At 64.0% G+C, this 57,671-nt stretch carries 47 protein-coding genes and 1 tRNA gene (2 of these 48 running past the window's edge); 22 read left to right on the forward strand and 26 right to left on the reverse strand.

Annotated features, from left to right (window positions below; genetic code table 11):
• The 3 genes in view from XH91_RS13895 to XH91_RS13905 are tightly spaced (at most 18 nt apart) and all read right to left on the reverse strand, a layout consistent with a single transcriptional unit that may run on beyond the window.
• On the reverse strand, positions 1 to 515 hold the 5' portion of the coding sequence (locus XH91_RS13895) for a GNAT family N-acetyltransferase (protein ID WP_128951117.1). It extends 16 nt beyond the left edge of the window; only the first 515 of its 531 coding nucleotides appear in the window; the start codon lies at positions 513 to 515; its stop codon lies beyond the left edge, outside the window.
• Complete coding sequence (locus XH91_RS13900; protein WP_128951118.1) at positions 512 to 1,705, reverse strand: sulfotransferase; 1,194 nt, start codon at positions 1,703 to 1,705, stop codon at positions 512 to 514. The genes XH91_RS13895 and XH91_RS13900 overlap by 4 nt, the downstream gene beginning before the upstream one ends.
• Positions 1,706 to 1,723: 18 nt before the next feature.
• Complete coding sequence (locus tag XH91_RS13905; RefSeq protein WP_245477326.1) at positions 1,724 to 2,383, reverse strand: aspartyl/asparaginyl beta-hydroxylase domain-containing protein; 660 nt, start codon at positions 2,381 to 2,383, stop codon at positions 1,724 to 1,726.
• 112 nt (positions 2,384 to 2,495) lie between these two features.
• On the opposite strand from XH91_RS13905, the gene XH91_RS13910 reads away from it, so the two are divergent.
• Positions 2,496 to 2,789, forward strand: a complete 294-nt coding sequence (locus XH91_RS13910; protein WP_128961547.1) for a DUF6916 family protein — start codon at positions 2,496 to 2,498, stop codon at positions 2,787 to 2,789.
• Positions 2,790 to 2,857: 68 nt separating this feature from the next.
• Here XH91_RS13910 and XH91_RS13915 read toward each other — a convergent pair whose 3' ends face one another.
• The 3 genes from XH91_RS13915 to XH91_RS13925 form a co-directional block, all read right to left on the reverse strand.
• A complete protein-coding gene (locus XH91_RS13915; RefSeq protein ID WP_128951120.1) occupies positions 2,858 to 3,406 on the reverse strand; it encodes a phage tail protein in 549 nt (182 codons plus the stop codon).
• A gap of 41 nt (positions 3,407 to 3,447) precedes the next feature.
• The gene (locus XH91_RS13920) at positions 3,448 to 3,993 is read right to left on the reverse strand and encodes a phage tail protein (RefSeq protein ID WP_128951121.1); all 546 of its coding nucleotides are present in this window, start codon (positions 3,991 to 3,993) and stop codon (positions 3,448 to 3,450) included.
• Positions 3,994 to 4,106: 113 nt separating this feature from the next.
• The gene (locus XH91_RS13925) at positions 4,107 to 4,643 is read right to left on the reverse strand and encodes a phage tail protein (protein ID WP_128951122.1); all 537 of its coding nucleotides are present in this window, start codon (positions 4,641 to 4,643) and stop codon (positions 4,107 to 4,109) included.
• Between the two features lie 437 nt (positions 4,644 to 5,080).
• Between XH91_RS13925 and XH91_RS13930 the strand changes: the two genes are divergently transcribed.
• The 3 genes from XH91_RS13930 (at position 5,081) to XH91_RS13940 (ending at position 18,364) form a co-directional block, all read left to right on the forward strand.
• Positions 5,081 to 14,764 carry a DUF4347 domain-containing protein gene (locus XH91_RS13930; protein ID WP_128951123.1) on the forward strand — a complete coding sequence of 3,228 codons (9,684 nt, stop codon included), beginning with the start codon at positions 5,081 to 5,083 and terminating at the stop codon, positions 14,762 to 14,764.
• A gap of 116 nt (positions 14,765 to 14,880) precedes the next feature.
• Positions 14,881 to 16,239 (forward strand): efflux RND transporter periplasmic adaptor subunit, encoded by a 1,359-nt coding sequence (locus tag XH91_RS13935; protein ID WP_128951124.1) that lies wholly within the window; start codon positions 14,881 to 14,883, stop codon positions 16,237 to 16,239.
• 1 nt (position 16,240) lies between these two features.
• Positions 16,241 to 18,364, forward strand: a complete 2,124-nt coding sequence (locus tag XH91_RS13940; protein ID WP_128951125.1) for a site-2 protease family protein — start codon at positions 16,241 to 16,243, stop codon at positions 18,362 to 18,364.
• Between the two features lie 12 nt (positions 18,365 to 18,376).
• Here the strand turns inward: XH91_RS13940 and XH91_RS13945 are convergent, their stop codons facing one another.
• Positions 18,377 to 18,661, reverse strand: a complete 285-nt coding sequence (locus tag XH91_RS13945; protein WP_128951126.1) for a hypothetical protein — start codon at positions 18,659 to 18,661, stop codon at positions 18,377 to 18,379.
• Between the two features lie 283 nt (positions 18,662 to 18,944).
• Between XH91_RS13945 and XH91_RS13950 the strand changes: the two genes are divergently transcribed.
• A complete protein-coding gene (locus XH91_RS13950; protein WP_128951127.1) occupies positions 18,945 to 20,678 on the forward strand; it encodes a TolC family protein in 1,734 nt (577 codons plus the stop codon).
• A gap of 75 nt (positions 20,679 to 20,753) precedes the next feature.
• A complete protein-coding gene (locus XH91_RS13955) occupies positions 20,754 to 21,536 on the forward strand; it encodes an efflux RND transporter periplasmic adaptor subunit (RefSeq protein ID WP_206733158.1) in 783 nt (260 codons plus the stop codon).
• Between the two features lie 12 nt (positions 21,537 to 21,548).
• Here XH91_RS13955 and XH91_RS13960 read toward each other — a convergent pair whose 3' ends face one another.
• Both XH91_RS13960 and XH91_RS13965 read right to left on the reverse strand, forming a co-directional pair.
• On the reverse strand, positions 21,549 to 22,580 hold the full coding sequence (locus tag XH91_RS13960) for an LLM class flavin-dependent oxidoreductase (protein ID WP_128951129.1): 1,032 nt from the start codon (positions 22,578 to 22,580) through the stop codon (positions 21,549 to 21,551).
• 95 nt (positions 22,581 to 22,675) lie between these two features.
• Complete coding sequence (locus XH91_RS13965; RefSeq protein WP_128951130.1) at positions 22,676 to 24,733, reverse strand: ATP-dependent helicase; 2,058 nt, start codon at positions 24,731 to 24,733, stop codon at positions 22,676 to 22,678.
• Positions 24,734 to 24,858: 125 nt separating this feature from the next.
• On the opposite strand from XH91_RS13965, the gene XH91_RS13970 reads away from it, so the two are divergent.
• Positions 24,859 to 25,449 (forward strand): TMEM175 family protein, encoded by a 591-nt coding sequence (locus XH91_RS13970; RefSeq protein WP_128951131.1) that lies wholly within the window; start codon positions 24,859 to 24,861, stop codon positions 25,447 to 25,449.
• A 15-nt stretch (positions 25,450 to 25,464) separates the two neighbouring features.
• Here XH91_RS13970 and XH91_RS13975 read toward each other — a convergent pair whose 3' ends face one another.
• Positions 25,465 to 25,851 (reverse strand): YciI family protein, encoded by a 387-nt coding sequence (locus XH91_RS13975; RefSeq protein WP_128951132.1) that lies wholly within the window; start codon positions 25,849 to 25,851, stop codon positions 25,465 to 25,467.
• Positions 25,852 to 26,055: 204 nt separating this feature from the next.
• Between XH91_RS13975 and XH91_RS13980 the strand changes: the two genes are divergently transcribed.
• Positions 26,056 to 26,235 (forward strand): hypothetical protein, encoded by a 180-nt coding sequence (locus XH91_RS13980; RefSeq protein ID WP_206733157.1) that lies wholly within the window; start codon positions 26,056 to 26,058, stop codon positions 26,233 to 26,235.
• 22 nt (positions 26,236 to 26,257) lie between these two features.
• Here the strand turns inward: XH91_RS13980 and XH91_RS13985 are convergent, their stop codons facing one another.
• Positions 26,258 to 26,971, reverse strand: a complete 714-nt coding sequence (locus XH91_RS13985) for a substrate-binding periplasmic protein (RefSeq protein ID WP_128951134.1) — start codon at positions 26,969 to 26,971, stop codon at positions 26,258 to 26,260.
• A gap of 332 nt (positions 26,972 to 27,303) precedes the next feature.
• Here XH91_RS13985 and XH91_RS13990 point away from each other — a divergent pair, with 332 nt between their 5' ends.
• A complete protein-coding gene (locus tag XH91_RS13990) occupies positions 27,304 to 29,709 on the forward strand; it encodes an ATP-binding protein (RefSeq protein ID WP_128951135.1) in 2,406 nt (801 codons plus the stop codon).
• Positions 29,710 to 30,055: 346 nt separating this feature from the next.
• Positions 30,056 to 30,129, forward strand: a tRNA-Gly gene (locus tag XH91_RS13995).
• Between the two features lie 173 nt (positions 30,130 to 30,302).
• On the opposite strand, the gene XH91_RS39405 is transcribed toward XH91_RS13995, so the two are convergent.
• From XH91_RS39405 to XH91_RS14035, 7 genes are all read right to left on the reverse strand, one after another.
• The gene (locus XH91_RS39405) at positions 30,303 to 30,446 is read right to left on the reverse strand and encodes a hypothetical protein (protein ID WP_245477327.1); all 144 of its coding nucleotides are present in this window, start codon (positions 30,444 to 30,446) and stop codon (positions 30,303 to 30,305) included.
• Between the two features lie 179 nt (positions 30,447 to 30,625).
• Positions 30,626 to 30,937, reverse strand: a complete 312-nt coding sequence (locus tag XH91_RS14005) for a twin-arginine translocation signal domain-containing protein (RefSeq protein WP_164934190.1) — start codon at positions 30,935 to 30,937, stop codon at positions 30,626 to 30,628.
• 177 nt (positions 30,938 to 31,114) lie between these two features.
• Complete coding sequence (locus tag XH91_RS14010) at positions 31,115 to 31,594, reverse strand: DUF992 domain-containing protein (protein ID WP_128951138.1); 480 nt, start codon at positions 31,592 to 31,594, stop codon at positions 31,115 to 31,117.
• On the reverse strand, positions 31,595 to 32,188 hold the full coding sequence (locus XH91_RS14015) for a hypothetical protein (RefSeq protein ID WP_128951139.1): 594 nt from the start codon (positions 32,186 to 32,188) through the stop codon (positions 31,595 to 31,597).
• Positions 32,189 to 32,199: 11 nt separating this feature from the next.
• Positions 32,200 to 33,318, reverse strand: a complete 1,119-nt coding sequence (locus XH91_RS14020) for an AI-2E family transporter (RefSeq protein WP_128951140.1) — start codon at positions 33,316 to 33,318, stop codon at positions 32,200 to 32,202.
• A 311-nt stretch (positions 33,319 to 33,629) separates the two neighbouring features.
• Positions 33,630 to 35,069 (reverse strand): basic amino acid/polyamine antiporter, encoded by a 1,440-nt coding sequence (locus XH91_RS14030; RefSeq protein WP_128951142.1) that lies wholly within the window; start codon positions 35,067 to 35,069, stop codon positions 33,630 to 33,632.
• A gap of 153 nt (positions 35,070 to 35,222) precedes the next feature.
• Positions 35,223 to 35,447 (reverse strand): DUF6894 family protein, encoded by a 225-nt coding sequence (locus tag XH91_RS14035; RefSeq protein ID WP_128951143.1) that lies wholly within the window; start codon positions 35,445 to 35,447, stop codon positions 35,223 to 35,225.
• Between the two features lie 246 nt (positions 35,448 to 35,693).
• Here XH91_RS14035 and XH91_RS14040 point away from each other — a divergent pair, with 246 nt between their 5' ends.
• Positions 35,694 to 36,407 (forward strand): Bax inhibitor-1/YccA family protein, encoded by a 714-nt coding sequence (locus XH91_RS14040; protein WP_128951144.1) that lies wholly within the window; start codon positions 35,694 to 35,696, stop codon positions 36,405 to 36,407.
• Between the two features lie 18 nt (positions 36,408 to 36,425).
• On the opposite strand, the gene XH91_RS14045 is transcribed toward XH91_RS14040, so the two are convergent.
• The gene (locus tag XH91_RS14045; RefSeq protein WP_128951145.1) at positions 36,426 to 36,932 is read right to left on the reverse strand and encodes a DUF1269 domain-containing protein; all 507 of its coding nucleotides are present in this window, start codon (positions 36,930 to 36,932) and stop codon (positions 36,426 to 36,428) included.
• A gap of 574 nt (positions 36,933 to 37,506) precedes the next feature.
• Between XH91_RS14045 and XH91_RS40095 the strand changes: the two genes are divergently transcribed.
• Positions 37,507 to 37,659 (forward strand): DUF3551 domain-containing protein, encoded by a 153-nt coding sequence (locus tag XH91_RS40095; RefSeq protein WP_430648555.1) that lies wholly within the window; start codon positions 37,507 to 37,509, stop codon positions 37,657 to 37,659.
• A 182-nt stretch (positions 37,660 to 37,841) separates the two neighbouring features.
• Here XH91_RS40095 and XH91_RS14055 read toward each other — a convergent pair whose 3' ends face one another.
• The 6 genes from XH91_RS14055 to XH91_RS14080 are packed head-to-tail and all read right to left on the reverse strand — an operon-like array spanning position 37,842 to position 41,969.
• Positions 37,842 to 39,563: a complex I subunit 5 family protein gene (locus XH91_RS14055; protein ID WP_245477328.1), complete on the reverse strand. Its 1,722-nt coding sequence runs from the start codon at positions 39,561 to 39,563 to the stop codon at positions 37,842 to 37,844.
• A 56-nt stretch (positions 39,564 to 39,619) separates the two neighbouring features.
• Complete coding sequence (locus tag XH91_RS14060; protein ID WP_128951148.1) at positions 39,620 to 39,958, reverse strand: NADH-quinone oxidoreductase subunit K; 339 nt, start codon at positions 39,956 to 39,958, stop codon at positions 39,620 to 39,622.
• Positions 39,955 to 40,899, reverse strand: a complete 945-nt coding sequence (locus XH91_RS14065; RefSeq protein ID WP_128951149.1) for a Na(+)/H(+) antiporter subunit B — start codon at positions 40,897 to 40,899, stop codon at positions 39,955 to 39,957. The genes XH91_RS14060 and XH91_RS14065 overlap by 4 nt, the downstream gene beginning before the upstream one ends.
• Positions 40,896 to 41,189 (reverse strand): monovalent cation/H(+) antiporter subunit G, encoded by a 294-nt coding sequence (locus XH91_RS14070; RefSeq protein ID WP_128951150.1) that lies wholly within the window; start codon positions 41,187 to 41,189, stop codon positions 40,896 to 40,898. The genes XH91_RS14065 and XH91_RS14070 overlap by 4 nt, the downstream gene beginning before the upstream one ends.
• A complete protein-coding gene (locus XH91_RS14075; protein ID WP_128951151.1) occupies positions 41,186 to 41,482 on the reverse strand; it encodes an MrpF/PhaF family protein in 297 nt (98 codons plus the stop codon). The genes XH91_RS14070 and XH91_RS14075 overlap by 4 nt, the downstream gene beginning before the upstream one ends.
• The gene (locus tag XH91_RS14080; protein ID WP_245477330.1) at positions 41,475 to 41,969 is read right to left on the reverse strand and encodes a Na+/H+ antiporter subunit E; all 495 of its coding nucleotides are present in this window, start codon (positions 41,967 to 41,969) and stop codon (positions 41,475 to 41,477) included. Before XH91_RS14080 ends, XH91_RS14075 begins: the two co-directional genes overlap by 8 nt.
• Positions 41,970 to 42,284: 315 nt before the next feature.
• Between XH91_RS14080 and XH91_RS14085 the strand changes: the two genes are divergently transcribed.
• From XH91_RS14085 to XH91_RS14125, 9 genes are all read left to right on the forward strand, one after another.
• Positions 42,285 to 43,388: an efflux RND transporter periplasmic adaptor subunit gene (locus tag XH91_RS14085; RefSeq protein WP_128951152.1), complete on the forward strand. Its 1,104-nt coding sequence runs from the start codon at positions 42,285 to 42,287 to the stop codon at positions 43,386 to 43,388.
• Complete coding sequence (locus tag XH91_RS14090) at positions 43,385 to 46,447, forward strand: efflux RND transporter permease subunit (RefSeq protein WP_128951153.1); 3,063 nt, start codon at positions 43,385 to 43,387, stop codon at positions 46,445 to 46,447. Before XH91_RS14085 ends, XH91_RS14090 begins: the two co-directional genes overlap by 4 nt.
• Before the next feature lie 144 nt (positions 46,448 to 46,591).
• Positions 46,592 to 48,025, forward strand: a complete 1,434-nt coding sequence (locus XH91_RS14095; protein ID WP_128951154.1) for a basic amino acid/polyamine antiporter — start codon at positions 46,592 to 46,594, stop codon at positions 48,023 to 48,025.
• 26 nt (positions 48,026 to 48,051) lie between these two features.
• A complete protein-coding gene (arcA, locus tag XH91_RS14100) occupies positions 48,052 to 49,314 on the forward strand; it encodes an arginine deiminase (protein ID WP_128951155.1) in 1,263 nt (420 codons plus the stop codon).
• Positions 49,315 to 49,590: 276 nt separating this feature from the next.
• Positions 49,591 to 50,409 (forward strand): outer membrane beta-barrel protein, encoded by an 819-nt coding sequence (locus tag XH91_RS14105; protein ID WP_128951156.1) that lies wholly within the window; start codon positions 49,591 to 49,593, stop codon positions 50,407 to 50,409.
• A gap of 12 nt (positions 50,410 to 50,421) precedes the next feature.
• Complete coding sequence (locus XH91_RS14110; protein WP_128951157.1) at positions 50,422 to 50,679, forward strand: hypothetical protein; 258 nt, start codon at positions 50,422 to 50,424, stop codon at positions 50,677 to 50,679.
• A 288-nt stretch (positions 50,680 to 50,967) separates the two neighbouring features.
• A complete protein-coding gene (locus tag XH91_RS14115) occupies positions 50,968 to 52,170 on the forward strand; it encodes a PAS domain-containing sensor histidine kinase (RefSeq protein WP_245477331.1) in 1,203 nt (400 codons plus the stop codon).
• Between the two features lie 99 nt (positions 52,171 to 52,269).
• Positions 52,270 to 52,899: a response regulator gene (locus XH91_RS14120; RefSeq protein ID WP_164934191.1), complete on the forward strand. Its 630-nt coding sequence runs from the start codon at positions 52,270 to 52,272 to the stop codon at positions 52,897 to 52,899.
• 145 nt (positions 52,900 to 53,044) lie between these two features.
• Positions 53,045 to 53,680 (forward strand): response regulator, encoded by a 636-nt coding sequence (locus tag XH91_RS14125; protein WP_128954846.1) that lies wholly within the window; start codon positions 53,045 to 53,047, stop codon positions 53,678 to 53,680.
• A gap of 58 nt (positions 53,681 to 53,738) precedes the next feature.
• Here the strand turns inward: XH91_RS14125 and XH91_RS14130 are convergent, their stop codons facing one another.
• The gene (locus XH91_RS14130) at positions 53,739 to 56,114 is read right to left on the reverse strand and encodes a glucose/quinate/shikimate family membrane-bound PQQ-dependent dehydrogenase (RefSeq protein WP_128951159.1); all 2,376 of its coding nucleotides are present in this window, start codon (positions 56,112 to 56,114) and stop codon (positions 53,739 to 53,741) included.
• Positions 56,115 to 56,364: 250 nt separating this feature from the next.
• Between XH91_RS14130 and xylB the strand changes: the two genes are divergently transcribed.
• Positions 56,365 to 57,671, forward strand: the 5' portion of a protein-coding gene (gene xylB, locus XH91_RS14135) for a xylulokinase (RefSeq protein ID WP_128951160.1). 139 nt of this gene lie beyond the right edge of the window; the window shows 1,307 of its 1,446 coding nt (coding positions 1-1,307); the start codon lies at positions 56,365 to 56,367; its stop codon lies off the right edge, out of view.

Consider the following 57,671-nt stretch of genomic DNA (forward strand, 5'->3'; position numbering starts at 1 on the left):
CCGTCCGCGTTCCACGCGAGCTCCGTATAGAGCGGCATCTCCGCCACCTCCGCAAATCCAAGACGCAGATAGAGCCGCAGTGCCGCGGCGTTGTTGGACGCCACCTTGAGGCGGATCTCGCGGTTTGTCTGCCGCGCTTCCTCCATGAGGGACTGCATGATCGCCGTGCCGATGCCGCGGCCGCGCATCTCCGGCATGATTGCCCAATCGACGATCGCGATATGATGGCCGGCACGATCGGTGATCAGCCGTCCGATCGCGGATCCCTCGCGTTCGATGATGTCGAAGCGCGCGCCGGGGAAGTTGGTGCGATAGGTCATCGTCTGACCGCGGTACTGGATGCGCATCAATTGCTCATGCGCGACAGGCTCGATCGGCATTAACGCCAATTCCGCAGCACGCGATTGGCAGAACAGTGCGAAACGAAAGTCGTTATCCGCATCCTGCTCCGGACGCAGGCGCAAATCGCCTGCCGGTGAGGCGATCGCGATGACGGCATGCGACGGATCATTCATGGTCGTGCGGGCTCAACGATCCCGCGATCGTCACGCATGGTGGCGCGGAGCGCCTCGAGCCTGGCGTGGAGGGCGCTGAGCCGGCTGGCCGCACGCACGATCGCCGGCGTCGCCGCCTCGCGCTTGGCGATGCTATCGCCGGCGAACGGCCGGTCAGGGGTCTTGGCGTCGTATTGGCCGACATGGGCCATCGCGGCGCGGTCGGCGGCGCTGCAGTGGATGCCAAAATGCGGCAGCACATCGGTCCAGATGGCCTCCGGCAGACCCGTGTAATTCACCAAGAGGCTCGCGCCGTGAGCATGGTTCTGCAGAGCGCTCTCGCCAATCCGGCCGAGAACATGCCCGCAATAAGCGTCGAGATTTGGCGCTGCCTCTGGCGGCTCCCCGAAGACATCGCCGAGCAATCCCGGCACCATGTGCATGCCGCGCCTCCTGGAATGCGAAACCAGAATTTCGACCGGCTCGCGATACAGGAAAATCCACGGCGTATCGGGGAAGGCGCGACGAAACAGCGGCAGCGCGAGCGTGTGCCAGCTGTCGAGCTTGACGAAGAGATGCTGCTGTTCACTGGATCGCGCCTGGCCGAGCGCGCCGACCATCGTGCGCAGCATTGCAACCTGTTGGTCTTCGGTCAGATCGGGGGATGGGCGCCGCGCCTGCACGACCGCATCGATCGGCTCCGCTTCCGAGATGACGACGTGGCGCGGGCTCGCCGCCAGCATCTGCGACACCAGCGTCGAACCGCAACGGGACATGTGGAAGATGAAGCCGCTCGGCGCCAGCTGCAAATGCTGCGGCTGCGCCTCAGTGAGCGCGTCGAACGGCGTTGCATACCGGAACAGACGGTTGAACGGCTTGCTGCACCATCGGACGACACTCTGTTCGAAGAACGGCTCCCGGAACGGCTCGGGCCCGACATAGGCCCAGTCGAGCCAAAGCGCCCGTTCGTGCCATTGTGTCCGGACCGGGAGCCAGCCACGCGGGGGCAGTCGGACGTGGTTCGATGCCGGGATCTGCCGGCCACTCTCGAGCGCCGCAGCGACCTCCAAAGCATTGAGATCGATGCCATGGTCTCGCGCCATTGAGACGGTGGTCGCAATGAATGAAGCGGGATCGTCGGGTTGATTGAGACGCTCCTGGAGCGTCGGGTCGGCTTCCATCATCGCGCGGAAGCGCTCGAGCGACAGCATTCTGCTTCTATCCTTGTTCTATTCTCGCATCGCCGCCGCAAACAACGATGCGACCCAATCGTTCACAGCGGCGTCGATCACGAGGTGGACGCGGTCGGTCTCGCCGCGATTGGCGACCCGGTGCGGATCTGACAGCCGCAGGTACCAGCAGCTGCCGGCTTCCATGATGACCCGGCGCCGGTTGAGGTCGAACTCCACGCCGGCATTGGTGATGACAGGGATGTGCAGGCGTACACTGCCCCGCTCGAAGCTGAGATCGAGATCGGTGTGTTCCCTGATAACCGAGCCCGGCGTGAGCCGCATGAGGCGTACCGCCTGCAGCGGACAGGCGAGGCTCGAAAGGACGGCGCGGAAATACGGGCACTCGGCCAGCATCGGCGTGTCCTCGAAATCAGTCGCGGTCGGATCGGCATAGATCATCTTGACCGGATGGCGTGCCCCGGCCGGTGCCCGCAGCGGGATCACGCTCCAACTGCCCTCGTAGTTCTGCGTGACGAAATGGTCGATCCAGCGCGTGGCGGATAGTCGAACGAGATCCGCCGCGAGCTGGTCGGCGTCAAAAGAGAGGGGCAGCCGGAGTCGGTCGGGACATTGCATCTGCCCTTCCGGATGATACGCATTTTGATGCGTGTCATCCTCCTCGACGCGGCTTTCCGCCGTTTTCAAATCGTCATCCACGTGAGAGCCCTTGCTTCGCATCCCGCTTGGCGGCGATCATGGAGATCGGCCAGGCCTGCCGGCGGGGATGCCGGGTGGTCCGCGCAATCCGGAGAGAGGGGAAAGACTGACCATGACGTCGTCGCCGCAGCACGAGGATTTCACGCCGCATCTGCACAAGCTTTTCCGGTTCGAGGGACACCATCATCCATTGCGCTTGGCCCAGATCGATGTGAGCGATCTGCCTCATTCGCCGGAGCTTACGCACAAGCCGTTCACGTTGGTCTTTCATGGCCCCCGACAGGGCGTCATGCCGGAGGGATTCTACGCGGCCGAGGTGGAGGATGGTCCTCGCTTCGATCTCTATGTCATTCCCATTCACACCAGAGCGCCGGACCGCCAGGACTATCAGGCCGTGTTCAACTGAAGTTGCCGTTGCCGCTGAGATGGCGGATTCGCAACGCCGCTCCGAGCGAACGTCGGTACCGGTCCGCGCTAATTTCGGCTCGGAAAAATTCCGGACAGGCAGATGCAGTAGTTCAGGACGATGGTCGGCATCTGGTTGCTGTGCGGCTGGCCGCCGGTCAAGCCGACTGCCGTTGGGTTCATGGCGTTGCCGGGGGCGCTGTCCACCACATACAGATCTGTTTCCGCGCCAAGCGGGCCGCTAAAGCTCGTCTGGGACAAATACAGGGCTGGGCCCGGCGCGGAGGCGTTGGCAGCGGTCGGGTTCGAGATCACGTTGACGAAATGATTGTGCCCCGGCGTTTCAGACGCCAGGAGCGTGTGGTTCTCCTCCCCGAAGGCTTGCCCCAACGTCCTTGCGCTCAGCCCGGGCCCTTGGCCTTGCCCCATCGGCAGGCGACCGCGCAGGTCGGGCAGTGCGAAGTTCGTGGTTCCGTTGCCGCCAAAGGCCGTCCCGATCACCGCGAACAGCGCCTGGTTCTGTTGAATCGAAAGAAGCTGGCCATTGCACTGCGCCCAGCCCTTCGGCGCGAAGTTAAAGCCGAACATTTCGATCTCGCCGATAAAGAAATCAGTCATGAGTCTTGACCCTCAGGATGGTTTTGTCGGCTTGACTGTCGTCAATTTCGAGCTGGGTACACGCCGACCAGCGCAATGCAGGGTGTCAGCACCAAGGAGGGCTGAATGTTGTTGTGCGGCAAGTTGTTGCCGGCGAGTCCGATTGTCGTCTGCGGCGCCAGGACGGTGTTGGGCGGTCCCTGATTGTAAGGATTTCCCGAGCTGCCGCCGCTTCGATTGCCGACGAAGGGTTCGGCAAGAAAGGCATTCGAAGGGTCGGCGACGGTGCCCGGCGTGTTGATCGCATTGAGAAGGTGGGTATGCGCCGGCATTTCGCCGTTCGAAAGATTGACGCCCTCGATGCCGCTGAGTTCGCCGAGCACGTAATCGCTGCCGCCAGCGAGTTGGCCCATGCCCAGCGGGACCCTGCCGCGAAGATCGGGCAGGGCAAAATTGCTCGTCCCATTGCCGCCGAAATAGGTCCCGATCAGCGAGAACAGCGCGGTGTACTGCGAAATCGGAAGGATCTGCCCCCAGCACGTGGCCCAACCCTTGGGGGCAAAATTATAAGGATAGAGCGTAATCTGTCCTACAAAAGGATTCTGCATCCCGTGCTCCCCGCAATGCCGGCAACGCCATAACAGAACGACGCCAAAATCGAACGACTTGGTGAGACAGACATCCGCGACCTGGTTCGATACGCGCGATGTTTGGCTCGATCTCAGTTCCGGGCTGGAAAGATGCCGGCCCAGGCGATGATGTAGTTGAAAGCCAGATATGGCTGCCGGTTTTCGTGCGGAAGGCTGTTGCCGCTCGAACTGATCGAGTTCGGATTGAGCGTGGTGTTCGGCGTACTGGTGCCATAGACGAAAATGCCGCTGTTGGGCGTTCCAGACTTGGAAACGCCGAGCGCCATCGTATTGCCGGGCGTGATGGAATTCGCCGCCTGGGAGGATGTCTTGAACTGATGCTTATGCTGGCCGACCTGATTTGATATCAGCGAGACTTCTTCCGTGCCGATGCGCTCCCCGATGGTGTAGGTCGAGCCGCCGGTGAGCTGTCCCTGATGCGTCGGCACCCGGCCGCGCAGGTCGGGCAATGCGAATGTCGACTGGCCGTCGCCGCCATAGGTCGTGCCGATCAGCGCATAAAGCGTCTCATAATTGGCGATCGGAACGAGCTGGCCCTGACACAGGAACCAGCCATATGGCGCGAAATTGAAGCCAACCAGAATGATCTGGCCGACGAACGGTTCCATTGGCTTCCCCCACGCTCAGAAAAAACAGGCTGGCCAACGACCACGACAACGTGTTGGCCTCGACCGCCCCGCCAAACCGATGCAATTGCACTCTGGATAGCATAGCAACCGTTGATGGTTCAACGTTCAAATTGCAGTGACTAGGAATATCCCGCCGTGAGCGAAGGGGTGTCACAACGCTCCGGCGCCGCGTTGCAGCAGCGGCGGAAAATATTTGTGCATGTGTGAGCCGCTTCACCAAGCCGGGGAAGGCGAGCTGCCATCTTAACCACAGACGCAACCGAAAATTGCAGCGGCTTGTATCTCCCGGAAGCTTAATGATAAATTAACTAAGCGCCACCGCCGGAAGGTTCCGACAAAAGTTCTGCGCGTAGCGGCATTCAGCTGGTTGCACCTGTCAGCAACAGGTCGCTGCTTTGCACAGATGGGGGAGTGAGATGTCCGACATCGGATCCTGGTTCAGCCGGAAAGCTGGCGCTTCGCCTTCACGGGACTCGCAGCCATCCGCGACCAAGCCACGCCGGCGGCGCAGCGGCATCATGTTGCTCGAGCCGCGCATGATGTACGACGGCGCGGGAGCGGCGACGGCCGCGCACCACCATCATCATCACGATGCCGGCGCCGACCACGGGGCCCCGGCGGCGACTGGCGCAGCCTCCGAATCCAACACGGCGACCGGGACGCCGTCACCGGCCGCGGGCAACGGATCCGGCACCGACCAGCACGGGCACGGCGGAACGAATTCCGGCGAGCCGCGCGCGCATGTGGTCACCTGGGTCAAGGATCCCACCGAGATCGTCTTCATCGACGCCCAGGTGCCCGATGCGCAAGTCCTGGCGCAAGGCGCCAAGCCGGGCGTCGAGGTCGTGATGCTCGATGCCAACGGCGATGGCGTCAAGCAGATCGCCGACTTCCTCGCCCGCCATCCCGATCCCAATCTGACCACGATCGACATCGTTGCCCACGGCGCCGATGGCATGATCCAGCTCGGCAATACGATTCTGTCTTCGAGCAATATCGGCTACTACGAGAGCCAGCTGGCGGCGATCGGCAATGCCATGAAGTCCGGCGGCACGATCCAGATCTTCGGCTGCGACGTTGCGCAGGACGCGACCGGCGACATCTTCCTCGCTCAATTGTCCGCCGCTACCGGCGGTGCCAACATCGACGGTTCGTCGCATCTGGTCGGTGCCGCCTCGAAGGGGGGAAGCTGGACACTGAATGTGCAGCTGAACGGCGGCCATGGCTCGGCTGCAGCGGCGACGACGCCGTTTACCGATGCCGCGCTCGCCAGCTATGCCGACGTCCTGCCGGATCAGATTTTCATCACCTCGACCAGCACGGCGGGGTCGGAGGTCACGTCGGACAACACGGGGACGGCCAACAACAGTGCCTCACTGACCGTGACCGGAACATTGATCGATCCCACCTATATCGCCGTGGATGCGGCGCATGGGGTGTTCTACGTGGTCGACTTCGAGCACGCCGGCAGCACGGCCAGCGAGCAGGCGATCTATGTCGGCGCGATCAACGGCACGCTGGCCGACGGTCACAAGGTGGACAAGATCTTCAGCACGCCCGCGGCCGACAATAACCTCTTCGGCGGCATCGCGCTCGACGCTACCACCAACACGCTGTACTTCGCTCAAGGCGGGCTGAATGAGTACGATCCCAACAATCCGAACGCCCATACGCTCGACCAGATCAACGGCATTTTCAGCCTCAATCTGAACAACCTCAATCTGAGCAGCGTGTCGGGACCCGGCACTCTCAGCGAAACCCTCGTGGCTTACGGTCCCAATCTCGGCATCTTCATGGATATTGCCGTCGATCCGGTCAATCACAAGGTCTATTTCATCGACGACAGCACCGGCGCGGACAAGAACACTTTCGCCGGCAATCCCAATACGTCGGCGACCAACGACATCTATGTTGCCAGCACCACCGGCGGGCCGAACCTGGCGACCTCGATCCTGCATCTGGCGTCATCAGACTCGCTCAATGGCGTCACGCCGGTCGGTTATACGCAGGGCTTCCTGAGCGGGATCGCGCTCGATGTGACCAATCAGACTCTGTATTTCTCGACTTGGGACCAAAACTATTCGATCTCGACCGGCGCAGCCGGCACCGATAACGTCTACAAGGCATCGGTGTCCGCGTTGGGCACGACCATTACCGGCGCGAACGTCTCGACGGCGCTGTTGTACTCCACGGCAAGCGTGGGCCAGCCGTCCGAGCTCAAGGTCGACGTCAGCAGCGGCCAGCTCTTCATCCTGAACCGGGCCACCACCAGCTCCGGGAGCGGTAGCGAGCAGGGCTCGGTCTTGGTCGGATCGGTCAATGGTGGAACCGTCACCAAGATTTTCCAGCCGGCACAATCGACCACGGGCGATCCGGTCATCACCAATCTCGCGCTCGATGCCGCTCCGGTTCTGACCGCGAGCGGCGCGACGACGACCTACACCGAAGGGTCGAGCGCCGATCATTTCGAAACCAGCGCCGGCATTACAACGCTGTCCGACCCGGGCGAGTTGCTTACCGGCGCGACCGTACAGATCGGCGCCGGCTTCGACGCCAACCACGACAGCCTGAACTTCAGTGCTCAGAACGGCATCACCGGCATCTATAGTGCCAGCACCGGTCTCCTCACGCTGTCGGGCCTTGCCTCGGCGTCAGCCTATGCGACGGCGATCGATTCCGTCACCTTCAGCACCAACAGCACCAGCGCGACCCAGCGCGCCATCAGCTTCACCGTCACCGACAGCGTGGTGACGAGCAATTCGGTCACCGATCACGTCAACGTCAATGTCCCGCCGACCTTCGGCAGCGTGGGCAATACGGCCCAGTTCTACCAGAGCACCGGAAACCCGGTGCTGCTCGACAGCGCGATCGCGGTCACGGACGCCAGCAATATCAGCAGCGCGACGGTGACGATCGGCAGTGCGGCCAGCGGTGACACGCTGACGATCAATGGGACCACCAGCGGCACGATCGGCGCCATCACTTATTCGTTCTCCGGTGCGACGTTGACCCTGACGGGGTCTGATTCAGCAGCGCATTATGCGGCTGCCCTTGCGGCGGTCACATACGGATTCACGGGCGATCCGACCATCGGCGGCACCGACAAGGTCCGCACCATCTCCTGGTCGGTTACCGACGTCAATGGATTGAGCAGCGCCGGCGGCGCCAGCACGACGCTCGACGTGTATGCGACGCCTGTCGTCGTCATCGGCGCCAACAGCCCGACACCGACGGTGACGTCGACCAGTGGTCCGGTGGTGGCCGACCCTGGACTGACGATCACCGACAATAACGGCAGCAATTTCGCCACGGCCGCCAGCAACGCGACGGTGGTGATCAGCGGCGGCTTCCAGACCGGCGACACGCTGAGCGACAATGGTGTCAGCAATGGCGGTCTGGTGACGGGCACCAACATTCATGCGAGCTACGACAGCACCACGCATACGCTCACGCTGAGCGGCGCCGATAGCGCTGCGAACTACAAAACGGCTCTGGAAGAGGTGCAATTCAACGTCGCCGGCACGAACGCAGGCACGCGCACGCTGACCTGGCAGATCAATGATCAGGCCGGCGGGCACACCAACGCCAGCGTCGCGGTCACGAGCACGGTCGATGCCGCCTTCGTCAACCAGGCACCGACGGCGACGGTGCCGGGTACGAATTACGGCGCGACCGAGCAGGTCAACCTGTCGCTGAAGGGCACCGGCCTGTCGGTCGGCGACGTCGACGGCGGCAGTGGGATCGAGACGGTGACGCTCTCGGTCGGCGAGGGCATCCTCACCGGCAGCGCCGGCGGCAGCGGCATCAGCATCGTCAGCGGCAACGGCACGTCCTCGCTGGTGATCTCCGGCACCATCGCCCAGCTCAACGCCTTCCTGGGCGCGGGCGGGGCCAGCACGCTGGTTTATAACGACAACACGGACACTCCGAGCGCCAGCACGACGCTGACGCTGGCCATCAACGATGGTGGCAACACCGGCACGGGTAGTCCGCAATCGGCGAGCGCCTCGGCGACCATCGACATTACCGCGGTCAACGATGCGCCGGTCGCCTCTGTTCCGGGCGGCCCTTACAGCGCGACCGAGCAGACCAGCCTCGACCTGAAGAACACCGGTCTGTCGGTCGGTGACGTCGACAGCCTCGGCGGCAGCGAGACCGTCACCTTGTCGGTGACCGAGGGGACGCTGACGGTCGCCGCCGGCACCAGCGGCGCCACCGTCTCGAACAGCGGCACCTCGACGGTGACCATCACCGGCACGATCTCCGAGATCAACGCGCTGCTGAACAGCGATGCGTCGAGCGCGGTCAGCTACATCGACGGCAGCGACAATCCGAGCGCCAGCGCCACGCTGACGCTTGGGATCAACGACAACGGCAATACCGGCACGGGCAGCGCGCAGTCGGGCAGTGCGTCGGTGGCGATCGACATCACCGCGGTCAATGACGCGCCGACGGCATCCGCGCCGGGCACGCATTACGGCGCGACCGAGCAAGTCGACCTCTCGCTGAAGGGCACCGGATTGTCGGTCGGCGACGTCGACGGCGGCAGCGGCATCGAGACCGTGACGCTCTCGGTCGGCGAGGGCATCCTCACCGGCAGCGCCGGCGGCAGCGGCATCAGCATCGTCAGCGGCAACGGCACGTCCTCGCTGGTGATCTCCGGCACCATTGCCCAGCTCAACGCCTTCCTCGGCGCGGGCGGCGCCAGCACGCTGGTCTATAACGACAACACGGACACGCCCAGCGCCAGCACGACGCTGACGCTGGCCATCAATGACGGTGGCAACACCGGCGGCGGCGCGCTGACGGCGAGCGCCTCGGCCACGATCGACATCACCGCGGTCAACGATGCGCCGGTCGCCTCTGTTCCGGGCGGCCCTTACAGCGCGACCGAGCAGACCAGCCTCGACCTGAAGAACACCGGATTGTCGGTCGGTGACGTCGACGGCCTCGGCGGCAGCGAGACCGTCACCTTGTCGGTGACCGAGGGGACGCTGACGGTCGCCGCCGGCACCAGCGGCGCCACCGTCTCGAACAGCGGCACCTCGACGGTGACCATCACCGGCACGATCTCCGAGATCAACGCGCTGCTGAACAGCGATGCGTCGAGCGCGGTCAGCTACATCGACGGCAGCGACAATCCGAGCGCCAGCGCCACGCTGACGCTTGGGATCAATGACAACGGCCACACCGGCACCCCCGGTGCTCAGACCGGCACTGCGTCGGCGACGATCGACATCACCGCGGTCAACGACGCGCCGACGGCATCCGCACCGGGCACGCATTACGGCGCGACCGAGCAAGTCGACCTCTCGCTGAAGGGCACCGGATTGTCGGTCGGCGACGTCGACGGCGGCAGCGGCATCGAGACCGTGACGCTCTCGGTCGGCGAGGGCGTCCTCACCGGCAGCGCCGGCGGCAGCGGCATCAGCATCGTCAGCGGCAACGGCACGTCCTCGCTGGTGATCTCCGGCACCATTGCCCAGCTCAATGCCTTCCTGGGCGCGGGCGGCGCCAGCACGCTGGTCTATAACGACAACACGGACACGCCGAGCGCCAGCACGACGCTGACGCTGGCCATCAATGACGGCGGCAACACCGGCGGCGGCGCGCTGACGGCGAGCGCCTCGGCCACGATCGACATCACCGCGGTCAACGATGCGCCGGTCGCCTCTGTTCCGGGCGGCCCTTACAGCGCGACCGAGCAGAGCAGCCTCGACCTGAAGAACACCGGTCTGTCGGTCGGTGACGTCGACGGCCTCGGCGGCAGCGAGACCGTCACCTTGTCGGTGACCGAGGGGACGCTGACGGTCGCCGCCGGCACCAGCGGCGCCACCGTCTCGAACAGCGGCACCTCGACGGTGACCATCACCGGCACGATCTCCGAGATCAACGCGCTGCTGAACAGCGATGCGTCGAGCGCGGTCAGCTACATCGACGGCAGCGACAATCCGAGCGCCAGCGCCACGCTGACGCTTGGGATCAACGACAACGGCAATACCGGCACGGGCAGCGCGCAGTCGGGCAGTGCGTCGGTGGCGATCGACATCACCGCGGTCAATGACGCGCCGACGGCATCCGCGCCGGGCACGCATTACGGCGCGACCGAGCAAGTCGACCTCTCGCTGAAGGGCACCGGATTGTCGGTCGGCGACGTCGACGGCGGCAGCGGCATCGAGACCGTGACGCTCTCGGTCGGCGAGGGCATCCTCACCGGCAGCGCCGGCGGCAGCGGCATCAGCATCGTCAGCGGCAACGGCACGTCCTCGCTGGTGATCTCCGGCACTATTGCCCAGCTCAACGCCTTCCTCGGCGCGGGCGGCGCCAGCACGCTGGTCTATAACGACAACACGGACACGCCCAGCGCCAGCACGACGCTGACGCTGGCCATCAATGACGGTGGCAACACCGGCGGCGGCGCGCTGACGGCGAGCGCCTCGGCCACGATCGACATCACCGCGGTCAACGATGCGCCGGTCGCCTCTGTTCCGGGCGGCCCTTACAGCGCGACCGAGCAGAGCAGCCTCGACCTGAAGAACACCGGTCTGTCGGTCGGTGACGTCGACAGCCTCGGCGGCAGCGAGACCGTCACCTTGTCGGTGACCGAGGGGACGCTGACGGTCGCCGCCGGCACCAGCGGCGCCACCGTCTCGAACAGCGGCACCTCGACGGTGACCATCACCGGCACGATCTCCGAGATCAACGCGCTGCTGAACAGCGATGCGTCGAGCGCGGTCAGCTACATCGACGGCAGCGACAATCCGAGCGCCAGCGCCACGCTGACGCTTGGGATCAACGACAACGGCAATACCGGCACGGGCAGCGCGCAGTCGGGCACTGCGTCGGCGACGATCGACATCACCGCGGTCAACGACGCGCCGACGGCATCCGCACCGGGCACGCATTACGGCGCGACCGAGCAAGTCGACCTCTCGCTGAAGGGCACCGGATTGTCGGTCGGCGACGTCGACGGCGGCAGCGGCATCGAGACCGTGACGCTCTCGGTCGGCGAGGGCGTCCTCACCGGCAGCGCCGGCGGCAGCGGCATCAGCATCGTCAGCGGCAACGGCACGTCCTCGCTGGTGATCTCCGGCACCATTGCCCAGCTCAACGCCTTCCTGGGCGCGGGCGGCGCCAGCACGCTGGTCTATAACGACAACACGGACACGCCGAGCGCCAGCACGACGCTGACGCTGGCCATCAATGACGGCGGCAACACCGGCGGCGGCGCGCTGACGGCGAGCGCCTCGGCCACGATCGACATCACGGCGGTCAACGACGCGCCGACGGCGTCCGCGCCGGGCACGCATTATGCCGCGACCGAACAGGTCGTCCTGTCGCTGAAGAACACGGGCCTGTCGGTCAACGACGTCGATAGCCTCGGCGGCATCGAGACGGCGACCCTGTCGGTGACCGAGGGTACGCTGACGGTGACATCAGGCACCAGCGGCGCCAGCGTCTCCGGCAGCGGCACCTCGACCGTGACCATCACCGGCACGATCTCGGAGATCAACGCGCTGCTTGCCACTGACGGCGCCAGCACGGTGAGCTACATCGACAATACGGACACTCCGAGTGCCAGTGCGACGCTGACCCTGGCCGTCAACGACAACGGCAACACCGGCACGGGCGGCGCGCAGACCGGCAGTGCGTCGGCCACCATCGACATCACGGCGGTCAATGACGCGCCGACGGCATCCGCACCGGGTATCCATTACGGCGCGACCGAGCAAGTCGACCTGTCGCTGAAGGGCACCGGCCTGTCGGTTGGCGACGTTGACGGCGGCAGCGGCATCGAGACCGTGACGCTCTCGGCCGGCGAGGGCATCCTCACCGGCGCGGCTGGCGACAGCGGTATCAGCATCGTCGGCGGCAATGGCACATCCTCGCTGGTCGTGTCCGGCACGATCGCCCAGCTCAACGCCTTCCTCGGCGCGGGCGGCACCAGCACGCTGGTCTATAACGACAACACGGACACTCCGAGCGCCAGCACGACATTGACGCTGGCGATCAATGACGGCGGCAACACGGGCACCGGCGGTGCATTGTCGGCGAGCGCCTCGGCGACGATCGACATCAAGGCGGTCAACGACGCGCCGACGGCGTCCGCACCGGGCACGCATTATGCGGCGACCGAACAGGTCGTCCTGTCGCTGAAGAACACGGGCCTGTCGGTCAACGACGTCGACAGCCTCGGCGGCATCGAGACGGCGACCCTGTCGGTGACCGAGGGCACGCTGACGGTGACATCAGGCACCAGCGGCGCCAGCGTCTCGGGCAGCGGCACCTCGACCGTGACGATCACCGGCAGCATCAAGGAGATCGACGCGCTGCTGAACACTGACGGCACCAGTGCCGTCAGCTATGTCGACACCAACCATAACCCAAGCCCCAGCGCCACGCTGACGCTTGCGATCAACGACAACGGCAATACAGGCACGGGCGGCGCAAAGACGGCGAGCGCATCGGCCACCATCGACATCACCGGCGTCAATGATGCGCCGACAGCGTCGGTTCCGGGTGCGCATTACAGCGCGACCGAACAGGTCAACTTGTCGCTGAAGAACACCGGCCTTTCGGTCGGCGACGTCGATGGTCGCACCGGCATTGAGACCGTGACGCTCTCGGTCGGTGAAGGCATCCTCACCGGCGCCGTCGGCGACAGCGGTGTCAGCATCGTCAGCGGCAACGGCACGTCCTCGCTGGTGGTGTCGGGCACCATTGCCCAGCTCAATGCCTTCCTTGGCGCCGGCGGCACCAGCACGCTGGTCTACAACGATAACACCGACACGCCCGCTACCAGCACCACGCTGACGCTGGCCGTCAACGACAACGGTCACACTGGCACCGGCGGTGCGCTTTCGGCGAGCGCATCGACCACCATCGACATCATCGCGGTCAATGATCCGCCTGTCATCACCGCGGGCAATACACTCCACTACGACGCGAACAACGGCTCCGCGGTCCCGCTGGATGCTGCTGTGACCGTGTCCGACGTCGATAGCGGCCATCTCACCGGTGCGAGCGTCGCGATTACTGGCAATTTCGCTGCGGGCGACAAGCTGAACTTCGTGAACCAGTTCGGCATTACCGGCAGCTACAACACAACGACAGGCGTCCTCACGCTGACCGGGGCGGATACGCTCGCGCATTATCAGCAGGCGCTGGCCAGCATCACCTTCAGCTCGACCACGCAGAAGAACGATCCGAAGACCGTGACGTGGACCGTTACCGATCTCGACGAGACCTCGCCGAACCACGCCACGACTCCGCTGGATGCGACTTCCGCGACGACCACGACGACCATCGATATCAGGGGCCGGCTCGTCCCGCCGCCCCATCATGGTGACGACGACCACCATGGTGATAGGGGGCACGGTGACGACGACCACGGTCACGACGGCGCCTTCGGAATGGTGACCTCGGTGACCGGGGGAGGCTTCTTCTTCACGCCGGCCTCGACGATCTATGTCAGCCACGCCGACATTCAGGTGGCCCTGGGCCCGAACGACAATTTCGATCTGCAGGTGCCGCTGCTGGCTCTTGCGTCGGCGCTGGACGGCGATGTGGTGGCGATCGACGCGCGCCTCCCGGATGGCCGTCCGCTGCCGGACTGGCTGCACTTCGACGGCGGCACCGGCAAGCTCGCCGGATTGCCGCCGGCCGACATCGAGACCGGCAGCATCTCGCCCGACGACGGGACCGGCGCTCCGACCAAACCCGGCACGGGCGGTCCTGCGTTCAAGCTGGGCGACACCAAGCTGACGGTCGAGATCGTCGGATGGAGCTCGAAGGGCGACATGTCGATCCTGACCGTCACCATCGATCTCGCTCCGGGCAAGAACGGCACCGGCCTCGATCAGCCGCAGCGCCATGGCTGGCTCGGTCCGCGTGATGCCGGGCATCGCGTCGGCGGCCTCGAATCCGCACGACCGCATCTGGCGGCCGGTGCTCTTGATGGCGCAGCGGGCGCGCGAGCCGTGCCGGCCGGACGTGCCGGCCTGACGGCGCAGCTCAACGGCGCCGGCTGGCGCGCGATGCATGCCGACCGCATGGCGCTGCTGCAGAGCGTCAGCGATTCCGCCAGGCGGTGGCGGTGATCGCCAGGGAACGACCCGGGCCGGCCGCATGAGGCGGCCGCCTGACGCGATCCGGCGCGGCTGGGACTGACAGGATTCGGAGCAGAATCCTGAACCATCACGTGAGCCCTTTATCGATGAAACACGTCGCCGCGCCGAATCTCGAAGCACAATTGTTCGGCCTGAGCACTCTGGTGCAACTGGTCAAACGGGCGCGACATGCAGCCACGGTGCAGGAGCTCGGCTTTGTCATGGTCAATGAGACCCATGGCCTGGTGCCGTACCGCCAGGCCGTGCTGTGGCAGCGCGACGGCAACGGCCGCGGCAAGATTGCCGCGCTCTCCGGCATTCCCTCCGTCGAGCGCAACGCACCGTTCACGCTCTGGCTGAACCGGGTGATGTCCCACCTCGACCGGAACGAGCCGCCCGAGATCCGGCTCGTCGATGCGTCCAGTCTTCCCGGCGCAACCGGCGAGGAATGGTCGGAATGGCTGCCGGCCCATGGTCTGTGGGTGCCGCTTGCGACATCGAGCGGCCGCATTGGTGCGCTTCTCCTTGCCCGCGAGCAGCCATGGAACGAGACCGAGCGCCCGCTGATCCAGGAAATCGCCGACGGCTATGCGCATGCCTGGACAGGATTCCGCAGCCGCCGCCGGCTGTCTCTGGCCGCGCGCGTGCCCGGCGCGCACACGGCCATCAAGATCGCAGCAGCGCTGGTCTTGCTTGCGCTGTTGTGGGTGCCGGTGACCCTGACCGCGCTGGCGCCGGCTGAAGTGGTGCCGTTCCATCCGGCGCTGGTGCGCGCGCCCGTCGACGGCGTCGTGGATCATTTCGCCGTGCAGCCCAATGCCGAAGTGAAGGAAGGGCAGGTGGTGCTGGAGCTCGATCCGCGCACCATCCAGAACAAGCTTGACGTCGCCAACAAGGCACTGGCGGTCGCCGAAGCGGAATATCGTCAGGCCGCGCAGCAGGCCGTGTTCGACGACAAGAGCCGGACTCAGCTTGCCGTGCTCAGGGGGCGTATGGAGGAGCGGCGCGCCGACGTGACCTATGCCCAGTCGCTGCTGGGACGCATCCACGTCACCGCCAGCCGCGGCGGCATTGCCTTGTTCAACGATCCCAACGACTGGATCGGCAAGCCGGTCACAACGGGCGAGAAGCTGCTGGAGATCGCAGATCCCAACCAGGCCGAGCTGGAGATCTGGTTGCCGGTTGCCGACGCGATCAATTTCGAACCGGGGACGAAGGTCGAGTTCTTCCTGAACGTGTCGCCTGACGCGCCGCTCCAGGCGACGCTGCGTCAGGCGAGCTACGAGGCGACGTTGTCGAGCAGCAACGTGCTCGGCTACCGGCTCAAGGCGACCCTGACCCAGTCCGAGCATCTGCCGCGTATCGGCTTACGCGGCACGGCGAAGGTCTACGGCGATCGCGTGACGCTGTTCTATTTCCTGGCGCGCCGTCCGCTGGCGGCCGTCAGGCAGTTCCTCGGTCTTTGACATGGCGAACCCCTCCACGGCACGGCTGCTGCCGCTTCGCGAGGAGATCGCGATCTGTCCGGGGCCGACGGCGCTCGACGGCTCGCCGACCTGGACCCTGCATGATCCCGCCTGCAACCGCTTCTACCGTCTCGGCTGGCCGGAATTCGAAATGCTGTCGCGATGGCAGGCGGGTTCGATCGATGCGATCACTGCGCAAGTCAACGCCGAGACCACGCTGGCCGTGGATGCCGAGGAGGTGAGCGATCTCGCGCAGTTTCTCGTCGGCAGCAATCTGGTGCGATCGGCCGGCCCGCAGGCGACCGCGGCCCTGGTCCGCAAGGCGGAGCAGATGCGGGAGAGTATTGGGCACTGGCTCCTGCACAACTATTTGTTCGTGCGAATCCCGTTGCTGCGGCCGGACCGTTTCCTCAGTGCGACCTATCCCTATGTCCACTGGGTGCACAGCCGCGCATTCGCGCTGGCGATCGTGATGATCGGCGTGTTCGGCCTCTATCTCGTTGCCCGGCAATGGGACGCCTTCATCGGCACCTTCGTCGACCTGTTCTCGGTAACCGGCGCCATCTACTTCGCCATCACGCTCGGTGGGCTCAAGGTGGTGCACGAGCTCGGCCATGCCTATACGGCCAAGCGCTATGGTTGCCGCGTGCCGACCATGGGCGTGGCGCTGCTGGTGATGGTGCCCGTGCTCTATTCCGACGTGAACGAGTCGTGGATGCTGACGTCACGCCGCCGGCGCTTGGCGATCGGCCTTGCAGGCGTGACGGCGGAGCTCTGCTGCGCGGCGATCGCGCTGTGTGTCTGGGGCTTCCTGCCTCCGGGACCGGCCCGCAGCGCGGCGTTCCTGGTCGCCACGTCGACCTGGGTCACGACCGTCTTGATCAATCTCAGCCCGTTCATGCGTTATGACGGTTACTACGTGTTGTCGGATTGGCTGGAGACGCCCAATTTGCACACCCGCGCCTTCGCGCTGGCGCGTTGGTGGTTGCGGGAGACGCTGCTCGGCCTCGGCGATCCGCCGCCGGAGGCGCTGCCGGCCGGCCGCCAGACCTTTCTCGTCGTCTTCGCCTTTATCACCTGGATCTATCGGTTCTCGCTGTTCATCGGCATCGCCGTGATCGTCTACCATTTCGCCGTGAAGGCGCTGGGGATCGTGATGATGGCCGTCGAAATCGGCTACTTCCTGATCCGGCCGGTCGCCTCCGAAGGGTTAACCTGGTGGCGTCGGCGCCACGAGTTGCGATGGAGCCCGAAAACCCTGCTGACGGCCGCGATCGCGGCGGGCCTCGTCGGACTGCTGCTGGTGCCGTGGCGGTCGACCATCGAGGCGCCGGCGCTGCTGCGCAGCGTGCAGCGTATCGACGTCTTCGTGTCCGATGTCGGGGCGCGTGTCGCAACCATCGCGGTGCAGGACGGCGACGAGGTGGCCAAGGGCGCGCCGCTCGTGCGCCTAGTCTCGCCCGACCTCGACTACCGGATCGGACGGCTGAAATCCGAGATCGAGGTGCTGGAATGGCAGATGGCCGCCAAGGGCCTCGACGCCGATCTCTTGGCGCGCAGCCAGGTGACGGAAAGCGAATATGCCGCCGCATTGTCGGAATATCGCAGCCTGTCCGACGAGAAGGCGCGCCTCGACACCACGGCGCCGATTGCCGGCAAGGTCGTGGACCTCGTCGAGGGTCTTGCTCCCGGCGTCTGGATGCCGGCCAAATCGCGCCTGCTGTCGGTGATCGATCCGAAACAGGTGATGGTCGAGGCCTATGTCGATGAGGCCGATCTCGGCCGGATACGCGCAGGCGACCGCGCGACGTTCTACGCAGAGGCCGACAATCGCATCGAGGCGCAGCTGCGCGTCGTCGAGGTCGCCGGCGGCAGCGCGCACACGCTGTCCGACCCCTATCTCGCCTCCGTCTTCGGTGGTCCCATCGCCGTGCGCAGCCCGAAGCAAAACGAGTTGATTCCGGATCGAACGATTTATCGCGTCGTGCTGGCGCCTGATGGCGATGCGGTGACACCGAGCCGCGTGCTGCGCGGCCGCGTCGCGCTTTCGGGAGAGGCGGTCAGCATTGCGGCGCGGCTCTGGCGAACGCTGCTTGCCGTGGTCATCCGCGAAGCGAGCCCGTAAGCGACAGCGGCCTCACCGTCCGAGCCCGCCCTCGGGAATGCAGTAATTGATTGTAAATCCGGTCGAGCGCGAGCCATCGCGGCGCGTCGCGCAGCAATCCTGCACACGGAGCGCGGAGGTCGCATCGATGCAGTCCCGGTAGCGGGACCCCGTGACCACGCAGCTCGCCGCCTTCTCTCCGCTGCATTGATGCGTGCCGGAGGCCGAATAGGTGCGTAAGTCGAGTTGCGCTGCGACTCGACCGGGAAGCAGCGGCGTCAAGGCAAGCAATCCGATCAGGAGAGCCCGTCCCGCCATGGTGGAGCGTCGTTCGCGTGCATGTCGTTGAACCGCATTCATCTTCAGCCCCATCGCCGTTCAATATCGCAGGAATATGGGCAGCCGGCTGCGCCTGCACCAGTTGGTCGCCCGACTCTACCAAAGGTACCCAAACCATGCCGCCAATCGAGGGAACCAAACGCGCTCTGCCACTCTGACGCGATGTATTTTCATCGATGTGGCGGAATTGTCACATCCACAGGTTGAGGCGCCTGATAGTCTGCCTACAAAGAGATTCAATTAAGGGCAGCGGGGGCTCAACGTGACCATCTGTGGAAAACCGCGCCTGCCGTTGCGGCAGTTGCTGGCGGTTGTCACCACCATCCTGGTTGGGGGATGCTCCCTCGTTCCGCATCCGATGACGGATGATGAACGGGCTGCAGAACTGCAGATCGACACCGCCGCGATGTTCGCGGGACAGGAGCCCCTCAACCATCCGCTGACCTTGCACGAGGCCCTGGCACGCGCGCTCAAGTACAATCTCGATGCGCGTGTGAAAGTGATGGAGGAAGCGCTCGCCTCCGATGATCTCGATCTCTCCCGCTACGATCTGCTGCCCAAGGCCGGCTACAACGGCGCCTATCTCACGCGAAACAATGTCGACGGATCGTCGAGCCGCTCGGTCACGACGGGTGTGCAGACGCTCGAGCCATCGACCTCGACGGACCGCGACCGTCTCGTCGCCGATCTGACGCTGTCGTGGAATCTGCTCGACTTCGGCGTCAGCTATTTCAACGCGCGTCAACAGGCAAACCGGATCCTTGTCGTCGACGAGCAGCGGCGCCGGGTGACACAGAACCTGTTCCAGGACGTGCGGCGAGCCTTTTGGCGCGCCGCAGGCGCGCAGGTGCTGAACGCGCGAATCAAGTCGGCGATCCACGAGGCTCAAGGCGCGCTGACGAATTCCCGTCAGGTCGAGAAGGAGGGCCTGCGCCCGCCGGTCGATGCGCTGCGCTATCAGAAGGCGCTGCTCGATCTGTTGCGCCAGCTCGAAAGCGTGCAGCAGGTGCTGGCGATCTCGAAGACGGAATTGGCCTCGCTGATCAACCTGCCGCCTGGCCAGAACTATTCGCTGGCGGTTCCGCGCTCCCTTGCCGTGCAGCCGCTGCACGTGTCCATGGCGCGGATGGAAGAAACCGCGCTCATGCTCAACCCCGACATCCGGGAGCAGAGCTATCTGAAGCGAATCAGCGTCGACGAGGCGCACAAGGCGATTCTGAAGCTTTTGCCCAGCGCAAATCTGAGCTGGGGACCGAACTACGATAGCAACAGCTTTCTCGTGAACAACACCTGGACCGCCGGCGCGGTTCGCATCGGTGGCTATCTGAACAGCCTGATCCTGGCTCCGGTGACGCTCAGGCGGACCGACAATGCCACGTTGCTGGTCGACACGAGGCGCGAGGCGCTGAGCATCGCCACGCTGGCCAAGCTCCACATCGCCTATCAGCAATATCTGGCGGCGAGCCGCGACTATAGCCGCTCGACCGAGCTCGCCGACGTCGATCAGCGACTGTCGCAGCAGATCACCAACCGTACTGCAAGTGACGTGCAGGGCGATCTCGAGCGGATTTCAGCCGAGGTCAGCGCGGTGTTCTCCGAGCTGCGGCGATACCAGGCCTATGCGGAGGCGCAGGCTGCACTCGGACGAATCTATGCGACGCTGGGCGTCGATCCGGTGCCGAGCGCGGCCGCTTCCTACGACGTCATCGAGCTGTCCAGGGAGATCAGGCGCGGCATGCTGGAATGGCAACGTGGCCAGATCGCGGAGCCGGTGGCGGATGCGGGGCAGGGCGCCGCGCCGTCCGACGTGGCCAGCACGGCAACGGCCAATATCGCAACGGCCAAGCCAGAGACCGCCAAGTCGGAAACCGCCAAGTCGGAAACGGTGAAGTCGGAAGCCGCCAAGACCGTTTCGCCGAGCGCGGTGCCATCCAGTGTCGCCACCGCCACCACGGCTGCGCCGCCGGCCGCCGATCAGAAGATCGGTGTCAACTGAGCAGGGGCGATGCCGGCGCATGAGCAGAAATGCGGGGCAGATCGAGCAGTCAATCTGCCCACGCAGTGCCGCGGCGTGAAGCGCCGCTTCGATCGGCTCGCAGCACTGGCGCTCCTCCTCGGCATCTCGGCATCAGGCGCGCATGGGCAGGCTCTGCCTGCTAGCCCCGATGCCGCAGCGCTGGAATCGGGTCAGGAGATTCGCGCCCAGCTCACACCGCGCCAATACACAACGCTATCGAGCGAGATGGCGGCGCGGATCGATCGCATTGCGACCCGGGTCGGTGAGCGGTTCAAGAAGGGCGATGTCCTGGTCGCTTTTGACTGTGCCGCGCAGAAGGCGCAACTCGCGCATGCCCAGGCGGTGTTGACCCAGGCCGAGAAGACCTTCGTCATCAACCAGCGGCTGATGCAGCTGAAGTCGACCGGCCAGCTCGAGCTTGATATCGCGGCCGCGGAAGTCGAGAAGGCCAAGGCCGATCGCTCCGCCGCCGAGGCCGCGGTGGCCAAGTGCACCATCATCGCACCCTTCGACGGCATCGCCGTGGACCAGAAGGCGCGCGAATTCCAGTACACCAATGCCGGCCAACCCCTGCTCGACATCCTCGACGACCACGGTCTCGAGGTCGAGCTGATCGCGCCGTCGCGCTGGCTCGCCTGGCTCAAGCCCGGCATGGCTTTCAAGGTCGAAATCCACGAGACCGATAAATCCTATGCCGCTCAGGTGACGAGGCTGAGCGGTCGGGTCGATCCGGTCAGCCAGACCATCAAGGTGATCGGCGAGATCACGCAGGCCGCGCCCGAGCTGATGGCCGGCATGAGCGGCCGTGCGGTGATCACGCCACCGAGCGGGCAGTGAGGCGAGCGCCAGCTAGCCCAACATCTCTCTGACCATCGGCACCACCTTGCGCCCGTAGAGCTCGATGCTCTTCATCAGCTTCCGGTGCGGCAGCGGGCCCGCCGAATATTTCAGCTGAAACCGCGCAATACGAAGCGCCTTGGCTGTCTTCGCGATCTTGCGCGCCACCGTCTCCGGTGAGCCGACATAGAGAGAGCCGTGCTCGGCTTCGTTGACGAACTCGTCGCGGCCCATCGGCGGCCAGCCGCGCTCGCGGCCGATCCGGTCGCGCATGACCTTGTAGTCGGGCCAGAGCTCTTCGCGCGCCTGCTCATCCGTTTCGGCGACATAGCCGGGCGAATGCACGCCGATCGGCTGCGCCGGGCGGCCGAATTCCTTGAAGGCACGGTGATAGAGATCGACGTAGGGCGCGAAGCGCTCCGGATCGCCGCCGATGATGGCGAGCATCAGGGGCAGGTCGTAATGTGCGGCGCGCACCACCGATTGCGGGCTGCCGCCGACGCCGATCCAGGTTTTGAGCTGGCCGTTCTCGACAGGTGGATAGACCAACTGCTCCTTCAGGGAGGGGCGCAGCTTGCCCTGCCACGTCACCGGTTTCTGCGACAGCAGCGCGGCGAACAGATCGAGCTTCTCCTCGAACAATTCTTCGTATTTGCGCAGGTCGAAGCCGAACAGCGGAAAGGATTCGGTGAAGGAGCCACGGCCGAGGATGACCTCGGCGCGTCCGCTCGAAAGTGCATCGAGCGTCGCAAAGCGCTGGAACACGCGGATGGGATCGTCCGAAGACAGCACCGTCACGGCTGAGCCAAGGTGGATGCGCTTGGTGCGCGAGGCGATCGCGGCGAGGACCGTTTCGGGCGATGAGATCGCGAAATCGGCGCGATGGTGCTCGCCCAGGCCGATGAAGTCGAGGCCAAGCTCGTCGGCCAGCACCGCCTCGTCGACGACGTTGCGGATCACCTGCGCATGGGGACGCATGGCGCCAGAAGCGTCCTTTGTGACGTCGCCAAAGGTATCCAGTCCGAATTCGAGCGGTGCGGTCATCGATCAGGTCTCTGTGGGAGGATCGACCAGATTTAATGGACGGCTGCCAAGCGACAAGGCGGCTTTCGGAAATGCTCGGTTTCCGTTTGGTAGGCCTACCGCCACATCCCCCGCATCCGCGCGCCGATGTCGATCTTCGGCCCCTGTGCCGCGGTGCGCGCTGCGCCGGCAGCCACCTTCGGCCAGGCGGTGCGCTCGAACAGATAGACGAGTTGCTCCGGAATGAAGCGGGTGCGTGAGGCATAGACGTGGCGGTCGCCTTTCGCAGCCTGGCCGTGCACGAAGAAACGCTGCGGCACGACGAGGTGCAGATCGTCCTTGGCGCGCGTCATCGCGACATAGAGCAGGCGGCGCTCCTCCTCCAGCTCGGCGCTGGTGCCGGCGCCGAGATCGGAGGGCATGCAGCCGTCGACGACGTTGAGCACGAACACCGACTTCCACTCCTGGCCCTTCGCCGAGTGGATCGTGGAGAGGATCAGATAGTCCTCGTCGCGGAGCGGAGGTCCGGACTTGTCGCTGGTCGCGTCAGGCGGATCGAGCGTGAGCTCGGTCAGGAACTTTTCGCGCGAGGAATAGCCGCTCGCGATCTGCTCGAGCTGCATCAGATCGGCGCGCCGCGTCTCGGAATCCTCGTGGATGCGATCGAGATGCGGCTCATACCACAGCCGCACGCGCTCGAGATCCGCAGGCCATTCCGAATAGCGCAAATTCTCGACCGTGCGGGCGAAGCTGGTCCAGTCATCGCCCGTGCGCGCCGGCACCGGGAGATGTGCGAGCGTGTGCAGCGGGTCCATACTCTCGGCCATCTGGTCGAGCACGCGCTGCGCGGTGGCGGGACCGACGCCCGGCAACAGATGAAGGATGCGGAAACCCGCGACACGATCGCGCGGATTTTCGGCAAAGCGCAACAGCGCTAGCACGTCCTTGACGTGTGCGGCGTCGAGGAATTTGAGTCCGCCGAACTTGACGAAGGGAATGTTGCGGCGAGTGAGCTCGATCTCCAGCGGACCGGAATGCGAAGATGTCCGGAACAGCACCGCCTGGTGCTTGAGCAGCGCGCCTTGCTCGCGATTGGCCAGCACCTGCTCGACGATATAGCGCGCCTGGTCGGCCTCGTCATGGACGGTGACGAGCTGCGGCTTTTGCGTGGAGTTGCGGTCGGTCCAGAGATTCTTGGTGAAGCGCTCGCGTGCGAGGCCGATGACGCCGTTGGCCGCCGCCAGCACCGGTTGCGTCGAGCGGTAGTTGCGGTCGAGCGTGATCGTCTCGGCGCGGGGCGAGAAACTCTGCGGAAAGTCCAGGATGTTGCGCACGGTCGCAGCGCGGAAGGAGTAGATCGACTGCGCATCGTCGCCGACCACGGTGAGCCCGCGGCCGTCGGGCTTCAGGGCCAGCAGGATCGAGGATTGCAGGCGGTTGGTGTCCTGATATTCGTCGACCAGCACATGATCGAAGCGGCCGCCGATCTCCTCGGCGATCAGCGCATCGCTCATCATCTGCGACCAATAGAGCAGGAGATCGTCGTAATCGAGCACGTGCTGGGCTTGCTTGGCCTCGACGTAAGCCGCGAACAGCCCTTTCAGCTCGGCGGCCCAGCCCGTGCACCAGGGATAGTGCTGGCCGAGCACTTTCTCGATTTCCATCTCGGCATTGACGCAGCGCGAGTAGATTGACAGGCACGTGCCCTTGGCCGGAAAGCGGCTCTCGGTCTTCGACAATCCACGCTCGTGCCGGACCAGATTCATCAGGTCGGCGGAATCCTCGCGGTCGTGGATGGTGAAGGCGGGATCGACGCCGATCCGCTCGGCATATTCGCGCAGGAGACGCGCGCCGATGCCATGGAAAGTGCCGGCCCAGGTCAGCGCATCGCGCATGATCGCGGCATTGTTCTCGCCGAGCACTTTGCGGGCGATGCGCTCGACACGTCCGGCCATCTCGGCCGCGGCGCGGCGGGAGAAGGTCATCAGCAGGATGCGACGCGGGTCGGCGCCGGCGACGATCAAATGCGCGACACGATGGGCGAGCGTGTTCGTCTTGCCGGAACCGGCGCCGGCAATGACGAGCAGGGGCGCCCCCACGGTCGCGCCATCGGCCACGCCATGCTCTACGGCGCGGCGTTGCTCCGCATTGAGCGTGTCCAGATATGACGTCACGAATCGCCCCGGTGAAGCCGCCAGAATCAACGATCCCCCGCCGAATCGCAATGCGGCTGGACGCGGGGGCGCTGAGGATTTAGGGGAGAGGACAGCGCAGGTTCCAGTCCGGACGGATTGCAGACATGACCGATCCCACGCCCGACCTTTTCGAGATGCGCCGGCTGGAATCGCTGAGCAACACCATTTTTGGTGTCGCGATGACCCTGCTTGCCAATGATCTGCCCAAGGCCGGCGAGTTCAAGGCGATGCCGACTTGGAGCGATCTTGCCCAGCTTTATTCCGGACGCCTGACCGGATTGATCCTGAGCTTCATCATCGCGGGCGTGTTCTGGATCAGCCATCACCGCCGGCTTGCCCGCCAGCCGGAGGCTGGCCGCCATATCGTGCTGCTCAACCTCGTGTTCCTGCTGTCGATCGTGCTGCTGCCGGTGACCAACGGCCTTTACGGCAATTACGGCGCGAGCAGCGCCGTGGCCGTGCTGTTTGGCCTGCATCTCACGGTCATTGCCGGCCTCAATGCTGCGCTGTGGTGGCTCGTGATGCACGGCTTCCGCCACCAGCTGATTGCAGCCCTGTTTCCGCTGGCCGTATTTCTGCCGGGCACCATCGTGGCCGCGTTTGCTCCGCAATACGCGTCCTACTTCTGGTTCCTGGCTTTTGGCGGGCTGCTGATCCGCCGCCGCATGGATAGAGCGGCGGCCGGCAAGACCTGACGGCGCGGCCGTCCGTCATCCCTTTGACTTTGCCGCGCCGAACCCATCGGCCGGCACGTAGAGCTTGACCGGCCGGATCTCGTAGACCGCACTCGGATTGACCTCACGCAGCTTCCGCGCCGCCGCGATCGCCTCTTCATCCGTGTCGTAGTTGACGAGGTGGAAGCCGAGAAGCTGCTCCTTGGTCTCGGCAAACGGGCCGTCGAGCACGATGCCGGCGCCGGGGCCGCGCAAGGTGCGGGCCTTTTTGGTGTCATCCAGACGGGCGGCCGGCCCGAGATGTCCGCTGGCCCTCAACGGCGCCTGGACTTCGATGACCTTGGCCACGACAGCAGCGTCCTCCTGCGGCGTCCATTCCAGAAGCTCGTCTTCCACGTGATAGGCCAGGATCGCGTAAAGCATTGTTACCTCGCTTGTTTTTGGGCGGCGCCGCCGGCAAAATATCACCGCCGCCGATACTGACAATGGTGACGCGCCAAATATTGCGTCTCGGCGATGCCGGCGAAATCATCCTGAAACCCGATTGCGGCCTGGCGGCGTGAACGCCGGCCGAAGGCCGGGCGACTGATGGCCACCAAGAGCCATCAAGGACTATCGGAGGCGGCCATGTCGACCATCAAGATCATCTGCGACGCGCGGCGGGCAGGGACGTCCGAGCCGGCTGATCTGCATGATCGGGCAGGCCATCATCGCTACTACGGCAGCTCGGTCGAGAACGGCGGCGAGCGCATCGTCGAGAGCCGCCGCGGCAAGCGGCCATCAGTGCTCGCCATCTTCGGATTCTGAATCGCGCCTCGAGCCGGCATCGTCAGGGCGTACTCAGGACCTGCTTGACGAGCGCCTCGCGCAGCGCCGCCAGTTCGCCGCTCGCCTCCATCTGCGCAATCACCTGTCCAACCTTCGGCACGAGGTCGCGGTGGCGTTCGTGCAAGTAATGGAAGATGCGGATGCGCTCGAGCGGCGGCGACAGTGGATAGATCCTGGCTTGCAGATTGAGCTTGCGGACCGCGACCAGCCCGCTGAAGAGGTCGGTGACGATCACGTCGAAACGATCGGCATCGAGCATCATGATCATGTTCTCGATGCCGGCGGTTGCCGTGACGTGGTCCATGCCGCGCGTGCCGGCTTCCGACGAGCCGACGCCACGGACGATGCCGATGCGCAAGTCCCGGATCGAATTCCAACCGTCCACGACGAAATGAAGCCTGGTCGTGAACACGGCCGGCTCGATGTAGTTGATCGCGGGCGTCACCTGCAGCAGGGTGGGGTATTCGCTCGACAGCGTTCCGATGCGCTGGATTTCGCCGTCGACTTCGCCGCCGCTCGACAGCGTGAGCGCCCGCTTGCCGGGGACGTCTACGAATTCGAGCTTGATGTTCAGCTTGGCGTAGACGGCGCGAAGCATTTCGCCGCCGACATATTGATCGGGGATGTCGGCGATCCGGGCCAGCCGGATCACCGACTGCGCGTGGGATGAGCCGGCTGCAAGCAGCGACAGGCAGACGACGATGATCCGCCACATGAGCGCCTCTCGGCCGTTCCTTGCTACCATTGAGTTCTGATACGAGCGCGATCTACCGCAGATGGCGGTTGCGCGGAGCCACAACGCACCGTTCGCCCGCCATGCGCGCGAATCCCTGATATCACCAATGTCATTTTAGCACGCGAAGTGGTAGTTTGCGCAAAGATCCTGCTGCTGGGCGCAAGATATGACCCCGCCGACCTCAGATCGCCCATGGGCCGACAGGATTGCTGCGCGCATCGCGTGCTGAGCGAGAATCAAAATCATCGAATCGCGTGCGGCTGCGACCGGCAGACCGAAGAGGAGTGTCGCCATTTTCCGGGACGGGGTGCATGGGCAACGCAGGTGACGAGAGTTCCGATCGCAGCCGCGCTGTTGCGCCAGCGGCAGCGAAGCCGGATTTGAGCGGCATCGGAGCTGGGTTCACGTCCCCGATGCTCGCGACCTTGTCGTCGCGGGTATTCAACTGGTCGCGCAGCGGTATCGGGCCACGCCTGCTTGCCGCCGTGCTGCTGTTCTCATCGCTGGTGACGTTGACCCTGACTGCGCTGCAGCTCTACCTGGACTACGACCGCGAGGTCGGCATGATCCAGACAAGGCTCGAGGAGGTCGGTCGCAGCACCACGGGCAGCCTCGGCGAGAGCCTGTGGAGTCTCGACCAGAACCAGCTCAAGCTTCAGCTCGAAGGAATCCTGCGGCTGCCCGGCATGCGCGCCGCCGAGGTCCACGAGATCGCCGATCGTCCCAAGCCTATCAGTGTCGCCGTCGGCGAACGAGGTGGCCGCTCGGTCGTAACGCGCGACTATCCCCTGACTTACACGATTCAAGGGACCGCGCGTCCTATCGGCGTGCTGCATGTCGAGGCGACGCTCAGTGACGTCTATCGGCAATTGCTGAACCGCGCCCTTGTCATCCTGGCAAGCCAGGCGGCAAAGACGTTCCTCGTCTCATTGTTCATCATCTACATGTTCCACTTTCTGGTGACGCGTCACCTGGTCGCCATCGCCGAGTTCGTCAGCAAATTCAATCTGGCGCGGCCGCCTCCGCCATTGCATCTGGAGCGCCGGCCGCCTTCTGATCCCGACGAGCTCGACAGGGTGATCGACGCGTTCGACGCCATGCGCGCCAACCTCGAGCGTGCCTATGGCGAGCTGCGCGAGGCCAATGCGAATCTCGATCGTGATCTGAAGATCCGCCGGCGCGCCGAAGAGGATGCGCGCGCGAGCGAGCAGCGCTTTCGCGACTATGCCGAGACCGCCTCCGACTGGTTCTGGGAAACCGGACCGGATCACGTCTTCACCTACATCTCGGAACGGGCCGATGCCTTTGGAATGGATCGCGAGGCCCTGATCGGCAAGCGACGTCCGGATGCCGCCTTCGATCAAAACGCCGAAGTCGAGAAATGGCGCGACCACATCGCAACGCTGGATCGCCACGAGCCGTTCCGCAAGTTCGAGTATCGCGGCCGCGATGGAGCCGGCCGTCTGCATTATTTCAGCGTCAACGGCCAGCCGGTGTTTGGCGATGACGGACATTTCATGGGCTATCGCGGCTCTTCCACCGATCTCACCGCGCAGCATGAGACCGAGGAGCGGCTTCGCCAATCCCAGAAGATGGATGCGATCGGTCAGCTCACTGGCGGCGTCGCGCACGACTTCAACAACGTGCTGACCGTCATCACCGGGACCATCGAGATCATCCAGGAGGGGCTCGCGGACAAGCCCGAGCTCGCCGCGATTGCCCAGCTCATCGACGACGCGTCCTCGCGTGGGGCCGAGATCACCTCGCAGCTGCTGACCTTCGCCCGGCGCCAGCCGCTGGAGCCGCGCGAGGTCGATGTCAACGCGCTCGTCGCCGAGACGGCGAAGCTGTTGCGGCCGATCCTCGGCGAGCATGTCGAGATCGTGACGCATCTCGGTGACGATGCGTGGCCGGCCATGGCCGATCCGTCGCAGCTTTCGTCGGCGATCGTCAATCTCGCCGTCAACGCACGCGATGCGATGCCGGGCGGCGGCCGGCTCACGCTCGAGACCGCAAACCGGGAATTCAACGGCACCGACAATGCTGACGGCGAAGCCGGCTCTTACGTCATGATCGCGGTGGCCGACACCGGTCACGGCATTCCCGCCGAGATTCGCGACCGCGTGTTCGAGCCGTTCTTCACCACCAAGGGGGTCGGTCGCGGCACCGGACTTGGGCTGAGCATGGTCTATGGCTTCATCAAGCAGACCGGTGGCACTGTTGCGATCGAGAGCGAGGAGGGGCGCGGCACGGTGATGAAGCTGTTCCTGCCGCGATCGGCGGGCGATGCGACGGCGAAGACGGCACCGGCGCCGCCGCCGGCGCTGACGCGTGGACACGAGACCATCCTCGTGGTCGAGGATGATCCGCTGGTGCAAGGCTACGTCATCGCCCAGCTCGGCAGCCTCGGCTATCGCACGCTGACGGCCAGCGATGGTGCAACCGCGCTGGCGTTGGTCGACCGGGGGGCGAGCTTCGATCTTCTGTTTACGGACATCATCATGCCCGGCGGCATGAACGGGCGGGAATTGGCAGATGCCGTTCGGCTCCGACGGCCGGACGTGCGGGTGCTCTACACCTCCGGCTATACCGACAACGCGATCGTTCACGAGGGGCAGCTCGATGCCGGCGTGGCGCTGCTCCGCAAGCCGTACCGGAAGGCTGAGCTGTCGCGGAAGATCCGAGAGGCGCTCGGGGGCGGGGGGCGCTCCGAGTGATGGGCGCGATGTCTGGGAAAAGAGTCTGACCAAAGAAAAGGCGCGGCGGGGAAGCCCCGTCGCGCCCGATTTCTTGCTCGCTGGTCCAGGGCTGAGAGCGTCCCGATGCCAAGCCCAATCTAGAACTTAGCGGGCGATCCCAGCGAGGTGACAGCGCTTGGTAAAAGACACTGGATCACCTCCTTTCGTTGATTGCGGAAGACTTCAATATAGGGCGGAAGGCCGTAGCTGTTAAGGGGGCCGCGGAGGTGCGGAACCGACCCCTGTGCGCAAGGGCGGAAAGCCGGCGAAAGCGGCCCCCGGGGCAGTTGAGACCGCCGCCCGGCCGTGTTAGGGAGCCCCTGTCGCGGGTGTAGCTCAATGGTAGAGCAGCAGCCTTCCAAGCTGAATACGAGGGTTCGATTCCCTTCACCCGCTCCAGCCTTTTCAGAGGCTTGGCGAGCCGGCAAAGATCGTCACGAGACCGATCGTCAGGAGCCTTGCCGGCAACAGCCTGATCCGGACGCCGGCAGGTCGGGCCGTCAGCAAGGTCCATTGTCCGCTCCCGGCTCGAGGCTCGGAATTGCGCGGGGCAGTGCTTCGCCAGGGGCTTGCTACTCCGGCGTTGTCCGATTGGTGCGCGCGGGTTCGTCATAGCCCTTGCGACGACTATAGAACATCAGCGCGATCAGGCCGCAGCCGGTGACCAGCATCAGGATCGTGGCCAATGCGAATAGAATGTTGCCGTAAAGCGGCATTGATGGCGCGTTTTTCCAGACTGATACGCCGAACCAAATTGCCGCAATGAGAAGACCTGCCAGTATGATGACAAGTCGCCGTTGGTTCGTGTTTCGCAACGTTGTCCTCCATCACCAAGGGCTGCAGTCTGCGTCACAAACCTGCCGCAGATGGATCGCGCGAGTTGAGAGACGTGTTCCTAGCGCCACCTCCATCCGCAATGACGACGACCGCGATGCCACCAGCAAACCCAGCGGCGCCTGCGCGGCCGCGGGGGCGGGCGACCCCAGCCGGGACCGGGTCCCCAACCAGGCCCGGGACCGGGTCCCCACTGCGCCGGCGTGATCAGGTCCGACGGCTTGCGGGCTTCGCTGAGGTCGCGGGCAAGATCCGGGGCGATCGGCATCGCCTCCGCCACCTCGATGAAACGAACCCCTATGGCGCCGATCGCCACGGCGGCAACGGCATTCTGGGCGAGGCCAAGGAAAGCCCGACGGCTGGGAGTGTTCATCGTCTTCTCCTCGTTCGTTACGCAGTTTGCCACGCCGCTCTCCCGATCCGCGCGACGATCGGCACGAGGGTAGCTCCGAACCCACAAATTCGGCATCCGACGAAACCCTGAGCGGCGGTGCGGGAATATTCGCATGGACCTGGCTGGCGTCGATCGATGGCGCGCGATCACGGGCGGCTATCGCCTCCCGCGCGGACCCAGCCGCAAATTGGTCACGCCTGCAGCGAGGTTGATTCCGATCGCTCGCTCGATCGACAGCGGCTGCAACATGATGCTCCGGCGCGAGCCGCCAATCAGGACGTTGGCGCCGAGGCTCGGGCCGAGTGCGATATTGCCGCTGGCTCCGACATAGCTGCCTCGCAAGGTAGCGGGGCCGATCCGCGAATTCCTGGCGAAGACCGCCCAGGACAAGGTGCCTGCCGAGGTCACACCAAGGTCAAGACCGACGCGCCTGATGAATCCCTCATAGACGTATTGGCGCGGCGGTCTTCCGGAGTAGAACACGCAGCGCAGCGATTGCGCCGATCCGAGCACGAGCCCCACGCGCGGCGTGCTGAAGCACAAAAGTCTGCCGACCCGGAATGCGTCGGCGCGAGCGGGAGAGGCGGCGCAAACCAAGGCGAAGGCGCCGATGGACATGTATCGTATCATTCGCATTCAAGCCTCCATCTCGCTGTTCATGGGCGAAGTCGCGGGCTGGCGGTCGCGGCGAAGCCAGAACGTGATGCCGAGGCCGATCAGCAGGACCGCGCCGAGCAGGAAGAAGAAGACCGACTGCTTCAGCCACGATATCGCCGGGACGGCCACGCCCATGGCGAGGCCGAGGAAAGAGATTTGCAGCGACAGAAGGCTGACGCCCGCGAGGAACGTGCCGAGGGCGAGCAACGTCAGCAGGACAAGGCCGGTTGCCGGTGTAGGAAGCAACTGCTGGACACCCGACGCCAGCATAATGTTCATTGTGACGAGCACGGCAATCCAGTGCAGCGCCTGGGTCCAGATCAATCGGAGCCGGGTGTCCCTGCCTTGGGTTTCCGGCCATTTCGTCATGATGCAGACGACGCAGATCGCAAGTGCCAGGAATTCCCAGTAGCCGACGAGAGGCTGGTGGGAGACGTTGGTATAGGCAACGCCCGCAATGGCGAGCACCAGCGCTACGACATAAGGAAGCTGCTGCCACAGGAAACGACCCGTGACGGATTGAGGCAACGGCGGCTCCGTACCGGCGTTTCGGTGCACATCGATCTCGGTCATGGGCTGTCCACTCACGATCTGCCGCTGTTGGAGGTTTGCCTGGAGCCGTCGCCAAGGTAATCCTCGACGTAGAATCGGATGATTGCGACGCGGCCGATTGCGACCAGCGGCATGGCCAGCGCGATGCCCAGAACACCGAACAGCGCCCCCAGCAGGACGATCGCGACCAATGTCCAGGCAGGAGGAATTTCGACCGCCTGACGCTGGATCAGTGGGCCGATCACATAGCCTTCCACGGACTGGATGATGGTGTAGATGGCGACAGCCCAGATCAATAGCGAGCTGCCGAGCGGCATCGCGACGAGTGCGATCGGAATGGCGGCCACGATGGGGCCGAGATAGGGAATGAAATTCGACAGGCCCGCCTGCAGTCCGAGCACGAAAGGTCCAGGCAGCCCGATGAGATAGAGTGCGACCCAGACCCACAGCGTCATGAGGATGATGCGGATGAGCTGTCCGACAAACCACAGCCGCATGACGTTGCCCATCTCGTCCATCACGGCCCTTGTCCGCGCGCGGTAGGACTGCTCCACCAGCATGACCAGGCTCTCGCGATGGCTGATCGGATCGAAGGCAAAGAGGACCCCGAGGAACAGGACCACCAGAGCGCCAGTCAAAAGGCTCGACGCTCCGCCGAGCAGGAATTGAGCATGGCTGAGAAGACGGCCCTGGTCCGAGAGCAGCCATTGCGCGAAGTCGCGGCCCCATTCCGGGCCGAGCAGGTCGACGCCGTAGGACAGCAGATGCTGCTGCAGGATGTCGAGCTGGCCGTCCATCACCTTCAGCAGAAGGCGCGTCTGCTCCGGCAGCTTGCCCGCGCCCCACGCCAGCCCCAATCCCGACAGGACCGAGAACAGCAACAGGACCACCGTCAGCCGCCAGACGCGCGTGAGCGGAAGAACGGGAGCCACGGCCCGCGCGGAGGCATCGAGAAACGCGGCGAACAACACGCCTGCGAAGATCAGCAGAAGACTCGAGACCGTCTGCCAAACCAGAAACAGGCAGACGCAAGCGGCGAGCAGGATGAGGCCGGTCACCAGAATGCTGCGCCGCGCCTCCGGCGGGTCGGTGGGATCGCCGCGTGGAGCGACCTCGCGGAGCCTCTCCGGTCCTGTTCTGGAATCGCTCATGGATCCGTCCCATCGCGGGAGTGGACTATCGCCTGCGGCAGCTAGGTGCGGGTGCGTCGGCTGCCAAAGTGCGGATGCTTTCCGCCGCGATGGCGCCAGTAGCGGTGCTTTGTCGGGTTCGTATTCGTATTGGGTGTTGCGGCCTCCGGCGCGGCCGCGCCGCTCTCCTTTGGAGCGGATACGCCTGTCACGGTGGACTGCGCCAACAACGGGGGCGGACGTGCAGCAACCGCTGACAATCCGCTCAGGATCAAGACGGCGCACACAGTCCGGACGTTCATGCTCGCCTCCGTGTGATCAAGGACAAGGACTCAGATCGCGATGACTCCGACTGCCAGCGCGTAGACGCCGGCACATGCGGCGATTGCCAGCGCTGCAAACATCACGGCTTCGAACGGCTTGAAGACCGCTTCCTTGCGTTCGCGCTTGGCCAGGAAAAACAGCAGCGTCCCGGGCGCGTACAGGATTGCCGACAGCAACAGAAACTTCGGGCCGCCGGCGAAGATCATGGCGGCGGCGTAGACCGTGGCGACCGCCGATCGGATCCCGTCGACGATGTGGGCGCGTCCGCTGCCGTGATAGGTCTCGCGGCCATACGCCAGCTTCAAGCCGTACGCCGCAACGAAGAAGTACGGAATCAGCGTCATCGAGCTCGTCATCTTCAAGGCGAGCGTGAACGCATATTCGGCAAACCAGGTGACCAGCAGGAAGGCCTGGATGACGCAATTGGTCAGCCAGAGCGCCCCGACGGGAACCTGACGCTTGTTCTCCCTTGCGAGAAACGACGGCATGGTGCGGTTGAGGGCCGCCGAATGCAGCACCTCTGCCGCGAGCAACGACCATGACAGATAATTGCCGAGGATCGAGATCAGCAGCGCCACGCTGATGAAGATGATCCCCCAACGGCCGACCATCGCCTCCATCACGCCGGCCATGGACGGCGTTGCAAGGCCTGCGAGCCGTTCTCGCGGCATCACGCCGTAGGACAACAATGTCACCAGGACGAGGAGCGAGAGGACGGCCAGGAAACCGAGGACAGTCGCGATGCCGATGTCCGAGCGATCCCTGGCATAGCGAGAATAGACGCTCGCTCCCTCGATGCCGACGAATACGAACACGGTGAGCAGCATCGTGCTGCGGACCTGCCCGAAAACCGTCGCTAGGCTCGGTGGCTCCGTGCCCCAGAAATTCTGCCGGAACAATTCCGGGTCCATTGCGACAATCGCCACGGCAATGAACACCACAATCGGGACGATCTTGGCGTAGGTCGCAACCGTGTTCAACGCGGCCGCCCCCTTGATGCCTCGCAGCACCAGGCAATGCACACCCCACAACAACAAAGATGCCGCTACGATCGCCGTCGGGGTGGTGCCGTCGCCGAAGACGGGGAAGAATTGCCCAAGCGTGGCCTTGATCAGGATGAGACAGGCGACGTCGGCAAGACAGCAGCCGATCCAATAGCCGGCCGCCGAAGCAAAACCGATGTATTCGCCGAATCCTGCCTTGGCGTAGGCATAGATGCCGGCATCAAGGTCCGGCCTGCGGCGCGACAGCGACTGGAACACGAAGGCCAGCATCAGCATGCCGGTGCCTGCAATGATCCAGGCAATCAAGGCCCCGAGTGCGCCGGTGGCTCGGCCGAACGACGCCGGCAATGCGAAGATGCCGGAGCCGACCATCGATCCGACCACCAGCGCTATGAGCGCGCTACGGGAGAGCTTTTGATCGGCCTCGTTCGACGACGGTGCCATGACGGCGCGGCCCTCCAACCCGAGATGCGGCTGGCACGGATGCCTGCCAATCCTGGCGAAGACCTTAAAGGCAGCTTCCCGGCCCGCACATCAGGGATTCTCTGTAGGGAGCAGGGGCAGGAAATCGGCCTGTCGGCCGTTCGCGCCTTGCCTTCAGGCCTCGGCGGCGAGAGCCGTTGGGCCTCGATCGGAGCCGGATGACGGCTCGCGACCGGCTGCGACCAGCACGATGCCGGAGCGGAAGAATTCGCCGGCCTTTGCGAGCTCGGCGGCAATGCGTCGAGCATGCTGTGCGGCGGCATCCTGATCGGCGTGTTCGCATCCGGTCCCGTCGGAACACAGACCGTACTTGTCGACGATATGGAAATAGAAGCGCATGCCGGATGGATTAAGCCGGACTGCCGCCGGCTTCCAAGTGACAAACGCGTAAGGGGCCTCCTCCAAAAGGAGGATGCGGCAGTGGCGGTGCCAAATTGCCGAAATGTAATGGTGGGGACCCGATGCCGGCAAATTGCAGCGCATCGGGTGGTTTCCCCGCCGACACTCGGGTGATTGTCCAATGCCGTCCGCTGGACCCGAAGGCTAGCATCGCTTCGGTCAGCGAGCTCTGAGAGGAGACGAGCAATGTCAAACTATGATCAGAACCTGACGGCCTCCGGCGGGTCCGGCGCCGGCGCAACCGCGCTGGATGTTGGACTGCGCAACTACATGATGCGCATCTACAACTACATGGCTGCCGGCGTCGGCGTGACCGCGGTCGTCGCGTGGCTGACCTATCAACTCACCGGTCCGGCATTGCTGCAGAGCCCGTTGATGTTGGTCTTCATCCTGGCGCCGCTGGGGCTGGTCTTCTTCATCGGCTCGCGCATCAACAGCTTGTCGGTCTCGACGGCGCGGCTTCTGTTCTTCATCTATGCGGCACTGGTCGGCGTCTCGCTCTCGACGTTGTTCCACATCTACACCAGCGCCTCGATCACGCGCGTCTTCTTCATCGCTGCCGCGACGTTCGGAGCGCTCAGCGTCTTTGGCTACACCACAAGGCGCGACCTCTCCGGCCTCGGCACCTTTCTTTTCATGGGCCTGATCGGCGTCATCATAGCCAGCCTGGTGAACCTCTTCCTGCGCTCGACCGGACTCGACTGGCTGATCTCGATCGTGGGCGTCGGCGTCTTTGCCGGGCTCACCGCCTATGACACGCAGCGTATCAAGGCGATGTACGACGCCGGCGACGATGAAACGTCGGCGGGCCGGAAGTCCGTGATTTCAGCCCTGTCGCTCTATCTCAACTTCATCAACCTGTTCATGATGCTGCTGCGCCTCGCCGACGGCCGGCGCTGAGCCGCCGCGGGAGACCGTTCAGGCCGCTGGCCGCGCCGCGGCGGCGCTTGCGAGCGCGTTGCGCAGGGCCTGTTCCTTGGCGTCATCCAGAGACGTCTTCAGCACGGTCCCTCCGGCGTCCTTGATCTCCTTCAGCACCTTGTCTGCGGTCATGTTCTTGATCAGAACGAACAAGGCTGCATTACCGGTGTGGAGCGAGGCAGACAATTCCTTCATGAAAGCATCGTCGATGCCGAAATCGGACAGTGCGCCACCGAGCGCGCCGGATGCCGCGCCGACCGCGACACCGAGGATGGGATTGAGGAAGATCACGCCGATCAGCAGGCCCCAGAAGCTTCCGGTCATCGCGCCCATTGCCGTCGTGTTGACGAGCTGATTGAGCTTGATGCCGCCGGAATCCGTCTTCACGGCAATCACGGCGTCGCTGATCGTGATCAAATATTCCTTCTGCAGCCTGAGCAGGCGTTGACGCACGTCTTCGGCCTTCGCCTCGGATGGGTACACGATCGCCACTAGATCAGACATGGAAACCTCCTGCTGGATCGAGCTCCGCGGCCTCAGACAGAAGCGCAAAACGGATGCGCTGGTGCTGCTGGCGGAACGTACTGCTCGAGATTAAGCGTCGCTCCGCGCGTGCGGCATCGGCGAAAACCCTCACGCGTCGGGATGAATGTTCCTGATCGTAGGCCCCGGCGATACCGCGCCCGTGTGCCGGTCGCGCCGCACGCTCCCTGAATGGCGTTCGTCGCAGTTCGACGTCGCCGCTTTTGCATCGGCACGAAACTACCGCGCGTCAGGTCGACTGACCATCATGTAGCCGGGAGTAGGATAGCCGCCGCCTGCGATCCACCCGCATCGTAAAGTTCGTCTAAATTGGAAACAGCTACGGCAGCTCGCTGACGATATGACCCTCAGGCATTCCCTGTCTTCAAATTGCTGAAACACCTAATTTTTAAGGGGAGTCGAAAGGCCTACTCTGCAAACGCATTCTACAAAGGAGACGAACATGTCGAAATCAAACCTGTCGCGGGCGTCTGCTCTGGTCGTCCCGGCGCTATCGTTGATCGTCGCTGCAACTGCAATCACATTCACCGCGGGCATGTTGGCTCTCGCTTCGCCGGCGCAGGCCCGGGAAATCCAGTGGTGCGCCAAGATACACGGACGAGGCACCAGCTGTATGTACCATACTGAAGAGCAATGCCGCGCATCGATCAGCGGAAGGGGTGGCACTTGCGTCCGCAGGCGCACCTAGCGCGCAGAGTTTATCGCTGACCGATGACCGTTTGTCTTGAACGTGAATTTCAAGCCATCTGCAACGACTGCTGCGCGGCGAGAAATGGCCGCGCAGCGACGTGCGCCGTTCCGCGACCGCCTGGCAGGATGGGCCCGAGAAAAAGACGATTACCGACGATGCGGCCGGTCGAGTCCACGGGTTCAATTCGCAGTGAACATCGCGGCGGCGAGCAACAGCGTCACGAGAAGTAGTGCGATGCCGGTCGTCGACCACTGACGAAGACCATCGTCGCCCGTCTCGACGAGGCCGCCAAAATCAAGACAGATGCGTCGGAGAGGACCCAAGCCCCTCGTCGGAGTCTTCCAGGTCGCCGAATGGGCGAGCCTGTGTGGCCAGGGACTGAACAGGATCGCCAGCGCCGTTCCTCCCATCGCAGGCAACATGAATTTGAACAGTGCGTCGAGGCCGAACGACCTCAACGCCGCGCCATGCGGAACAGGCAAATAGTGCTCCCAGGGCACCACACCGAGTGAGAGCGAACAGAGGGCGAGTGAAAGTGCAGCCAGATCGCGGCTGCGCGGCGCGTCACCGGCGAGGGCAATCGGCAGGTCCGAGGGTGCGAGTGCATGCGCCAGAACCAGCACCACATAAGCGGCCGTGAACATTCCCCCGGCCTGGAGCACGATGACCCACCACCACTGTCCTGTGCTGGTTGCTTGCTCGAGCAATAAATCCTTGGCAAGGGATGCTCCGCTCGGCTGTACCCCCATCAGCGCGATGCCGCCCAATGCGAAGGCGAGGACGCTCAAGGGCAGCGCGCGCGCAACGCCGCCCAGCCCGATGATGCGATCGTGGCCCAGGGCGCCGTAGATCGATCCGACGGCCAGAAACATCGATGCCTTCGCGGTGGCGTGGGAGATTGCCTGCAGCAACCCGCCCGCCAGGGCTTGGCCATGATCGAGCTGACCCGAGGTGTTGAGGGCGAGAGGGAATATCAGGAAGAGATAGCCGATTTGAGCCAGGGTCGAGTATGCGATCAGGAGTTTCAGGCGTTCCTGCCGCAAAGCGACAACGCTTCCGAACAATATCGCCGCGGCTCCGAGCGCAGCGAGCAATTGCGATGCGGCGAAGCCGGGCAGGGCGGGCATGACGTCGAACCAGAGCCGCAGGAGGATGAAGAATGATCCCTTTACGACGAGACCGGACAGGATGGCGCTCGCGGCTGCGGGTGCGCCGGCATGGGCGGGTGGCAGCCAGAGGTGTAACGGAAACAGGGCGGTTTTGGCGAGGAGACCGGTTGTCATCAGGGCCACTGCAATGAGCGGCCCAGGTTCAGCGCTGACACGACGTGACAGCAATACGATATCGAGCGTGCCATAACGGCCATAGAGGAGAGCCGTGCCCAGTAAATAGAGCACGGACCCCAGCAGTGCGAACAGCAGATAACGTAGCGCGGCTCGCAGTGTCTCCGGGCGGCCGTCCAGCGAGACGAGCGGCACGGCGGCGAATGTCAGCAATTCCAGGGCGACATAGAGCGTAAAGAGGTCTCCACCGACAAAGATTGTGTTCAGCGCCCCCCAGATCGCCAGCAGCAGGATCCAGAACGCGAATGGCGCGCGCGGTGCGGCCGTCGTGGGACGAAATTCGGTCATCGCAAACACGGAGACCGCAGAGATCACGACCGCGGTCGCTGCGAGCATCACTGCAGACAATCCATCGGCACGAAGTGCGACGCCCAACGGGGGCGTCCAGGCGCCCAGCAGGTAGACGAGAGGGCCCTTGCTCCGCGGCAAGACCAGGACCGTCGCCGCGACGATCGTCAGCATGGTCGGGATGATCGTGAATACGACAAATCGGACCCAACGACCGCCGAGCACGAAGGCCAGCAAGACCCCTGCGACCGGAACGGCGATCGACAGCACCAGCAGGAATCCGCCTGGGGCCGTCACCGCATCCGGCACTGGGGCGGGGGGCAGCATCAGTCACCGGGCGAATCTGGGTCGGCGCGCAACGGCGCGTCACTGAGCGTCGCAGTGCCAGCGGCCTTGAACAACCGCAGCAGCAGGGCAATTGCGAGAGCCGTGGCAGAAAATGCGACGACAACCCCGGTAATCACCAAAGCCTGGGGCACTGGATCATTGCCGAGACCCGCTGCTGCACCGCGCCGTCCGACCACGCCGAACAGAAGGAACACGCCGCTGCCGACCAGATTGAAGGCGATGATCTTGCGAAGAGGCTGCGGATTCGTGATCAGGCCGTAGAGCCCAAGTCCGACCGCGGCAGCAGCGCAGAATCCGAATACCGTTGTGCCGCTCATGGCTTCCAACTCCGCTCCGGCGCGCCGGCGAGAAGCAGGCCGAGGGTTGCGGCGATCGTCAGGACCATTGCGACCTCGATCCCGAGTATCAATGGCTTGGCGAGCGCCGGCGGATAGGAAAGAAACGCAGCTCCGGACAGGAGGCCGACGAGGCCGACGAGCAGAAACAGGCAGGGCCCGGCGACGAGGATGAACCGCAGCCATCGACGGCCTGTGGGTGGTGTATCCGCCAACCCGGCCATGATGGTCAGCAGCCACATGGACGCGAGAATGGCGCCGCCTTGAAATGCTCCGCCGGGATGGTCGGCGCCGGTCCAGAGGATATAAATCCCGACGACGATGCCAACCGGCGGCAACAGCCGTGCAAGAAAGGCGAGAACGCCATTTGGATCGGTCTCGTGGCGCGGTCCCGGACGGCCGTCCCAGGCGCTGTCGGGTGCAAGCGACCAAACCCCGACGATTGCCAGCAACAGGACGACCTTCTCGAGCATCGTATCCATTGCGCGAAACGCCATGAGCACGTTAGTGACGGAGTTCGACAGACCCGTTGCCCAGGCATTTGCAACAGCAGCCGGAGCAAGCGTCGGAGCCGCATCGGGTAGCAGCACGACCGCGCCGGCCAGCGCCGCGGCAATCAGCGCCGACAGTGCTGCCGCGCTCGCCCGCATCACCTCACCCGGCGTTTCCGACGCCATCAGGTCGGCATCGCGCAATCGCGCGGCCGCGCCCAACAGCAACACGCCGCCAAGCCCCCCGCCGATTGCGGCCTCGGTCAGCGCGACGTCGACAGCGTCGAGGCGCACCCAGATGAGAGCCACCAGCAGTCCGTAAGCAACGAAGCCGACCGTCGCCGAAAAGGTCTCGCGCACGACGATTGTCCAGACGCCGAGGCCCAGCAAAACCGCGGCGAGCACTATCTCGAAGATCGTCGCGATGCTCATCTGATCGATTTGCCATGGCGCGCAGCACGCGCAATCAGTTGCGAGACCGTCGCCCCCGCGAGCAGGCCGAGCAGCCAGATACTGATCAACTTCAGCCCGTCGCGAAGCCCTCCTGCTTGCGGGAGCAATCCAAGCACGACGAGACCGAGGCCGAGATTGTCCGCCTTGGTGAGCGCGTGCAGGCGCGTCAGGGTATCGGGAAAGCGAAGGAGGCCGACGGTGCCGGCCAAAAAGAACAACGCGCCTGCCGACACTGCCGCAATCGTTGTCATGTCGCGCACGAGGCTCATTCGCCCTCCATTGACGAGGTCTCGTCGGTTTCCGTTTCGAACCGAGGAAGCCCCTTCTTGACGAACGCAATAGAGGCGAAGGTGGCCAGAAGCGCCAAAGTCAGCGCGACGTCGATTGCCGCCGGTACGTCCGCTACGGTGCCGAGCAGCAGCAACGCCGCAATTCCTCCGGTCCCGATCAGCTGCGTCGCCATCATGCGGTCGGCGTCCCCGGGACCGCGCAGGATCGACACCAGCCCAAGCGCCAGCATGGCCAGGACGAAGCCGACCGCGGCTGTCAGAAACTCAGTCATTGTAAAGCGCGCGAACCAACGCAATCTCCTCTGCAGCGAGGTCCTCGACCACGGGCTGTTCGACGTCGAGGCAGTGATAGAGGATCTGCGTGGTGTCTTCTCCGGCCGGCACGCTGCCTGGCAGCAGGCTGGTGAGCGTCGTGAACACGTTACGACGCGGGCCGCGCGGCAACCCGGTCGGATACGCGATAAATCCTGGGTGCAGCGGCAGCCGCGGATCGAGTGCACGCCTCGCGACATCGGCTCCCGCAACGACGGAGTGGTACAGGAAGAGCAACGTCAATCGAAAGATGGCGCGAGGCGAGGGCCGCGCGGTGCCAGGCTCCAGCAAATGCAGACTTGTCCAGGTTGCTGCGGCGATGGCGATGATCGCAGCCGGAATGTCATTGGGAGAGGCGCCGGCGAGCACGAGCCAGAGGCAAAGAAACCATGCCGCGCGGGAAGTCGCGCTCCGCCACGGAACTCCGGCTGTGACGTGCGCGCGCACATCTCGTCTCCCTGAGGATCCTGCCATTGAGTGCAAAACGGTGCGCTTCTGATCGGACCGGCGATATTGGGTGATTGCCTGATCGGGGGCCGGGAATTCCCTAGAGCCTCGCCGGCATGTCGTTCACGACTGGACCGGCCGCTGGCCCGCGTCCGGGCTCCGCGGCAACCGCGATTGCATCCGGCCACACCGGGTAGATTTACCGATGGGTATGGCCGATCCCTTGGGCAAAGATGCCGGTTGGCGATACCGCGAAATCGCGATCTCGGGAAAGGCTGACCGGCAACACGTCCGGATCTTGAAGGGCTCATCGCCATGCGCGGCCGCCGAACGACACCGTCGCAAGTCTTTGCATTGACGCTGATGGTCGCTGCATCCGCGTTGATCCTGGCGGCGTGCGGACGCGAGCCGGAAACGAAGCAACCACAGCCGCGACCGGTCCGGACCACGACGATCGAAAAGCGCGAGAGCCTGGTGCCGCTGACCTTCACGGGTCGGATCGAGGCCGAGGACGAGGTGAGCGTCGCCTTCCGGATCGCGGGACGCTTGCTTGCGAACGACGCCAAGGTTGGCGAGAGGGTTGAGGCCGGGCAGCTGCTGGCCCAGCTGGAGTCTCAGAACGAGCTGAGCAATTTGCGGCAGGCGCAGGCGGCTCTTTCCGCAGCCCAAGGCCAATTGACGCAGGCGCGCAACCACTACGAGCGTCAGGAGACCCTGTTGGGGCAGGGGTGGACCACGCGCGCCAATTTCGAGGCGGCGACGCAAGCAAGACAGACCGCACAGTCGCAGGTCGAGGCGGCGGAAGCGCAAGTCAGCTCTGCACATGATCTCGTCAGTTTCACCGAGCTGCGCGCCGACGCGCCGGGCAAGATCACCGCGACGGGGCCGGCTGCCGGCGAGGTCGTTCAGGCCGGGCAAATGATCGCCAAGATTGCAAGACAGGACGGTCGCGACGCGGTCTTCGACGTTGGTGCCCAAATGGTCAGAGCGGCACCGGCCGATGTCGAGGTCGCCGTCAGCCTGACGGATGATCCGAAAGTCACGGCGCGAGGCCGCATCCGGCAGATCGCAGCGCAAGCCGACCCTGTGACCCGCACGTTCGAGGTCAAGGTCGGCCTGACGGATCCGCCGGCCGCGATGCGTCTCGGTGCGACCGTGAATGGACGCGTCGAAAGCAGTTCCGGGCCGGTGATCGACATACCGGCAAGCGCATTGACGCGGATCAATCAGCAGCCGGCCGTCTGGATCGTCGATCGCGCGACGAGCCTCGTCTCGGCACGCAATGTCGATATCCTGCGCTTCGACCAGGCACAGGTCATCGTCTCGCAGGGATTGGATGCCGGAGAGATCGTCGTCACCGCCGGTGTTCAGGCGCTTCATCCGGGCCAGAAGGTGCGCGTGCTCGGGTCAGGGCCATGACCGGACTCAATCTCTCCGAATGGGCGCTCAAGCATCGCTCGCTCGTCGTCTATGTCATGATGGTTGCCGTGTTCACCGGTTGCCTGGCGTATTTCCGGCTTGGCCGGAACGAGGATCCCTCCTTCATCATCAAGACCATGGTGGTTCAGACGGCCTGGCCGGGGGCAACGGCCGAAGAGACGATGAAGCAGGTGACGGAACGACTCGAGCGCCAATTGCAGGAAACGCCTCATCTCGACTTTCTGCGCAGCTTCACCCAGGCAGGTCTCGTCACGATCTTCGTCAACCTGAAGGGAAGTGCGAACGCCAGGCAGGTCTCCGATACCTGGTATGAGGTCAGGAAGAGCGTCGGCGACATGCGCCACACGCTGCCCGCGGGGGTTATCGGTCCGGGCTTCGATGACGATTTCGGCGATACGTTCGGCATCGTCTACGGCTTTACCAGCGACGGCTTCACCCAGCGGGAGTTGCGGGACTATGTCGAGGATATCCGTTCCCAATTGCTCCAGGTCCCGGACGTAGCGAAGATCGAGCTGCTGGGCGCACAGGACGAGGTGATCTTCGTCGAATTCTCCAAGCAGGAGCTTGCGACTTTGGGCATCGACCGGTCGGCTCTGCTTGCCGCGCTGCAGGCGCAAAATATCGTCCGGCCGGCGGGCACGATCCAGACGGGCCAGGAAACCATCTCAATCCGGGTGTCAGGCAGCTTTCAATCGGAGCAGGACATCGCCAGCGTCAATTTTGTTGCGGGCGGTCGCACGATCCGCCTCAGCGACATCGCGCAGGTGCGGCGCGGCTACGCGGATCCGCCGCAACCGATGTTCCGGGTCAACGGCCAGCCGGCGATCGGGCTCGCAATCGCAATGCGCGATGGCGGCGACATCCTAGCACTCGGCCGGAACATCAAGAACGCGATGGCGCGGATCACCGCCGACCTCCCGATCGGAATCGAGCCTGTTCTCGTCGCCGACCAGGCCGTTGTGGTCGATAGCGCGATCCGCGAATTCATGACGTCGTTGTTGCAGGCGATCGCCATCATCATGGTCGTGAGCTTCATCAGCCTCGGAATCCGTCCCGGGCTTATCATCGCGCTGGCCATTCCGCTGACGCTGGCCATCGTATTCCCGATCATGGAGATCGCCCGCATCGACATGCAGCGGATATCGCTGGGAGCGTTGATCATCGCGCTCGCACTGCTGGTCGACGATGCGATGACGACCACGGATGCGACCCTCAATCGGCTGGCACAGGGCGCCAGCAAGGTCGAGGCTGCGACGTTCGCATATCGCAGCCATGCCTTCGCCATGCTGGCGGGAACGCTGGTGACGATCGCCGGCTTCATTCCGGTCGGTTTCGCCGCGAGCTCGGCCGGCGAATATACGTTCTCGCTGTTTGCGGTGGTCGCGATCGCGCTCTTGGTGTCGTGGTTCGTCGCCGTGATCTTCACGCCGCTGCTCGGCGTCGTCATTCTCGTGCCGCCGAAGCAGGAGAACTCCTCCAAGCCCGGCAGGATATTCCGCTTCTATCGCAATCTTCTCACGCTCGCGATGCGCGCCAGGTGGTTGACGATCGCGATCTCGCTGGCGCTCTTCGTCGCGTCCATTCTTGCCTTTCCGTTGATTCCGCAGCAGTTCTTTCCGGCATCCGATCGGCCCGAATTGCTCGTGGATCTCAGCCTGCCGCAGAATGCGTCGATCTTTGCCAGCGAGGCCGCAGCGAAGCGGCTGGACGCGGCGTTGGCCGCTGATCCGGATGTCGGCCACTGGAGCACCAATGTGGGGCGCGGTGCAATCCGCTTCTACCTTCCGCTCAATGCGGAGCTTCCGAACAGCTTCTTCACGCAGGCCGTCGTCGTGGCGAAGGACGTTGCAGCGCGCGAGCGCCTGCAGGCGAAGCTGGAGCGTCTTCTCGCGGAGGAGTTTCCGAGTGCCGTGTCGTCGGTCGCGCCGCTCGGCCTCGGCCCTCCGGTCGGATGGCCGCTGCAATATCGGGTTAGCGGGCCCGATGTGGAACGCGTCCGTGAGACCGCGCTCAAAGTCGGGCAGATCATTGCCTCCGATCCCAGGACCAAAGGCGTCAATTTCGACTGGATGGAGCCGCAGCGACAGCTGAACATTCGCGTCGATCAGGATGAGGCACGTCGTCTCGGGCTGAGCTCGCAGGCGATCTCGAGCGTGTTGAACACCGTGATATCAGGCGCGACCGTGACCCAGGTCCGCGACGACATCTACCTGGTCGACGTGGTGGCCCGGGCCGTCGATGAACAGCGCATCTCGCTCACCAACCTGCGGACGCTTCAGGTGCCGCTGCCCGGCGGAAGGACGGTGCCGCTCGGCCAGCTTGCGACGTTCGGATACCAGCAGGAATATCCCCTGATCTGGCGACGCGACCGGGTCCCGACCCTGACGGTGCGCGCCGACATTAGCGGTGGAGTACTGCCGGATACGGTGGTCGACGCCCTCTCGCCCGCCATCGACAGGCTGAGGGCGACGCTTCCTGCCTCCGACGGCGTGGCCGTCGGGGGGACGGTGGAAGAGAGCCAAAAATCGCGAGCGTCGGTCCTCGCGGTGGTGCCCATGATGCTGTTCGTCATGTTCACGATTCTGATGGTCCAGCTGCAGAGCTTTTCACGGCTATTCATGGTGGTCAGCGTGGCGCCACTCGGGATGATCGGCGTCGTTGCCGCGCTGCTGCTCTCGGGCAGGCCGATGGGCTTCGTCACCATTCTCGGCGTTCTCGCCCTGCTCGGTATGATCAGCAAGAACGCGGTGATCCTGATCAGCCAGATCGATGCGGAGCGCGCGCAGGGCAAGAGCCCCTGGGAGGCCGCGGTGGATGCCAGCAGTTCGCGGTTCCGCCCCATCATGCTGACAGCGGTGTCGACCGTTCTCGGCATGATCCCGATTGCTCCGACCGTGTTCTGGGGGCCGATGGCCGTCGCCATTATGGGCGGCCTGCTGGTTGCGACGTTGCTGACGCTGGTCTTCCTCCCGACACTGTATGTGACCTGGTTTGGCGAGAAGGGGCGAGCCGGGGCTTCCGCTGCTTCGCCGTCTTGAGCTGCTGTTTCCCGGTGAGGGAAATCCCGGGCCTCGACTAGGTGATCACCCGATATTCCAAGCTCCGCCCGAGGCGCATGGTGCAACGACCGGGCAAATCTATCGGCCAGGATGTTGCGCACCTGCGTGTCACGAGGTCTTCCCATGACCGGGACGCCGTCGATCCAGAAGCTCTCTCTGTTCGCGTTGACCGCGATGGTGGTCGGCTCGATGGTCGGCTCGGGCATCTTCTCGCTGCCGAGAACCTTCGGCATCGCCACCGGTCCGTTCGGCGCCATCTTTGCCTGGTGCATTGCCGGTGGCGGCATGTACACCCTCGCACGGGTGTTCCAGACGCTGGCCGAGCGAAAGCCCGAGCTCGACGCCGGTGTCTACGCCTACGCCAAGGAGGGGTTCGGCGACTATCCCGGTTTCCTGTCAGCTTTCGGGTACTGGATCGGCAGCTGCATCGGCAACGTATCCTATTGGGTCCTGATCAAGTCGACGCTGGGCGCGTTCTTTCCGATCTTCGGGGACGGCAACACCGTGACCGCGATCATCGTCGCCTCGATCGGAATCTGGCTGTTCCACTTCATGATCCTGCGCGGGGTCCAGCAGGCGGCCGCAATCAACACCGTCGTCACCATCGCCAAGATCGTGCCGATCCTGGTTTTCATCGCTATCCTGGTCTTTGCATTCAAGGCAGACCTGTTTCGCGCGAATTTCTGGGGCGGCGAGGGCATGCCGGACAAGAGTCTGTTCGAGCAGATTCGTGCGACCATGCTGGTCACCGTGTTCGTCTTTCTCGGCATCGAGGGCGCCAGCGTCTATTCGCGCTACGCCAAGGAGCGCGCGCATGTCGGCGCTGCGACCATTCTCGGGTTTGCGATCGTGACGAGCCTCATGGTGCTCGTGACCATGCTGCCCTATGCCGTGCTTCCCCGCGCCGACATCGCCAACATGCGGCAGCCGTCGATGGCGACGGTGCTGGAGGCGGTCGTCGGGCATTGGGGCGCGATCTTCGTCAGCATTGGCCTTCTGGTTTCGGTGTTGGGAGCCTATCTCGCCTGGTCGCTGATCTGTGCCGAGGTGCTCTCCGCCGCCGGCCGGACCAAGGATATGCCGGCGCTGTTCGGCAGGGAAAATGCCAACAAGGTGCCGGCCGCGGCGCTCTGGCTCACCAATGTGATCGTTCAGCTCTTCGTCATCAGCACTTATTGGTCGCAGGATGCGTTCGCGCTGATGCTCAATCTGACGAGCGTGATGTCGCTGATTCCGTTCTTCCTGGTCGCGGCCTACGGGCTCTTGCTCGTCAGGAGGGGCGAGACCTATGAGAAGAGCGGCAGTGAGCACTCGCGTGACACGATCTTCGCCGGCATCGCCGTCATCTACACGCTGTTCCTGATCTATTCGGCCGGGATGAAGTTTCTGCTGCTGTCCTTGATCCTCTACGCGCCTGGCACCGCACTCTATTTCTGGGCGCGCCTGGAACAGAAGGCGAGGGTCTTCACGGCTGTCGAGTGGGGCATCTTCATCGCAGCCGCCATCGGCGCAGCTGTCGGAATCCACGGATTGGCCACCGGCTACATTACGATCTAGGCAGGACAACTCCCGGGAGAGCTCCCATGGCAAAGCAGGCATCGGACACGTCTAGTCCCTTTGGTGTCCATTCGGAGGTCGGGCAGCTGAGGAAGGTCCTGGTCTGCTCGCCTGGCCGCGCCCATCAGCGCCTCACGCCTTCCAATTGCGACACCCTGCTGTTCGATGATGTGCTGTGGGTCGATAACGCCAAGCGTGACCACTTCGACTTCATGCAGAAGATGCGCGACCGCGGTATCGAAGTCGTCGAGATGCACAATTTGCTGACCGAGACTGTCGCGATCCCCGAGGCCAGGAAGTGGATCCTCGACAACCAGGTCGTCCCCGACCAGGTCGGCCTCGGCCTGGTGGACGAGCTTCGCGGTTACCTCGAAAGTCTCAAGCCGCGCGATCTGGCCGAAACGCTGATCGGGGGCGTTTCGACCCATGACTTCCCGGACGCCCATGGCGGAGAGATGCTCAAGCTTGTCCGCGAGGCGGCGGGCATGACCGAGTATCTGCTGCCGCCGCTTCCCAATACGCTGTACACGCGCGACACGACCTGCTGGATCTATGGTGGTGTCACGCTCAATTCGCTCTACTGGCCCGCTCGGCACGAAGAACCGATCCTCGCGACCGCCATCTACAAGTTCCATCCGGATTTCGCCGGCAAGGTCAAGGTCTGGTGGGGCGATCCAACGCGGGACCACGGACTGGCGACGCTGGAAGGCGGCGACGTCATGCCGATCGGCAAGGGCAACGTCCTGATCGGCTTGAGCGAGCGGACCTCGCGGCAGGCGATCAGCCAGCTTGCCGCGGCCCTGTTCAAGGAGAAGGCGGCCGAGCGCGTGATCGTGGCCGCCATGCCCAAGCTCCGCGCCGCGATGCATCTCGACACGGTGTTCACCTTTGCCGATCGCGATTGCGTGCTGCTCTATCCTGACATCGTCAACAACATCACGGCCTTCTCCTACCGGCCAGCGGACAATGCGGCCGGCCTCGAACTGCGGAAGGACGAAAAGCCGTTCGTCGACGTCGTGGCTGAAGCCCTGGGCCTGAAGAAGCTGCGCGTGGTCGAGACCGGCGGCAACGCCTATATGCGCGAGCGGACGCAGTGGGATAGCGGCGCCAATCTTGTCTGCGCATCCCCGGGCGTGGTGTACGCCTATGATCGCAATACCTACACCAACACCTTGCTGCGCAAGGAAGGCATCGAGGTGATCACCATCGTCGGGGCCGAGCTGGGGCGGGGCCGGGGAGGCGGTCATTGCATGACCTGTCCGATCGTCCGGGATGCGGTGGATTACTAGAATCCAGTGGTCCGGCCGTGAGGCCCATTTGGCACGGTCGGGCGCCATCCGCCTTTTTCTTCGAGTGGACTTTGGGGCAACGCGACTGACCCGATCGGGCGCCGCGTGGATTTCTTCGACGTTTGTTCCGCAGCGTCGGGGGCGGCATCCCGCATTTTACGAAAAATAGCAATCTGCCAATTCAATCACCAGTCGCATATCCCGTCATGAACACGCCCGAATCTTTGCCCAATCTGTGGCGATTGCTGGTGGACGCAAAGGCTATCGAGGAACACCATGCGCGAGTCTAGAGTTCTCTTGCCGGTTTTTGGGTTGCTCGGGGCAAGCACTGCGTGGGCCGCGGATGTCGATCTCACCGAGTTCAAGGCGAGCAGTCCCGTACCGTATTACGCCGCTCCGTCGTGGAGCGTCGTCGGCTCCGTGACGCCGAACTTCACCGACAATGCCCTGTTCAGCCGGGACAACCGCAAGTCGGATTTCTATTATGAGCCCGACGTGAGCATCAGGCTGGATGGAAACCTCACAAATGACCTGACGTACCGGCTCTATGCACGCGCACAATATGATGCCTTTGCGACGGAGAAGGACGGCAACGCTGCGGTCGCTCGGATGGGAGCGCGGCTGACGGAGAATTGGGACGGCTGGCGCTTTTCCGCGATTTATGAGCACCGATATGATTTCGACGGCGTGTATCGCGATCTCGCCTTCACGTCGGACGACGTGATGGGCTCGGTGACGCGCGACGTCCACGTGAACAATGTGACACTGTCACCGCTGCTGCTCCTGACCTATCGCTTCTCCGACCTTGCGGAAGCCCGCCGCTGGCGCTTCGACGCGATGCTCGGCATCGAGGTCAAGCTCGATCCGCAGTGGGCGATCGTAAGCACCCCATTGATCGAAGCCTTCTGGTTCACCGATGGGCTGAACAGAGGTCGACAAGATCAGATCTACTCGGCGGACGTCGGCCTCAAGTATAATTTTGCCAGCAATGTATCGCTGACCACCAGTGTATTGTACGAGGCGCGAGCATCGAACGTTCAGGTGCGCCGATACAGGGATCTCAGGATCGGCCCCCGGCTTGACTTCGCTTTTTGAGGAATTTGCAAGATGTTCAGATCTGCGTGGATGTTGATGGGGGCCGTTGTCGGCTTGATGGGGGCGACGACCGTTGCGGCGGACCCGCGCGATTCCGTCGACCGAAGCCAGCGCCTGGATAGCGATGCACTCAGGGACGACGCAGGCGTCAACCGTCTGCGCGTTCCCTCCCATCCGTTGGTGATCGCGCCGCCGCCGCCGCAGACCGCGCCAAATGCGAAGGCAGGTAAGCTGAGAAGGTCCGGCGCGAGCGGCGACAAGAGCCGCTGACGCACTTCAGTATCTGTTGTGTCTCATTTGAGTTTCATAGCCGGAACGATCAGGCACAAACTGCATAGTCGACGCTTCCGGCTCTCATCTCACAGATTCGAGATTTTATTCTGGTGACTGTACTACCTCGTGGTGTGGTCGACCCAAAGGTGTATAGTGGCTCGACCGCATGGGCGCGCGTCTTCCGAGCCTGCATGGATACGCCGCCCGGCGGGGCAGGAAGGTGACTCTCGATCTGGAGCTCCAATATCTTGAGTTTCAACATCGGGCGTCACTCGAGAAGTGTGAGTGCGTACCTTGAAGCTACATGGCTCCCCAGCTCGCGAACCGAACCGAACCAGCGTCAAGGGGTGGCTGCCACTCGGTCCGGATGAAGCCAGCGACCGCCTCTACTGGATCTCCGCAACCGATCTGCTGTTCGCAGTCCGTCCTGTGCCCGGAGGCCGCTTCGTATATGAGGGGATCAATCCGGCGCTGGAGTCGCATCTCGGCGTCTCGTCGGAAGACATCCGGGAGACTGATGTCTCCGACTGCATGAGCCGTGACGATGCCAGGTCCGTCTGTGAAGCGCTTTGCGCCTGTTTAGCGGAAGGATCAGAGGTCAGAATTCGCCATCGCCTGGCATTTGGCGGCCAGCTGCGGAATATGGAGACGACCGTCGTTCCGGTCGTGGACCCCACGGCGGGCGGTGTGGTCCGGCTCATCGGCGGTCATCGCATCGCGCCCGGAAAAGCTTTCGAAAGCGTCACCGGAGTTATCGACGACGCCCATACGGGCTTCAATCTGGCGTCGATTCAGGAGGATATCCAGCAGCGCATCGCGTCCGATCTCCACGATTCGACGTGTCAGCATTTGATTGCTGCGAGTCTCGGTCTGATGCGGATAAGACTAAACCTCGGCGATCCGGCGGAGGCCGAGCGGCTCTGCGGCGAGATCGATACGTCGATTGATGAGGCACTCAGGGAGATCCGTGCCTTTGCCTATCTGCTGCACCCGCAGAACCTGACAATCGACGGGTTGAAGGCCACGATCGAGCAATACGCTGGCGGATTCGCGGCGCGCACCTCGTTGCGGGTCGTAACCCGAATCGTGGACGACGTCGATCGTCTGCCTCACGAGACGCAATGCTCGTTGCTGCGGGTGATCCAGGAAGCCCTCACGAACGTATTTCGCCATGCGAAAGCGACGGAAGTGAAGATCGTCGTTGACGCGACCGACAGCCATTTCCGCCTGACGATCAGCGACAACGGCCGCGGGCTTTGGGCCGACCGCGCCAAACAGGGTGCGAGGGCGATCTCGATTGGCGTTGGAATCCCGGCAATGAGAGCAAGACTCGAACAGATCGGAGGTTCGCTCGACATCAGCTCTGACCAGGCAGCGCCGCGCTCCGGCACGGTCCTTTGCGCGGCGTTTCCGCACGGTTTGACGACGAACAGGCGCAGCCGGCGAAAGGCCTCCACCGCCATCGGAGCCCACGCAGGCTCACCATGAGGGAAGAAGAACACGAATCGCCGGCGGCAGATGGAAGTAGCTCTGTTTTGCCCCGTTTCGAGCCGAGCCGCCGTGTCAACGACGTTGGAGTGCTCTGCCATGAAAAGCTTTCTTATCGCGGACGATCACGAGGCGGTGCGATCGGGCTTGCGCGCGGTGCTCGAGCAACGCGCTGACTGGGAGGTGGTCGCCGAGGCGAACGACGGCAGCAAGGCGCTGACCGCAGCAATCGAAAACCGGCCTCACGTCGCCATCGTCGACTTTTCCATGCCGCGAATGACGGGAGTGGAGTTTACGCGTCGGATCCGGGAATATCCGCTGCAGACGGAGGTCCTGATCTTCACCGTCCACAATTCCGGCCTCCTCGCCCAGCAGGCGTTCGAAGCCGGCGCACGGGCATTCCTGGCCAAATCGGACGCGAACAAATTGCTCTTGGCGGCCGTCGATTCACTCCTGGCGCACAAGCGGTTCTGTACCGAAAGCTGCCGGAATGATTTGAATGGCGGGCCGGGCGGCGATGCAGACGGGCATCGCGGGCTCACGCCACGCGAGCAGCTCGTCGTCAAACTGGTCGCCGAAGGTTATAGCAACAAAGGCATCAGCGCGATCCTGAATCTCAGCGTCAAGACCACCGAGGCGCATCGGGCGGCTGCGATGCGAAAGCTGGACGTGAATTCAACTGCAGGCCTCGTCAGGTACGCCGTCCGCGCAGGACTGCTCGAGGCATGACTGCAGTTGCGGCCTGGTCGATACATTCGCCGGGCCATCTCAGGGTTTTGCAGGATAACGCCTCGAACCGCCATGAGTATGATCGTTCGACTTTGCGGCCGCCGCTGATTTCGATCGATTGCGGGCGGAGAACGAGTATGAGGCCGTGAAACGCATCTTGATTGCGGATGATCATGAGGTCGTGCGTTCCGGACTTCGCGCGATCGTCGAACCGCGCCCCGACTGGATCGTTGTCGGGGAGGCGACCAATGGCGAGCAGGCCGTTGCATTGGCCCTGGAGACGAGGCCGGACATCGTGATCGTCGATTATTCGATGCCCCTCATGAACGGGCTGGAGGTCAGCCGCCGCCTCCGGTCGCACCGCCTGCGCACGGAGGTGCTGATCCTGACGATGCATGAGAACGAGGAACTGCTGACCGAGGCCATTCTGGCGGGCGTTCGTGGCTTCCTGTTCAAGTCGGATGCAAGGAAACACCTGATTTCAGCGATCGAGGCGCTGCTCGACCGCAGGCCGTACTTCACCAGCGTTCTGCTGGAGAAATTGCTCCACGACTATCAGGTCAACAAGCTGAATAAGCCGGATATGCTGCTGACCTCGCGCGAGCAGAGCGTGGTCCAGCTGATCGCAGAAGGTCACACCAACAGGTCCATAAGTGCCATTCTGAAGCTGAGCGTGAAGACCGTGGAGACCCATCGTGCGTCGGCAATGCGCAAGCTCGGGATGTCCTCGACGGCCGAACTGGTCCGCTATGCCATCCGCAAGAAACTGGTCGTACCCTGAGATACGCCGCCGTCGTCTTGATTCCGTCAAGCACCTCGGATGACAACGCTGCAGCGGGTCAATCCTTCAAAGCATAGGCGATGACGTAATCACCGCGCTTGGTACCGAACGAGCCGTGACCGCCGGCCGCGGTGACGACGTATTGCTTGCCGCCCGCCTCGTAGCTCATCGGTGTCGATTGGGCGCCGGCGGGCAGGCGGTCTTCCCAAAGCACCTTGCCGTCGCGCACGTCGTAGGCCCTTATCGTGTACTCGTAGGTCCCGGTGTAGAACGCGACCCCACCGGCGGTCGTGATCGGCCCACCCAGCATCGGCACGCCCATCTTGAAAGGCAAAGGCAGCGGCGTGGTATCCCGGATCGTGCCGTTGGGATGCTGCCAGACGATCTTCATCGTATTCAGATCGATCGCCGCCATCGAGCCCCATGGCGGCCGGTAGCACGGCACGGAGAGGGGCGAGAGGAAGCTCTGGATATCGACCCCGAACGGCGTGCCATACATCGGCTGCGTGCCGACCTCGCTACCGACAGGCTTCTCTGCCGTCGGCGCGGGCGGATTTTGCGGGCCGCGCGGAATGAGCCTTGAGGCGAAGGGCAGCGACATCGGATTGGCGATGGCGATCTGCCTCACCGGATCGATTGCGATGCCGCCCCATTCGAACATGCCGAGATTGCCTGGGAAGACGAGCGTACCCTGCAACGAGGGCGGCGTGAACGTGCCCTCGTAGCGCAGCCGGTGGAACATGATCCGGCACAGGAGCTGATCGAAGATCGTGCCGCCCCACATGTCAGCGCCGGTCAGCTTCGCCTCTGGGCGGAAGGTCAGCTCCGAGAACGGCTGCGTCGGCGCGGTGCGGTCGCCGGGGGCGGCGCCTTGCGGGACGGCGCGTTCCGGTGCCGGCACGATCAGCTCGCCGGTCCGTCGATCGAGCACGAAGATGTTGCCCACCTTGGTCGGCTGGATGATCGCGGGAACGACGCCCTTGGCCGTGGTCACATCGACGAGGCTCGGCTGCGAGGGGACGTCCATGTCCCAGAGGTCGTGATGCACCGTCTGGTACGACCAGACGCGCTTGCCGGTGTTGACATCGAGTGCGACGATCGAGCTGGAATAGCGCTCGACCAGTGCATTGCGATTGCCTCCCCAGATGTCCGGCCCGTTATTGCCGGTGGGGATGTAGACGAGGTTCAATTTCGGATCGAACGAGGCGGTGATCCACGAATTCGGCGAGCCGTTGGTGTAGTGACGGGTCGGCGACGGCAGCTCATTTTCATCCGCCGCGGCGGAGTCCCAGGCCCAAACCAGCTTGCCGGTGTAGACGTCGAAGCCTCGGATGACACCCGAGGGCACGTCGACCCCGTAATTGTCGATCACCGCGGCAGCGACGACCAATATCTTGTCGCTGACGACGGGCGGCGACGTCGGCTCGAAGAAGCCCGCCGTCTTGTTTCCCATGCCTTGCTGGAGGTCGAGGCTGCCATGGTCGCCAAAGCCCTCGCACAGCTTGCCACTGTCGGCATCGAGCGCGATCATGCGGCCGTCATTGACCGGAAGGAAAATCCGGCGAGGGCATTCGGCCGGCGCTGGAGCACCGCTGCTGTCGACGGCACCTCCAGCGGTTTCGTGGTAGGAGACCCCGCGGCAGGTCATGTGCTGGAACGTCTTGTTGAACACCAGCTTGGGATCGTACCGCCAGCGTTCCTTGCCGGTCCCGGCGTCGAGCGCGAACAGCACCTGATGCTGCGAGCAAAGATAAAGCGTGTCGCGGACCTTGATCGGCGTGACCTCGAAGGTCGTCTCGCCGGAATCCTGCGGTGTCGGCACGTCACCGGTGCGGAAGGTCCAGGCGACCTGGAGCTTGCCGACATTGTCGGGCGTGATCTGCTTCAGCGGTGAATAGCGCTGTCCGAATTGCGTGCGTCCATAGGCGCGCCAGTCGCCATCCGGCTGAGGATCTGCTTCGCTTTGCGGCACGGCCGACGCTTGCTCGGCGATCGTGCCGTTGACGTCGTGATAGCTGGACAGAAGAGCGATGACCAGGACGACGGAAGACGCAGCTACGCCGATCCAGAGTGGCAGCGTCGCGCTTCGGTACGATACCGGCTGGTCTCGCAACAGCCCGCGGACCATCACCGGCGTGAGCAGCCAGAGCGCCATCGGGACGACGATGTCGCCGCGCGATGCGAGCGGCCACCAGTCGAACTGCACTTCCGAGATGGCCCACGCCAACGTGCCGACCAGCACGATCGCATACAGCCAAAGCGCCTGATGGCGCTGCGCCAGCAACAGCGCGGCCGTCGCGACGATCCCGACACCGAGAACAACATAGAAGATGGATCCGCCTAGCGCGGCGAGCCAGAGGCCGCCCCCTGCGAGCACCAGACCGATCAGGGCATAGACGACACCCGTGATGAAAACTGCCCTGGATCGCTGCATGGCTGCTCCGGCGAGGCAAGAAGATCGAGCACGTCCGGTGCAAACGCAGCAGACGGCGCTGAGTTGCAGTCACTGTGGTCCAGTCAACCAAAGCTGGCAACCTTCAACTGCTGCGTCGATGCAACATCCGGGGGCAAAACTTGCGATCTGATGTGATAAGTCGTTGTTCGGAATTGCGCGCTCGTTGAATACGATCATTGTTGCGCGTCGCGTCCTCAGGACTCGCACCACCCCGGGAACCGCATCCGTCATGTATCTGGGCATCGATCTCGGCACCTCCGCAGTCAAGACCGTTCTCGTCGATGGCGCCCAGCGCGTGATTGCGAGCCAGAGCCGGGCATTGACGATCGCCTCGCCGCATCAAGGCTTTTATGAGCAGGATCAAGCACAGTGGATCGAGGCGACCTTTGCAACGCTCAACGCCTTGAAGGCCTCGCATGGGGTTGAGCTGGCGGCGGTCGAAGGTATCGGGCTGTCAGGCCAGATGCATGGCCCGACGCTGCTCGATGCGGACGATAAGCCATTGCGGCCCTGCATTCTCTGGAACGACGGACGCTCCGCCGCGGAGTGTCGCATCCTGGAGCAGCGCTGGCCCGCCTTGCGCGCGATAACGGGCAATAAGGCGATGCCCGGCTTCGCGGCGCCAAAACTGCTCTGGATCGCAAGGCACGAGCCCGAGATCTTTGCGGCGACGAGCCGCATCCTGTTGCCGAAAGCCTATCTGCGCCTCGTTCTATCGGGCGAAGCAGTCGAGGACGTCTCGGATGCATCGGGATCGCTCTGGCTCGACGCGGCGCGCCGGGACTGGTCGGATGCGGCACTGGCCGCGACCGGCCTGTCGCGCGCACACATGCCGCGTCTGGTCGAGGGGTGCGCGCCGGCGGCCACATTGCGCAAGGAGCTTGCGCAGCGTTGGGGCATGGTTCGCCGGCCGATGATCGCGGGCGGCGCCGGCGACAATCCGGCCGGCGCCATCGGCATCGGCGCGATCAGTCCCGGAACTGCGTTCATATCGCTGGGAACGTCAGGCGCCTTGCTGGCGCCATCAGACCATATTGCGGCGAACCCGGACCGCGTGGTCCATACCTTCTGCCACGCGATCCCGGGCATGTGGATTCAGGCCGGCGCCATCCTCTCGGCGGCGTCGTGCCTTGCCTGGGCTGCACGCCTGTTCGGCGTCCCCGAAGCCGAACTTCTGGCGCCGTTGGGGGCGCGCCCGCAGGCGCCGTCTCCCGTGAGCTTCCTGCCATATCTTGCGGGCGAGCGGACGCCGCATGATGATCCCGTCGTGCGCGGCATGCTCGATGGCTTGAGCCACGGCACCGACCGCACGGCGATCGTGCAGGCCGTGCTGGAGGGGGTTGCTTTCGCGCTGGCCGATTGCCGGGACGCGCTTGGCGATGCCGGCATTGCAGTGACGGAAGCTGATGTCATCGGCGGCGGTTCGCGGTCCCGATTCTGGCTGTCGGTGCTGGCAGACGTTTTGAACGTTCCGATCCATCGTTTTGCCGACGGCGAAACCGGCGCAGCGTTCGGTGCGGCGAGATTGGGGCGGCT

This window comes from Bradyrhizobium guangzhouense (genome assembly GCF_004114955.1).
Lineage (GTDB): Bacteria > Pseudomonadota > Alphaproteobacteria > Rhizobiales > Xanthobacteraceae > Bradyrhizobium > Bradyrhizobium guangzhouense.

Coding starts and splice junctions, on each gene's coding strand:
- XH91_RS13900 (WP_128951118.1), bottom strand. CDS start 1,705: ATGCTGTCGCTCGAGCGCTTCCGCGCGATGATGGAAGCCGACCCGACG.
- XH91_RS13910 (WP_128961547.1), top strand. CDS start 2,496: ATGACGTCGTCGCCGCAGCACGAGGATTTCACGCCGCATCTGCACAAG.
- XH91_RS13915 (WP_128951120.1), bottom strand. CDS start 3,406: ATGACTGATTTCTTTATCGGCGAGATCGAAATGTTCGGCTTTAACTTC.
- XH91_RS13920 (WP_128951121.1), bottom strand. CDS start 3,993: ATGCAGAATCCTTTTGTAGGACAGATTACGCTCTATCCTTATAATTTT.
- XH91_RS13925 (WP_128951122.1), bottom strand. CDS start 4,643: ATGGAACCGTTCGTCGGCCAGATCATTCTGGTTGGCTTCAATTTCGCG.
- XH91_RS13930 (WP_128951123.1), top strand. CDS start 5,081: ATGTCCGACATCGGATCCTGGTTCAGCCGGAAAGCTGGCGCTTCGCCT.
- XH91_RS13935 (WP_128951124.1), top strand. CDS start 14,881: ATGAAACACGTCGCCGCGCCGAATCTCGAAGCACAATTGTTCGGCCTG.
- XH91_RS13940 (WP_128951125.1), top strand. CDS start 16,241: ATGGCGAACCCCTCCACGGCACGGCTGCTGCCGCTTCGCGAGGAGATC.
- XH91_RS13945 (WP_128951126.1), bottom strand. CDS start 18,661: ATGGCGGGACGGGCTCTCCTGATCGGATTGCTTGCCTTGACGCCGCTG.
- XH91_RS13960 (WP_128951129.1), bottom strand. CDS start 22,580: ATGACCGCACCGCTCGAATTCGGACTGGATACCTTTGGCGACGTCACA.
- XH91_RS13970 (WP_128951131.1), top strand. CDS start 24,859: ATGACCGATCCCACGCCCGACCTTTTCGAGATGCGCCGGCTGGAATCG.
- XH91_RS13975 (WP_128951132.1), bottom strand. CDS start 25,851: ATGCTTTACGCGATCCTGGCCTATCACGTGGAAGACGAGCTTCTGGAA.
- XH91_RS13980 (WP_206733157.1), top strand. CDS start 26,056: ATGTCGACCATCAAGATCATCTGCGACGCGCGGCGGGCAGGGACGTCC.
- XH91_RS13985 (WP_128951134.1), bottom strand. CDS start 26,971: ATGTGGCGGATCATCGTCGTCTGCCTGTCGCTGCTTGCAGCCGGCTCA.
- XH91_RS13990 (WP_128951135.1), top strand. CDS start 27,304: ATGGGCAACGCAGGTGACGAGAGTTCCGATCGCAGCCGCGCTGTTGCG.
- XH91_RS39405 (WP_245477327.1), bottom strand. CDS start 30,446: ATGCCGCTTTACGGCAACATTCTATTCGCATTGGCCACGATCCTGATG.
- XH91_RS14005 (WP_164934190.1), bottom strand. CDS start 30,937: ATGAACACTCCCAGCCGTCGGGCTTTCCTTGGCCTCGCCCAGAATGCC.
- XH91_RS14010 (WP_128951138.1), bottom strand. CDS start 31,594: ATGCGAATGATACGATACATGTCCATCGGCGCCTTCGCCTTGGTTTGC.
- XH91_RS14015 (WP_128951139.1), bottom strand. CDS start 32,188: ATGACCGAGATCGATGTGCACCGAAACGCCGGTACGGAGCCGCCGTTG.
- XH91_RS14020 (WP_128951140.1), bottom strand. CDS start 33,318: ATGAGCGATTCCAGAACAGGACCGGAGAGGCTCCGCGAGGTCGCTCCA.
- XH91_RS14030 (WP_128951142.1), bottom strand. CDS start 35,069: ATGGCACCGTCGTCGAACGAGGCCGATCAAAAGCTCTCCCGTAGCGCG.
- XH91_RS14035 (WP_128951143.1), bottom strand. CDS start 35,447: ATGCGCTTCTATTTCCATATCGTCGACAAGTACGGTCTGTGTTCCGAC.
- XH91_RS14040 (WP_128951144.1), top strand. CDS start 35,694: ATGTCAAACTATGATCAGAACCTGACGGCCTCCGGCGGGTCCGGCGCC.
- XH91_RS14045 (WP_128951145.1), bottom strand. CDS start 36,932: ATGTCTGATCTAGTGGCGATCGTGTACCCATCCGAGGCGAAGGCCGAA.
- XH91_RS40095 (WP_430648555.1), top strand. CDS start 37,507: ATGTTGGCTCTCGCTTCGCCGGCGCAGGCCCGGGAAATCCAGTGGTGC.
- XH91_RS14060 (WP_128951148.1), bottom strand. CDS start 39,958: ATGAGCGGCACAACGGTATTCGGATTCTGCGCTGCTGCCGCGGTCGGA.
- XH91_RS14065 (WP_128951149.1), bottom strand. CDS start 40,899: ATGAGCATCGCGACGATCTTCGAGATAGTGCTCGCCGCGGTTTTGCTG.
- XH91_RS14070 (WP_128951150.1), bottom strand. CDS start 41,189: ATGAGCCTCGTGCGCGACATGACAACGATTGCGGCAGTGTCGGCAGGC.
- XH91_RS14075 (WP_128951151.1), bottom strand. CDS start 41,482: ATGACTGAGTTTCTGACAGCCGCGGTCGGCTTCGTCCTGGCCATGCTG.
- XH91_RS14085 (WP_128951152.1), top strand. CDS start 42,285: ATGCGCGGCCGCCGAACGACACCGTCGCAAGTCTTTGCATTGACGCTG.
- XH91_RS14090 (WP_128951153.1), top strand. CDS start 43,385: ATGACCGGACTCAATCTCTCCGAATGGGCGCTCAAGCATCGCTCGCTC.
- XH91_RS14095 (WP_128951154.1), top strand. CDS start 46,592: ATGACCGGGACGCCGTCGATCCAGAAGCTCTCTCTGTTCGCGTTGACC.
- arcA (WP_128951155.1), top strand. CDS start 48,052: ATGGCAAAGCAGGCATCGGACACGTCTAGTCCCTTTGGTGTCCATTCG.
- XH91_RS14105 (WP_128951156.1), top strand. CDS start 49,591: ATGCGCGAGTCTAGAGTTCTCTTGCCGGTTTTTGGGTTGCTCGGGGCA.
- XH91_RS14110 (WP_128951157.1), top strand. CDS start 50,422: ATGTTCAGATCTGCGTGGATGTTGATGGGGGCCGTTGTCGGCTTGATG.
- XH91_RS14120 (WP_164934191.1), top strand. CDS start 52,270: ATGAAAAGCTTTCTTATCGCGGACGATCACGAGGCGGTGCGATCGGGC.
- XH91_RS14130 (WP_128951159.1), bottom strand. CDS start 56,114: ATGCAGCGATCCAGGGCAGTTTTCATCACGGGTGTCGTCTATGCCCTG.